Annotated in this window: 56 protein-coding genes (1 of these 56 running past the window's edge); 28 read left to right on the forward strand and 28 right to left on the reverse strand. The window is 71.6% G+C overall.

The window, feature by feature from the left end; genetic code table 11:
* Positions 1-16: 16 nt before the first annotated feature.
* The 4 genes from FV226_RS05090 to mutM form a co-directional block, all read right to left on the reverse strand.
* Entirely contained in the window at positions 17-880 is an 864-nt protein-coding gene (locus tag FV226_RS05090) for a YicC/YloC family endoribonuclease (RefSeq protein ID WP_246691494.1), read from the reverse strand.
* A 65-nt stretch (positions 881-945) separates the two neighbouring features.
* Positions 946-1,350, reverse strand: a complete 405-nt coding sequence (locus FV226_RS05095; protein WP_210246498.1) for a VOC family protein — start codon at positions 1,348-1,350, stop codon at positions 946-948.
* Complete coding sequence (gene mltG / locus FV226_RS05100; RefSeq protein WP_147762036.1) at positions 1,347-2,717, reverse strand: endolytic transglycosylase MltG; 1,371 nt, start codon at positions 2,715-2,717, stop codon at positions 1,347-1,349. Before mltG ends, FV226_RS05095 begins: the two co-directional genes overlap by 4 nt.
* A gap of 172 nt (positions 2,718-2,889) precedes the next feature.
* Positions 2,890-3,801 carry a bifunctional DNA-formamidopyrimidine glycosylase/DNA-(apurinic or apyrimidinic site) lyase gene (gene mutM, locus FV226_RS05105; RefSeq protein ID WP_147762037.1) on the reverse strand — a complete coding sequence of 304 codons (912 nt, stop codon included), beginning with the start codon at positions 3,799-3,801 and terminating at the stop codon, positions 2,890-2,892.
* A 199-nt stretch (positions 3,802-4,000) separates the two neighbouring features.
* On the opposite strand from mutM, the gene ubiE reads away from it, so the two are divergent.
* Positions 4,001-4,768 (forward strand): bifunctional demethylmenaquinone methyltransferase/2-methoxy-6-polyprenyl-1,4-benzoquinol methylase UbiE, encoded by a 768-nt coding sequence (gene ubiE, locus FV226_RS05110; protein ID WP_246691495.1) that lies wholly within the window; start codon positions 4,001-4,003, stop codon positions 4,766-4,768.
* A 25-nt stretch (positions 4,769-4,793) separates the two neighbouring features.
* The gene (gene ubiB, locus FV226_RS05115) at positions 4,794-6,350 is read left to right on the forward strand and encodes a 2-polyprenylphenol 6-hydroxylase (protein ID WP_147762038.1); all 1,557 of its coding nucleotides are present in this window, start codon (positions 4,794-4,796) and stop codon (positions 6,348-6,350) included.
* Between the two features lie 21 nt (positions 6,351-6,371).
* On the opposite strand, the gene FV226_RS05120 is transcribed toward ubiB, so the two are convergent.
* Together FV226_RS05120 and senA are read right to left on the reverse strand one after the other, a co-directional pair.
* Positions 6,372-8,774: an EAL domain-containing protein gene (locus FV226_RS05120; protein ID WP_187278704.1), complete on the reverse strand. Its 2,403-nt coding sequence runs from the start codon at positions 8,772-8,774 to the stop codon at positions 6,372-6,374.
* A gap of 312 nt (positions 8,775-9,086) precedes the next feature.
* Positions 9,087-10,376 carry a selenoneine synthase SenA gene (senA, locus tag FV226_RS05125; RefSeq protein ID WP_147762040.1) on the reverse strand — a complete coding sequence of 430 codons (1,290 nt, stop codon included), beginning with the start codon at positions 10,374-10,376 and terminating at the stop codon, positions 9,087-9,089.
* 27 nt (positions 10,377-10,403) lie between these two features.
* Here senA and senB point away from each other — a divergent pair, with 27 nt between their 5' ends.
* Together senB and FV226_RS05135 are read left to right on the forward strand one after the other, a co-directional pair.
* Positions 10,404-11,426: a selenoneine biosynthesis selenosugar synthase SenB gene (senB, locus tag FV226_RS05130; protein WP_147762041.1), complete on the forward strand. Its 1,023-nt coding sequence runs from the start codon at positions 10,404-10,406 to the stop codon at positions 11,424-11,426.
* The gene (locus FV226_RS05135) at positions 11,423-12,715 is read left to right on the forward strand and encodes a phosphopantothenoylcysteine decarboxylase (RefSeq protein ID WP_147762042.1); all 1,293 of its coding nucleotides are present in this window, start codon (positions 11,423-11,425) and stop codon (positions 12,713-12,715) included. Before senB ends, FV226_RS05135 begins: the two co-directional genes overlap by 4 nt.
* A gap of 55 nt (positions 12,716-12,770) precedes the next feature.
* On the opposite strand, the gene FV226_RS05140 is transcribed toward FV226_RS05135, so the two are convergent.
* Together FV226_RS05140 and FV226_RS05145 are read right to left on the reverse strand one after the other, a co-directional pair.
* Positions 12,771-13,400, reverse strand: a complete 630-nt coding sequence (locus tag FV226_RS05140) for a glutathione S-transferase N-terminal domain-containing protein (protein ID WP_147762043.1) — start codon at positions 13,398-13,400, stop codon at positions 12,771-12,773.
* Between the two features lie 87 nt (positions 13,401-13,487).
* Positions 13,488-14,132, reverse strand: a complete 645-nt coding sequence (locus tag FV226_RS05145) for a L,D-transpeptidase (protein WP_147753124.1) — start codon at positions 14,130-14,132, stop codon at positions 13,488-13,490.
* A 177-nt stretch (positions 14,133-14,309) separates the two neighbouring features.
* On the opposite strand from FV226_RS05145, the gene FV226_RS05150 reads away from it, so the two are divergent.
* Entirely contained in the window at positions 14,310-14,753 is a 444-nt protein-coding gene (locus tag FV226_RS05150) for a VOC family protein (protein WP_147753123.1), read from the forward strand.
* Between the two features lie 13 nt (positions 14,754-14,766).
* Here the strand turns inward: FV226_RS05150 and FV226_RS05155 are convergent, their stop codons facing one another.
* Positions 14,767-15,210, reverse strand: coding sequence for a Crp/Fnr family transcriptional regulator (locus FV226_RS05155; protein WP_147762044.1), 444 nt, complete (start codon positions 15,208-15,210; stop codon positions 14,767-14,769).
* 167 nt (positions 15,211-15,377) lie between these two features.
* On the opposite strand from FV226_RS05155, the gene FV226_RS05160 reads away from it, so the two are divergent.
* Complete coding sequence (locus FV226_RS05160) at positions 15,378-16,187, forward strand: SCO family protein (protein WP_147762045.1); 810 nt, start codon at positions 15,378-15,380, stop codon at positions 16,185-16,187.
* A 6-nt stretch (positions 16,188-16,193) separates the two neighbouring features.
* Here the strand turns inward: FV226_RS05160 and FV226_RS29060 are convergent, their stop codons facing one another.
* A complete protein-coding gene (locus FV226_RS29060) occupies positions 16,194-16,322 on the reverse strand; it encodes a hypothetical protein (protein WP_348644085.1) in 129 nt (42 codons plus the stop codon).
* Positions 16,323-16,580: 258 nt separating this feature from the next.
* Between FV226_RS29060 and FV226_RS05170 the strand changes: the two genes are divergently transcribed.
* Positions 16,581-16,775: a KGG domain-containing protein gene (locus FV226_RS05170; protein WP_147753119.1), complete on the forward strand. Its 195-nt coding sequence runs from the start codon at positions 16,581-16,583 to the stop codon at positions 16,773-16,775.
* Positions 16,776-16,934: 159 nt separating this feature from the next.
* Here the strand turns inward: FV226_RS05170 and FV226_RS05175 are convergent, their stop codons facing one another.
* The gene (locus FV226_RS05175; protein WP_147762047.1) at positions 16,935-17,312 is read right to left on the reverse strand and encodes a hypothetical protein; all 378 of its coding nucleotides are present in this window, start codon (positions 17,310-17,312) and stop codon (positions 16,935-16,937) included.
* A 425-nt stretch (positions 17,313-17,737) separates the two neighbouring features.
* On the reverse strand, positions 17,738-18,541 hold the full coding sequence (locus FV226_RS05180; protein WP_147762048.1) for a response regulator: 804 nt from the start codon (positions 18,539-18,541) through the stop codon (positions 17,738-17,740).
* Between the two features lie 195 nt (positions 18,542-18,736).
* Here FV226_RS05180 and FV226_RS05185 point away from each other — a divergent pair, with 195 nt between their 5' ends.
* Entirely contained in the window at positions 18,737-19,000 is a 264-nt protein-coding gene (locus FV226_RS05185; protein WP_147753117.1) for a NepR family anti-sigma factor, read from the forward strand.
* Positions 19,001-19,084: 84 nt separating this feature from the next.
* Here FV226_RS05185 and FV226_RS05190 read toward each other — a convergent pair whose 3' ends face one another.
* Positions 19,085-19,261, reverse strand: a complete 177-nt coding sequence (locus tag FV226_RS05190; protein ID WP_003599466.1) for a DUF1328 domain-containing protein — start codon at positions 19,259-19,261, stop codon at positions 19,085-19,087.
* Between the two features lie 276 nt (positions 19,262-19,537).
* Here FV226_RS05190 and FV226_RS27875 point away from each other — a divergent pair, with 276 nt between their 5' ends.
* The 3 genes from FV226_RS27875 (at position 19,538) to FV226_RS05200 (ending at position 22,081) form a co-directional block, all read left to right on the forward strand.
* Positions 19,538-19,705 (forward strand): hypothetical protein, encoded by a 168-nt coding sequence (locus FV226_RS27875; protein ID WP_187275180.1) that lies wholly within the window; start codon positions 19,538-19,540, stop codon positions 19,703-19,705.
* Between the two features lie 407 nt (positions 19,706-20,112).
* On the forward strand, positions 20,113-21,045 hold the full coding sequence (locus tag FV226_RS05195) for a DUF2865 domain-containing protein (protein ID WP_187278705.1): 933 nt from the start codon (positions 20,113-20,115) through the stop codon (positions 21,043-21,045).
* Positions 21,046-21,139: 94 nt separating this feature from the next.
* On the forward strand, positions 21,140-22,081 hold the full coding sequence (locus tag FV226_RS05200) for an MBL fold metallo-hydrolase (RefSeq protein ID WP_147753115.1): 942 nt from the start codon (positions 21,140-21,142) through the stop codon (positions 22,079-22,081).
* Between the two features lie 19 nt (positions 22,082-22,100).
* Here FV226_RS05200 and FV226_RS05205 read toward each other — a convergent pair whose 3' ends face one another.
* Positions 22,101-22,880, reverse strand: a complete 780-nt coding sequence (locus FV226_RS05205; RefSeq protein WP_147762050.1) for a DUF1499 domain-containing protein — start codon at positions 22,878-22,880, stop codon at positions 22,101-22,103.
* 98 nt (positions 22,881-22,978) lie between these two features.
* Here FV226_RS05205 and FV226_RS05210 point away from each other — a divergent pair, with 98 nt between their 5' ends.
* Positions 22,979-23,464, forward strand: coding sequence for a MarR family transcriptional regulator (locus tag FV226_RS05210; RefSeq protein ID WP_147762051.1), 486 nt, complete (start codon positions 22,979-22,981; stop codon positions 23,462-23,464).
* Between the two features lie 126 nt (positions 23,465-23,590).
* Here FV226_RS05210 and FV226_RS05215 read toward each other — a convergent pair whose 3' ends face one another.
* The gene (locus tag FV226_RS05215; protein ID WP_246691496.1) at positions 23,591-25,558 is read right to left on the reverse strand and encodes an AsmA family protein; all 1,968 of its coding nucleotides are present in this window, start codon (positions 25,556-25,558) and stop codon (positions 23,591-23,593) included.
* Positions 25,559-25,762: 204 nt separating this feature from the next.
* Here FV226_RS05215 and FV226_RS05220 point away from each other — a divergent pair, with 204 nt between their 5' ends.
* Positions 25,763-26,500, forward strand: a complete 738-nt coding sequence (locus FV226_RS05220; protein ID WP_147762052.1) for a CoA transferase subunit A — start codon at positions 25,763-25,765, stop codon at positions 26,498-26,500.
* A 22-nt stretch (positions 26,501-26,522) separates the two neighbouring features.
* A complete protein-coding gene (locus FV226_RS05225; RefSeq protein ID WP_147752225.1) occupies positions 26,523-27,182 on the forward strand; it encodes a 3-oxoacid CoA-transferase subunit B in 660 nt (219 codons plus the stop codon).
* 4 nt (positions 27,183-27,186) lie between these two features.
* On the opposite strand, the gene FV226_RS05230 is transcribed toward FV226_RS05225, so the two are convergent.
* From FV226_RS05230 to FV226_RS05245, 5 genes are all read right to left on the reverse strand, one after another.
* Positions 27,187-27,984, reverse strand: a complete 798-nt coding sequence (locus tag FV226_RS05230) for an ABC transporter permease subunit (protein ID WP_147762053.1) — start codon at positions 27,982-27,984, stop codon at positions 27,187-27,189.
* The gene (locus FV226_RS05235; protein ID WP_246691497.1) at positions 27,981-28,931 is read right to left on the reverse strand and encodes an ABC transporter permease subunit; all 951 of its coding nucleotides are present in this window, start codon (positions 28,929-28,931) and stop codon (positions 27,981-27,983) included. Before FV226_RS05235 ends, FV226_RS05230 begins: the two co-directional genes overlap by 4 nt.
* Before the next feature lie 794 nt (positions 28,932-29,725).
* On the reverse strand, positions 29,726-29,854 hold the full coding sequence (locus FV226_RS28895) for a hypothetical protein (protein ID WP_281406021.1): 129 nt from the start codon (positions 29,852-29,854) through the stop codon (positions 29,726-29,728).
* 154 nt (positions 29,855-30,008) lie between these two features.
* A complete protein-coding gene (locus FV226_RS05240) occupies positions 30,009-31,097 on the reverse strand; it encodes an ABC transporter ATP-binding protein (protein WP_246691498.1) in 1,089 nt (362 codons plus the stop codon).
* A 4-nt stretch (positions 31,098-31,101) separates the two neighbouring features.
* On the reverse strand, positions 31,102-31,788 hold the full coding sequence (locus FV226_RS05245) for a Crp/Fnr family transcriptional regulator (RefSeq protein ID WP_147752229.1): 687 nt from the start codon (positions 31,786-31,788) through the stop codon (positions 31,102-31,104).
* A gap of 257 nt (positions 31,789-32,045) precedes the next feature.
* Between FV226_RS05245 and FV226_RS05250 the strand changes: the two genes are divergently transcribed.
* The 3 genes from FV226_RS05250 (at position 32,046) to FV226_RS05260 (ending at position 36,256) form a co-directional block, all read left to right on the forward strand.
* Positions 32,046-32,990, forward strand: a complete 945-nt coding sequence (locus FV226_RS05250; protein WP_348644086.1) for a UDP-3-O-acyl-N-acetylglucosamine deacetylase — start codon at positions 32,046-32,048, stop codon at positions 32,988-32,990.
* Between the two features lie 55 nt (positions 32,991-33,045).
* A complete protein-coding gene (locus FV226_RS05255; protein ID WP_147762055.1) occupies positions 33,046-34,911 on the forward strand; it encodes an ABC-F family ATP-binding cassette domain-containing protein in 1,866 nt (621 codons plus the stop codon).
* A gap of 157 nt (positions 34,912-35,068) precedes the next feature.
* Positions 35,069-36,256, forward strand: a complete 1,188-nt coding sequence (locus tag FV226_RS05260) for a glycosyltransferase (protein ID WP_147762118.1) — start codon at positions 35,069-35,071, stop codon at positions 36,254-36,256.
* A gap of 221 nt (positions 36,257-36,477) precedes the next feature.
* Here the strand turns inward: FV226_RS05260 and FV226_RS05265 are convergent, their stop codons facing one another.
* Positions 36,478-37,797: an MFS transporter gene (locus tag FV226_RS05265; RefSeq protein WP_147762056.1), complete on the reverse strand. Its 1,320-nt coding sequence runs from the start codon at positions 37,795-37,797 to the stop codon at positions 36,478-36,480.
* Positions 37,798-37,971: 174 nt separating this feature from the next.
* Between FV226_RS05265 and FV226_RS05270 the strand changes: the two genes are divergently transcribed.
* On the forward strand, positions 37,972-38,874 hold the full coding sequence (locus FV226_RS05270; protein ID WP_147762057.1) for an alpha/beta hydrolase: 903 nt from the start codon (positions 37,972-37,974) through the stop codon (positions 38,872-38,874).
* 13 nt (positions 38,875-38,887) lie between these two features.
* Here FV226_RS05270 and FV226_RS05275 read toward each other — a convergent pair whose 3' ends face one another.
* Positions 38,888-40,012: a hypothetical protein gene (locus FV226_RS05275; RefSeq protein ID WP_147762058.1), complete on the reverse strand. Its 1,125-nt coding sequence runs from the start codon at positions 40,010-40,012 to the stop codon at positions 38,888-38,890.
* An 82-nt stretch (positions 40,013-40,094) separates the two neighbouring features.
* On the opposite strand from FV226_RS05275, the gene FV226_RS05280 reads away from it, so the two are divergent.
* From FV226_RS05280 to FV226_RS05300, 5 genes are all read left to right on the forward strand, one after another.
* Positions 40,095-40,532 (forward strand): heme-binding protein, encoded by a 438-nt coding sequence (locus tag FV226_RS05280; RefSeq protein ID WP_147762059.1) that lies wholly within the window; start codon positions 40,095-40,097, stop codon positions 40,530-40,532.
* Between the two features lie 4 nt (positions 40,533-40,536).
* The gene (locus FV226_RS05285; protein WP_147762060.1) at positions 40,537-42,132 is read left to right on the forward strand and encodes a peptide ABC transporter substrate-binding protein; all 1,596 of its coding nucleotides are present in this window, start codon (positions 40,537-40,539) and stop codon (positions 42,130-42,132) included.
* 162 nt (positions 42,133-42,294) lie between these two features.
* On the forward strand, positions 42,295-42,843 hold the full coding sequence (locus tag FV226_RS05290; RefSeq protein WP_147752236.1) for a hypothetical protein: 549 nt from the start codon (positions 42,295-42,297) through the stop codon (positions 42,841-42,843).
* Between the two features lie 41 nt (positions 42,844-42,884).
* On the forward strand, positions 42,885-43,808 hold the full coding sequence (locus FV226_RS05295; protein ID WP_147762061.1) for an ABC transporter permease subunit: 924 nt from the start codon (positions 42,885-42,887) through the stop codon (positions 43,806-43,808).
* Positions 43,805-44,905, forward strand: a complete 1,101-nt coding sequence (locus FV226_RS05300; protein WP_147762062.1) for an ABC transporter permease — start codon at positions 43,805-43,807, stop codon at positions 44,903-44,905. Before FV226_RS05295 ends, FV226_RS05300 begins: the two co-directional genes overlap by 4 nt.
* Before the next feature lie 28 nt (positions 44,906-44,933).
* Here FV226_RS05300 and FV226_RS05305 read toward each other — a convergent pair whose 3' ends face one another.
* A complete protein-coding gene (locus tag FV226_RS05305) occupies positions 44,934-45,299 on the reverse strand; it encodes a hypothetical protein (RefSeq protein ID WP_246691499.1) in 366 nt (121 codons plus the stop codon).
* A 115-nt stretch (positions 45,300-45,414) separates the two neighbouring features.
* On the opposite strand from FV226_RS05305, the gene FV226_RS05310 reads away from it, so the two are divergent.
* On the forward strand, positions 45,415-46,893 hold the full coding sequence (locus FV226_RS05310) for an MFS transporter (protein ID WP_147762063.1): 1,479 nt from the start codon (positions 45,415-45,417) through the stop codon (positions 46,891-46,893).
* Between the two features lie 37 nt (positions 46,894-46,930).
* Here the strand turns inward: FV226_RS05310 and FV226_RS05315 are convergent, their stop codons facing one another.
* Complete coding sequence (locus FV226_RS05315; RefSeq protein ID WP_147752240.1) at positions 46,931-47,953, reverse strand: glucokinase; 1,023 nt, start codon at positions 47,951-47,953, stop codon at positions 46,931-46,933.
* 82 nt (positions 47,954-48,035) lie between these two features.
* Positions 48,036-48,785, reverse strand: coding sequence for a trehalose-phosphatase (otsB, locus tag FV226_RS05320; RefSeq protein ID WP_147762064.1), 750 nt, complete (start codon positions 48,783-48,785; stop codon positions 48,036-48,038).
* 105 nt (positions 48,786-48,890) lie between these two features.
* On the opposite strand from otsB, the gene FV226_RS05325 reads away from it, so the two are divergent.
* Entirely contained in the window at positions 48,891-49,415 is a 525-nt protein-coding gene (locus FV226_RS05325; protein ID WP_147762065.1) for a DUF427 domain-containing protein, read from the forward strand.
* Between the two features lie 88 nt (positions 49,416-49,503).
* Entirely contained in the window at positions 49,504-50,727 is a 1,224-nt protein-coding gene (locus tag FV226_RS05330) for a serine hydrolase domain-containing protein (protein WP_147762066.1), read from the forward strand.
* Positions 50,728-50,800: 73 nt separating this feature from the next.
* On the opposite strand, the gene FV226_RS05335 is transcribed toward FV226_RS05330, so the two are convergent.
* Positions 50,801-51,445 carry a DUF2147 domain-containing protein gene (locus FV226_RS05335; RefSeq protein WP_147752244.1) on the reverse strand — a complete coding sequence of 215 codons (645 nt, stop codon included), beginning with the start codon at positions 51,443-51,445 and terminating at the stop codon, positions 50,801-50,803.
* A gap of 171 nt (positions 51,446-51,616) precedes the next feature.
* Between FV226_RS05335 and FV226_RS05340 the strand changes: the two genes are divergently transcribed.
* The gene (locus tag FV226_RS05340; protein ID WP_147762067.1) at positions 51,617-52,537 is read left to right on the forward strand and encodes a bestrophin family protein; all 921 of its coding nucleotides are present in this window, start codon (positions 51,617-51,619) and stop codon (positions 52,535-52,537) included.
* Between the two features lie 57 nt (positions 52,538-52,594).
* On the opposite strand, the gene FV226_RS05345 is transcribed toward FV226_RS05340, so the two are convergent.
* Together FV226_RS05345 and FV226_RS05350 are read right to left on the reverse strand one after the other, a co-directional pair.
* The gene (locus FV226_RS05345) at positions 52,595-53,125 is read right to left on the reverse strand and encodes a GNAT family N-acetyltransferase (protein WP_147762068.1); all 531 of its coding nucleotides are present in this window, start codon (positions 53,123-53,125) and stop codon (positions 52,595-52,597) included.
* A gap of 90 nt (positions 53,126-53,215) precedes the next feature.
* Positions 53,216-53,422 (reverse strand): hypothetical protein, encoded by a 207-nt coding sequence (locus FV226_RS05350; protein ID WP_147751923.1) that lies wholly within the window; start codon positions 53,420-53,422, stop codon positions 53,216-53,218.
* A 329-nt stretch (positions 53,423-53,751) separates the two neighbouring features.
* Here FV226_RS05350 and FV226_RS05355 point away from each other — a divergent pair, with 329 nt between their 5' ends.
* Positions 53,752-54,533 carry the 5' end (the start) of an NAD-glutamate dehydrogenase gene (locus tag FV226_RS05355; protein ID WP_147762069.1) on the forward strand. The gene runs 4,069 nt beyond the window's last position, so the window shows 782 of its 4,851 coding nt (coding positions 1-782); the start codon lies at positions 53,752-53,754; the stop codon falls past the right edge of the window.

Here is a 54,533-nt window from a genome sequence, read left to right on the forward strand (position 1 = left end):
GCCCCGCCCCGCCCTGTCACTCGACGTTCTGAACCTGCTCGCGGAATTGCTCCACCACGGCCTTCAAGTCGAGTCCGATTCGCGAGAGCGCCACGTCGTTGGCCTTGGCGCAGAGCGTGTTGGCCTCACGCCCGAGCTCCTGGGCCAGGAAGTCGAGGCGCCGCCCGATCGCGCCGCCCGCCGCCAGCAGCTCGGACACCGAGGCGAGGTGAGCGCTGAGGCGGTCGAGTTCCTCGCGGACGTCGGCCTTGGCCGCCATCATCACCGCCTCCTGGTGCAGGCGCTCGGGATCGAGGCCGCCGGCCTCCAGCAGGCCCGCGACGGAGGCTGCGAGCCGCGCGCGGATCGCCTCGGGCCTGCGCGCCGGGCAGCTCTCGGCGTCCTGCGTCAGCGCACCCATCCGCGCGACCTGCGCCGCCACGATCTCCTCAAGCTGTCGGCCCTCGGCGCGGCGCGCCTCGACGAGGTCGGCGACCAGCCGGACGACGCCCTCCGCGAGGTCGCGGGCCAGCGCATCGGGATCGGTGGCGGCCTCGTCCTCGGACTCGATCACACCGCGGATCGACAGCAGCCCGTCCATCGTCGCGGGCGCGATCCCCTCCGGCACCGGCACGCGGGCGACGGCCTCGGCGAGCCGGGCCAGCAGCGCCTCGTCGATCCGCACCCGGGCCTTGCTCTCGGGCCGTGTGAGGTTCAGCGACAGCTGGCACTGGCCGCGGGACAGCGTCTTCTGCAGGGCGGTGCGCGCGACCTCGCCAACCGCGTCGTAACCGTTCGGCACCCGCAGCCGGACGTCGAGCCCGCGCCCGTTGACGCTGCGGACCTCCCAGGCCCACTGCACCGGTCCGGTGGTGCCGGCGGCCCGGGCGAACCCGGTCATGCTCGCGATCATGGTCGTGCGATGCCCTGCGTTGCGACGGGGTAAGTTTTGCTGTGCCGAGGAGCCTACAGGAACGCGTTCACTTCCACCGTGAACCCGCCCGGCGCCTGGAAGTAGAAGGTCACGCGCCCGTGCTCCTCGCGCGGCGCCTCCGGTGCGAAGCCGCCATCGGTGAGCTGGGTGTGGATCACGTGGACCTGCTCCACGCGCTCCTGGATGAAGCCGATGTGGAAGATCTTGGGGTAGGTCGCGTCCTTCACGCGGAACAGGCTGAGGATGCCGCCGCCGTCGTCGGTGAGGAAGGCCATCTTGTCGTTGACCGGCATCCCGGTGCGGCGAAGCCCGAAATAGGTCTCGAACATCAAGACGGTGGCCGGGACCTCGGTGACGCCGAGGTTGACGTGGTTCAGGTGCATCGGCTCGTCCTGGATGGTGCGTGCGGACGGCGCCGCGGCGTCGGGTACGATCAAGGCTGCTTCAGCGCCGGCACGGTCTTGGGCGAGCCGAGGTCGTAGGTCTTGTTCTTCAGCGGGTCGAGCTTCGTGCCCTCCGAGGCGTCGAAGGCCTTCGGCCGCGGGGCGCCGGGCGCCATGGTCGCGCCGTCGAGCGCGTAGGCGTTCGTCGGCGGCGCGAAGGCCGAGGCGCGGGGCGGCACCGCGTCGGCGGGCGGCTCGGCCTTGTCGACGCTGTCCGGCGCCGTGGTCTGGCGGCTCTTCTCGACCTGGCGCCAGCGCGCGACGTTCTTCTGGTGGCCGTCCAGGCTCTCGGCGAAGGCGTGGCCGCCGGTGCCGTCGGCCACGAAGAACAGGTCCTTGGTGCGCGAGGGGTTGGCGACGGCTTCCAGCGCGGCGCGGCCGGGGTTGGCGATCGGGCCGGGCGGCAGGCCCTCGATCACGTAGGTGTTGTAAGGCGTCGCGCGCTCGATCTCGGAGCGCTGGATGCCGCGCCCGAGGGTGCCGCGCCCGCCGACCAGCCCGTAGACGATGGTCGGGTCCGATTGCAGCTTCATCCGTTTGTTCAGGCGGTTGACGAACACGCCGGCGACCCGCGGGCGCTCGTCGGCGCGGCCGGTCTCCTTCTCGACGATGGAGGCGAGCGTCACCATTTCGGCGGGCGTCCGCACCGGCACGTCGGCGCTGCGGCGCAGCCAGATGTCATTGAGGACCCGGCGCTGCTTCTCGCGCATCAGGTTGACGATCTGCTGGCGGGTGGCGCCGCGCTCGAACTTGTAGGTGTCGGGCAGGAGCGAGCCCTCGGGCGGGATCTCGCCGACCTCGCCAGTGAGCACGTCGTTCTCGTTGAGGCGTACGACGATCTGCTCGGAGGTCAGCCCCTCGGGGAAGGTGATCGCGTGCTGGACCTGCCGGCCCGTCGTCACGGTGTCGATCGCTTCGCCAATGCTGGCATGGGCCTTGAAAGTGTACTCGCCGGCCTTCAGCGGCGGGCGCCCGCCGAAGCGGGCGGCGAACTCGAACAGCCCGACATGGTCGATCACGCCCTCGCGCTTGAGGATCTCCGCGATCTCCCCGGTGCCGCTCCGCGACGGGATCACGACGACCTTGTCGGCGGGCAGCGGGCCGGGCTCCTGCACCTGCCGCTGGAACAGGGTCAGCCCCAGCATCGCGGCGATCGCGACCGCGACGGCGAAGGTCAGGAGCCCGCTGATCGTGGCGAGCAGGCCGCCGCGGCGGCGCTCGGGCCGCTCGGGCGGCGGCGGGGCGGCGGTCGGCTTGATCGCCTCGTTGGGCGAGCGGGGGGAAAGGCGCTGAGGCTGGGCCGGCTCGTCGTAGGCGAGCGGCTGCGGCGGCACGTGCGTCTGGCGTCGACGGAAGAACATCGGGATCCTGCTCGGGCTCGCGCCGGCGACGGGGAGTTCGGCCGGGCGCGCATGCGCGACGGGGCGGCGACCGCGAGGGATCGCCGCAAGCTACCGGAAACTACGCCGGTTTGTGGCGAAATTGCCATTGCGCGCCGCACCCGGCCGGCTGCGACGAGGCGGGTCGCCCCCGTCAGCGCGGAATCGCCCGCGCCGACGCCGGCTGGCACATCGCGCAGAAGAAGGTCGAGCGACCGGATTGCACGATCCGGCCGACCGTCCCGCCGCAGCCCTTGGTGCGGCAGGCCTCGCCGACGCGGTCGTAGACCCGGAACGCCTGCTGGAAGGCACCCGACGTGCCGTCGGTGTGAGCGTAGTCGCGAAGGGTCGAGCCGCCCGCCGCGACCGCCTCGGTCAGCACCTCGCCGATCACCTTGGCTAGCAGCCGCGCCTTCGGCGTCGGCCCGCCGTCGGCCTTGGCGAGCGTACCCGCGGCGGCCTCGGGGTGGAGGCCGGCCCGGTGCAGAGCCTCGCAGACATAGATGTTGCCCAAGCCCGCGATCAGGCGCTGGTCGAGGAGCGCGGCTTTCAGCGGCGTGATCTTGTGGCGGAACAGGCGCGCGATGGTCGCCCCGGTCAGCTCGGCGCTCAGGGGCTCGATGCCCATGGCCGCGAAGTGCCGGCACGCGGCGAGCGTGTCGGTGGGCACGAGGTCCATGAAGCCGAAGCGGCGGGCGTCGTTGTAGGTCACGGTGGCGCCGTTCCCCATCGCCATCACGACGTGGTCGTGCTTGGGCGTACCCAGCGCCCCGTCGAGGTAGAAGTCGCCGGGCGAGGTGTTGCTGCCGTCGGGCATCGCCACGTCGAAGCGCCCGCTCATGCCGAGGTGCATGATCAGCGTCTCGCCCGAGTCGAGGCCGGCGGTGAGGTACTTCGCCCGCCGCGCGAGGCTGGTGACCCGGCGGCCCTCCAGGCGGGCGGAGAAGTCATCGGGGAACGGGAAGCGCAGGTTCGGCCGGCGCAGGGTGACGCGGCTGAAGGTGGCCCCGACCATCGCCGGCGCGAGGCCGCGCCGCACCGTCTCGACTTCTGGAAGCTCCGGCATGGTCCTGTGGATGTCCCTCGGCGCATCGGATCGCGAAAGCCGGATATCGGCCCGGGACGCTGCCATCGCAATCCCGGGCGCCCGGCCTCTCGGAGCGCGCCCTGCGACCGTTCACTGCTCCGCGTCTTACGACGCATGGCGGATCGCGTCCGGCTTCGCTATGAGGCGCGAGGGCGCAGACGGGCAGGACTTCATGACGGTGGCGGACGGGAAGACGGGCGCGCAGGAAACCGATTTCGGCTTCGAGCGGGTGGCTTTGGCCGAGAAGCAGGCGCGCGTCGACGACGTGTTCCGCTCGGTCGCCAAGCGCTACGACCTGATGAACGACCTGATGTCCGGCGGCCTGCACCGGGCTTGGAAGGCGCAGGCTATCGCGATGCTGCGCCCCTCGCGCACGCGGCCCTTCCGCCATCTCGACGTGGCCGGCGGCACCGGCGACGTGGCCTTCCGCGTCCTGGAGGCCGGCGGCCCGCAGACCTCGGTCACCGTGCTCGACATCAACGAGGCGATGCTGCGGGTCGGCGCCGAGCGCGCTGGCGCGCGCTTCGAAGGCCGCATCGACTTCGTCACCGGCAACGCTGAGACGTTGCCCCTGCCCGACGCGACCTTCGACGCCTACACCATCGCCTTCGGCATCCGGAACGTGCCGCGGATCGAGCTGGCCCTGCAGGAAGCCCGCCGCGTGCTGAAGCCCGGCGGCCGCTTCCTGTGCCTAGAATTCTCCAAGGTCGACCTACCGGTGCTCGACAAGATCTACGACGCCTACTCATTCCACGTGATTCCGCGCCTCGGCGCGCGGGTCGCGGGCGACGCGGAATCCTACCGCTACCTCGTGGAATCGATCCGTAAGTTCCCCTCCCCCGGGCTGTTTGCCGGGATGATCGAGCAGGCCGGCTTCCGCCACGTCACCCACCGGCCGCTCTCGGGCGGCATCGTCGCGATCCATTCCGGCTGGAAGGTCTCGTGACCGATCCGAGCCGCCGGACGGCGCGATGATCGGCGCCGCCGTCAACCTCGCCCGCGGGGCCCGCGTCGGCTTCGTGCTGGCCCGCGAGGGCGCGCTGGCACTCGTCGACGCCTCCGAGCTGCCGCCGCTCCCGCGCCTCGGCCTCCGGCTGGTCCGGATGCTGGAGCGGCCGGGCCTCGGCTCCGGCGCTGCGCGGCTCTCGGCCGGGCTGACCCGGCTCGGGCCGTCCTACGTGAAGTTCGGGCAGTTCCTCGCCACCCGCCCCGACATCGTCGGGATGGCGGCGGCGCGCGACCTCGAGATGCTTCAGGACCGGGTGCCGCCGTTCCCGCAGGCGGTGGCCGTCAAGGTGGTCGAGGCGGCCTTCGGCCGGCCGATCTCCACCCTGTTCGTCGCCTTCGGCGAGCCGGTGGCCGCGGCCTCGATCGCGCAGGTCCACAAGGCGGTGGTGCAGGATGCCGACGGCACCCAGCGCAACCTCGCCGTCAAGATCATGCGGCCGGGCGTGCGCGAGCGCTTCCAGCGCGACGTCGAGGTGATGCGCCTCCTCGCCCGCATCGTCCACGTGCTTTCGCCCGAGGCCGAGCGCCTGCGACCCCGCGACGTGGTCGAGATCCTCGCCCGCTCCGTGACCATGGAGATGGACTTCCGGCTCGAGGCCGCCGCCGCCTCCGAGCTGGCGCAGAACACGGCCGACGATGAAGACTTCCGGGTTCCGCTGCCCGAATGGGAGCTGATCGCCCGCGACGTGCTGACCTGCGAGTGGATCGAGGGCACTCGCCTGCACAGCGCCGCCGCGCTCCAGGCCGCCGGCCACGACCCGCACGCGATCGGCCGGACCGTGATCCAGAGCTTCCTGCGCCAGGCGATCCGCGACGGGTTCTTCCACGCCGACATGCACCAGGGGAACCTGTTCGTGGACGCCGCCGGCAAGCTCGTGGCGGTGGATTTCGGCATCATGGGCCGGCTCGGGCGCAAGGAGCGGCGGTTCCTCGCCGAGATCCTGCTCGGCTTCATCATGCGCGACTACACGCGCGTCGCGCAGGTGCATTTCGAGGCGGGCTACGTGCCGGCCCACCACTCGGTCGACGACTTCGCGCAGGCGATCCGCGCCATCGGCGAGCCGATCCACCAGCGCCGCGCCGACGAGATCTCGATGGCGAAGGTGCTGACGCTTCTGTTCGACATCACCGCCCTGTTCGACATGAGCACCCGGACCGAGCTGGTGATGCTGCAGAAGACCATGGTCGTGGTCGAGGGCGTCGCCCGCAGCCTCGATCCCAAGCTCGACATGTGGACCTCCGCCGAGCCGGTGGTCCGCAGCTGGATCACCCGCAACCTCGGCCCGGTCGGGCGTCTCGAAGGGGCGGCTCACGCCGCGCGCACCCTCGCCGACGTCGTCGCCGACGTGCCCGAGCTCGCCCTGCGGCTCCGGCGCCTGCTCGTCCGCGCCGACGAGGCGGGCACGGGGGACGCCCACCGCCTGGAACGCATCGCCCGCACCGAGCGCCGCACCGCGTTGTGGCAGACGCTGGCCCTGTGGGCGATCGCAGCCGGCGTGCTGGTCGCGGCCTTGCGATAGCGCGTCCCGCCGGACGATCCGTCAGGCCGCGGCCCAGCCGGGCCCGGCCGCCTGATCCGGGCGTGGGTCCGCCTTGGGGACGATGCCGGTCTCGCGCGGGTTCAGGGGGGCGGGGCGGCCGAACAGGTAGCCCTGCACCTCGGCGCAGCCGGCGGCCTTGAGGAACGCCAGCTCCTCGGGCGTCTCGACGCCCTCCGCCACCACCGGCAGGCCCAGGCCGGAGCCGAGGCCGAGGACGGCGCGCACGATCGCCGCGGTCTGGGCGTTCGTGTCGACGTCGCGCACGAACGACTGGTCGATCTTGATCCGGTCGAACGGGAACGCCCTGAGGTTCGCCAGCGACGAGTAGCCCGTCCCGAAATCGTCCATCGCGATCCCGACGCCCAGCGTCTTGAGCTGCCGCAGCGTCGCCACCGCGCGATCGAAGTTGCGGATGAGCGCGGTCTCGGTGATCTCCAGCTCGAGCCGCGCGGCCGGCAGTCCGGTCTCGAGCAGCACCGCGAGCACCTGCGCGGCGAAGGCCGGGTCGTGCACCTGGACCGCGGAGACGTTCACCGCCACCCGCAGGGGCGCCTCCCAGCCCGCCGCCTCGCGGCACGCGGTGCGAAGCACCCACATCCCGATCGCCGAGATCGTCCCGCGCTCCTCGGCCACCGGAATGAACAGGTCGGGGGGCACCCGGCCGCGCTCCGGGTGGGTCCAGCGCAGAAGGGCCTCGAAGCCGAGCAGCGCCCCGCCATCGGCGGCGACCTGCTTCTGGTAGACGAGGTGGAACTCGTCGCGAGCGAGCGCGCATTCGAGGTCGCGCTCCACGCCGTGCCGCTCGCGCACGGCGATGCCCATCTCCGGCTCGAAGACGCCGTAGGTACCCCGGCCGTCGGCCTTGGCGCGGTAGAGCGCCGTGTCGGCGTGGACCATCAGGTCCTGGCGTTCCATGGCGTCCCGCGGACACAGGGCGATGCCGATGCTGACCCCGACCATGGCGTCGGCGGTCCGGTCCGAAGCCTGCGCCGCAAGTGCGGCGATGATGGTCTTCGCCAGATCCTCGGCCGCGTCAGGCCCGGCCTGGCCGTCCATGAGGATCGCGAACTCGTCCCCGCCGAGGCGCGCCATGCACTGGTCCGGGCCGAGCAGGCCCGTCACGCAGCGGGCGACCCGGGCGAGCATCGCGTCGCCGGCCGCGTGGCCGAACAGCTCGTTGACGGCCTTGAAGCGGTCGAGGTCGAGGCACAGCACTGCGATCGAGGCGCCGGTCTCGACGGCCGAGGCCACCGCCCGGTCGAGCACCGCGTTGAAGGCGGTGCGGTTGAGCAGGCCCGTCAGCGCGTCGTGGTGGGCGAGGTACTGGATGTTCCGCTCGGCCTGCTTACGCTCGCGGATGTCGCGGACCGCCAGCGCCTGGTGCGACTTGCCCGCGAAGTCGATCCGCCGGAGGATCGCCTCGACCGCGATGATCTCGCCGGCGGCGTGGCGCAGGCCGAGCTCGACCGGCTGCCCCATGGCGCAGGCGAGCCGCTGCCAGGCGTTGGCCTCGGTGAGGAAGGTGCTCACCGGCAGGCCCGCCACCGCCGCGTCGGCGAGGCCGACGAGGCGGCCGAAGCTGACGTTGGCCGTGACGACGCGGTGGCCGTCCACGACGATGAGCCCCTCCACCGCCGCGTTGGCGAGGCCGCGCATGCGCTCGGTCTCGCCATGCACGCGGCGCTGCTCGCGCAGGCTGAGCGCGTGAGCCGTCGCGGTGAGGACGAAAATTGCGAGGCTGGCAAGCGCCACCGCGCCGGCGAGCCACGTCGGCGACATCGCATGCGGCGACAGGGTGGCCAGCGGATTTTCCGTGATCGTCACCGCAGCCATCCCGATCGTGTGGTGCGCGCCGATCGCCAGCGTCAGGATTGCCGCGCTGGCCAGCAGGGAGGTGAGCGATCGGGACCGGATCGCGGTCGAGAGCGCGACGGCGGAAAAAAGCTCGCCGACCACGATCGAGGCGGCGACGACGGCCGGGTTCCAGCGCAGGTGCCCCGTCACCTCGAATGCCGCCATGCCGGTGTAGTGCATCGCGGCGATGCCGAGCCCGACGACGAGCCCCCCGAGCCAGGATGCCCCTTGTGTCCCGAGCAGGGCGACGCGCAGCCCGAGGCCGGTGAGGCAGATCGCGATGATGAGCGAGAGGAGGGTCAGGCCGTGGTCGTAGGCGCTCGGGATGCTCGGCTGGAAGGCCAGCATCGCGATGAAATGGGTCGCGAAGATACCCGTGCCGCTGGAGATCGCCGCGACGACGAGCCAGGTCAGACGGGTGCGGCCGGCGCTGCCGGCGTGGCGGAGCAGGCGGATCGCAGTCAGCGCCGCGATCGCGCAGATCGCGGCTGCCAGGCCGACGAGGCGGAGATCGTGCTGGTCCGTGAAGCAACCGATGACGGTCAACATGCCGACGGATCCGACATCGCGCCAGGCTTGCCCCATGCCGGGATGCTGCGATGCTGGGTCATCCTCGGAAGAATTTCGATCTCAAGATGAAAGTAGATATGCTAGGTACAACCGTAAGGCTATATTTGATATCATTTTCCGGCAGGCCGATTAAAGATACCTTTCGTGCAAGATCCTCCCAAAAGGCTCTGACATCATCGTTGCCGCATAACGTCGCTCGTTGGAGCGATTGCGTATCGATCGAATCATCTTTCGATTGCAGCCGCTCAAGCATAGTCGCTGTGCCGCCTTCCCCGCCTCCAGGGCGGGCGCTCACCGAGCCGCGGTGCGGAAGCCCGCGTAGATGTCGCGCCGGTCCGGCGTGAAGAAGTTGCGGTAGGCGTTGTCGACCATGCGGCCGCGGGTGATCCAGGCGCCGCCGCGCAGCACCTTGCGCGTGCCGAAGGCCGGCTCGGAATACTCTCGGTACACGTCGGGCGAGAAACCCGGATAGGGCAGGAAGTCGCTCGCGGTCCATTCCCAGACGTTGCCGAGCATCTGCCGGCAGCCCCAGGCGCTGTCGCCGTCCGCGTGGGCGGCGACGTCGACGCAGCCGAGGCGGCCACCGTCGAGGTTGGCTAGGCGGGCGTCCGGTGCAGTCTCGCCCCAGGGATAGCGCGACTTCGTGACGCCGATCGCGCCGTCCGGCGCCGGCGCCGTCGAGGCTGCGACCTCCCATTCGGCCTCCGTCAGCAGGCGCCGCCCGGCGAAGGCGCAGTAGGCTGCGGCCTCGTACCAGCTGACGTGGACCACCGGCTGGTGTGGGGCGAGGTCGGAGACGCCACCGAACCGGCTAACGCGCCAGCCCGCTCCGTCCCGCTGCCAATGCGCGGGATGCTCGGCTCCTGTCCGGCAGCGCCAGCGCCATCCCTCCGCGTCCCAGAACGACGGCTCGCGATAGCCACCGGCCTCGACGAAGGCGGCGAATTCGGCGTTGGTCACCGGCGCCCGCGCGATCTTGAACGGTGCGACCGCGATCGAGTGCGCCCACTTCTCGTTGTCGAAGACGAAGTCCGCGTCCGGCTCGGCGCCGAGCCGGAAGGTCCCGCCCGGGATCGCCGCGTCGCCCGGCCACGGCCCTTCGGCGACGGGGGCGAGGCCGGCCGAGGCGGCGAAGGACGGCGCCGGATAGCCCAGCGTCTGGCGCGAATAGGTGAAGGCCTCCCCGTGCATGTCCTCGTGGTAGGTGGTCAGCCGGTAGCGGTAGGCCTCCTCGCGCGTCGGCGTGCCGTCGAGCCGGCGGACCAGCGCGTCGTGGACGCGGCCCATGTAGCCGAGCGTGTCCGCGAGCGGGGGTAGCGCGCGCACCCAGCGGTCGTCGTGGGCCAGCACCGCAGAGTTGTAGACCGCGTCGGCGTCCGCGATCGCCGGCGCGGCGCCGTCGAGGGCGCGCAGGATGAAGTGCTCGTGGAACCAGGCGAGGTGGCCGATCTCCCAGAGCAGCGGGTTGACGATGTCGAGGCGCGGCCCGATCAGCTGGTCGGGCACGAGACCGGCCACCAGCTCGAGGGTCCGGGCGCGGCTGTCCTGCAGCATCGCGATGAGTTGTGTGGCGTCGGTCATGGCGTGCGTCCGATAAGCGATCGACCCATGAACGTCATCCTGATCACGCCCGCACCCCGCCACTCGCGGACCGGCAACCGCACGACGGCCCTGCGTTGGGCCGGCCTCCTCCGGGGAGCCGGCCACCGCGTCGTGGTGGCGACCGCGTATGACGGCGAGCCCTGCGACCTGATGATCGCCCTCCACGCCTGGAAGAGCGCCCCGGCGATCCAACGGTTCCGTCGCGCGTACCCGGAGCGCCCCCTCGTCGTCGCGTTGACCGGCACCGACATCAACCACGATCTCGCCGCCGACCCGGCCACGACCCAGCGCTCGCTCGACCTCGCCGACGCACTCGTCGGCCTGCACGAACTCGTCGGCGAGTCGATCCCGGCGCGCCACCGCGAAAAGCTCGCGGTGATCGTGCAATCCGTGCCGGCGGGCGGGGACCGCCTGCCGGCGCTGAAGCGCGCCTTCGAAATCCTGGTCGTCGGGCACCTGCGCGACGAGAAGGACCCGCTGCGCGCCGCGATCGCCGCCCGCGTCCTGCCCGCTTCCTCCCGCATCCGCGTCGTCCACCTCGGCGGCGCCCCCGACCCCGCCTGGGCGGCGCGCGCCCGGGACGAGATGCAGGCCAACCCGCGCTACGACTGGCGCGGCGAGGTCTCCGGTGCGCACGTCAGGCGGTTCCTGCGGCGCGGGCGGATGATGGTGCTGAGCTCGCTCAGCGAGGGCGGCGCCAACGTGGTCTCGGAGGCGGTCGTCGCCGGCCTGCCGATCCTCGCCTCTGCGATCCCCGGCAATGTCGGCCTGCTCGGGGGCGACCATCCGGGCTACTTCCCGCCCGGCGACCACGGCGCGCTTGCGGGCCTGATGCTGCGGGCGGAGCGGGAGCCCGACTTCCTCGAAGGCTTGCGCGCGCACGGGGCGGCGCGCGCCGACGCGTTCGACCCGGCCCGCGAGCGCTTGGCCTGGTCAGCCCTCGTTGAGCGCGCTTCCGCCGCGGCGCGGGCACGAGTGGCGTCCGGCATTGACGCGGCCCGTCCCGCACCGGCACTCCTGCAGCCATGAGTGAAGCCCCCGCGTCGCCGCTTGCGAACCGTCGCATTCTCCTCGTCGTCGGCGGGGGGATCGCGGCCTACAAGGCCCTCGACCTGATCCGCCGCCTGCGCGAGCGCGGCGCCACCGTCCGCCCGCTCCTGACGAAGGGCGCGCAGGAATTCGTCACGCCGCTCGCGGCCGCGGCGCTCGCCGGCCAGCCAGCCCATACCGACCTGTTCGACCGGGCCGACGAGGCCGAGATCGGCCACATCAAGCTCGCGCGCGACGCCGACGCGGTGGTGGTGGCGCCGGCCACCGCCAACCTGATGGCGCGGATGGCCGCCGGCCACGCCCCCGACCTCGCCTCCACCGTGCTGCTCGCCACCACCCTGCCGATCCTGATCGCTCCGGCGATGAACGTGGCGATGTGGGCCCACCCTGCGACCCGGCGCAACCTCGCGACCCTGCTCGCCGACGGCGTCCGCGTCGTCGGCCCCAACGCGGGCAAGATGGCCGAGCCCGAGACCGGGCCTGGCCGCATGGCCGAGCCGGTCGAGATCGCCGACGCGGTGGCTGCGATGCTGGCCGAGGCGCCGCGCGAGACGGAGGGCTTCGGCTTCCTCGCCGGGCGCGCCAAGCCGCCGATACCCACGCCGACGCCGACGCAGCTTGCCGGGCTGCGGGTCCTCGTCACGTCGGGGCCGACGCACGAGCCGATCGACCCGGTGCGGTTCATCGCCAACCGCTCGTCCGGCCGCCAGGGCCACGCGATCGCCGCCGCAGCCGCGGCGGCCGGCGCCACGGTGACTCTGGTCTCCGGGCCGGTGGCGATTCCCGACCCGGCGGGCGTCACCGTGGTGCGCGTCGAGACCGCGCGCGAGATGCTCGCCGCGGTCGAGGCGGCCCTGCCCGCCAGCATCGCGGTGTTCACGGCCGCGGTCGCGGACTGGCGGCCCGCCACCGAGACCGGCTCCAAGATCAAGAAGGACGGCTCGGGGCCCGCCCCGCTGGCGCTGGTCGAGAACCCCGACATCCTCGCCACCATCGCCGCGCGGACGACGGGCCGCCCCGACCTCGTCGTGGGCTTCGCCGCCGAGACCGACACGGTGATCGCGCATGCGCAGGCCAAGATCGCCCGGAAGGGCTGCGACCTGATCGTCGCCAACGACGTCTCGGCGGCCGGCGGGGTGATGGGCGGGGGGACGAACACCGTGCACCTGATCGCCCGCGACGGATCGGTCGAGACCTGGCCGACGCTCGACAAGGACGAAGTCGGCCGGCGCCTCGTCGCGCGGTTCGCGGAGCTGCTGCGGGGTTAGGCGCCGGCGCGGCGCCCCGCCCTGCTGCCTATACGCCCTAGCCCGCCGCGCTCTCCTACTGGGCGGCCGCGAGACGCGCGTCGTCGGCGGAGATCGCCTGGTAGGCCGGCCGCGCCCGGTAGCGCGCGAGGTAGGCCATGATCGCCGGCTCCTCGGGCACCAGCTTGAACGCGGTGGTCCAGCCGAGCGCCGAGCCCCACAGCACGTCCGCCGCGGAAAAGCGCTCACCGAGGATCCACGGCCCGGGCGTCAGCATGGCGACCACCTGGGCCAGAACCGTGTCGTAGTCGCCGTAGGCCGACATCATCCGAGGCGGCGGGTCGCGCTCCATCGCCCGGTCGATCACGGCAGGCTCGAAGCACGAGCCGTAGAACACCATCCAGCGCAGGTAGGCGCCGCGGGCCGGGTCGGTCGGGCCGGGAGCGAGGCCGGCAGCCGGGAACAGGTCGGCGAGGTAGAGGTAGCAGGCCGCCTGCTCCGCTACGGTCGCGGCGCCGTGGCGGATCGCCGGGACCTTGCCCATCGGGTTGACGGCGAGGTGAGCGCTGCCCTGCTGCTCGCCCGCCTTCAGGTCGATGACGTGCAGTTCGTGCGGCGCGCCGAGCTCCTCCAGCAGCACCCGCACGCCCGTCGAGCGGGTGTTCGGCGCGTGGTGCAGGACGATCGCGTCGGTCGTGGTCGGCATCGCCGTCTCCGGGGGTGGGCGTTTCGGGCCTACGCTATGCCGGTGCCCCGCTCCGGTCGAGCCGCAGCGTTCAGATCCGGTGCGTGCTCAGACCCGATACTTGCCGTTGCGCTTGATTAGCACCTGCGTTCCGACGGGGACGCGCTCGTAGAGATCGACGATGTCCTCGTTGAGCATGCGGACGCAGCCGGACGACATCTGCTCGCCGATGCTCCATGGCTCGTTGGTGCCGTGGATGCGGAACAGGATGTCGCGGTTACCCTGGTAGAGGTAGAGCGCGCGGGCGCCGAGCGGGTTGTCGACGCCGCCCTTGCGCTGGCGGTCGATCTCCGGGTGCAGGGCGACCATGGTCGTGGTCGGGCTCCAGTCGGGCCAGACGCCCTTTCGGCCGACGCGAGCCTCGCCCTTCCAGGAGAAGCCGAGCTTGCCCACGCCGACGCCGTACTGCATCGCCGTGCCGTCGGCCTGGACGAGGGCGAGCTGGCGCTTGTCGATGTCGACGACGATGGTGCCGGGCCGCTCGGGGCCGTTGTAGCTCACGACCTGCCGGCGGTACTTCGGATCGAGGCGGTTGGTGTCGACCAGCGGCACGTCGAACGGCTTGTCGGGCTTCGTGCCGATGTACCACGCCGCCTCCTCGTCGTTGGCGGCGACGTTCACCGGTCCGCGCTGGTTGCAGGCGGCGAGCGGCGCGATCAGGACCGCGGCGAGCAGGATCCGGCGGATTGGCATGGGGCCTCACGAGGCGAGGGAGCGTTCGGATCATGCCTACCGCCTCGCGTTCCCCCACGATGTGACTTTTGCGTCTCAGGTCGGACGAAGCGCCCGGTACGATTGCCCGGATTTCGCCTCGTTCGGCCGTGGCTTGCGCCCTAACTTTCCCGGATCGGTTTCGACACGAGGCGCATCATGGCCGACACGCTCACCCTTCCCGAGATGCAAGGCGCGCTGCCCGAGACGCCCCTGCGCCCGGCGATCCATCTCGACCATTGCGTGATCCACGTTAGCGATTGGACGCGTGCGAACGCCTTCTACGGCGACGTCGTCGGGGCCGAGATCGTCCCGGTCGGGGCGGGCTTCGCCTACCGGCTCGGCGGGGTCCAGTTGAACTGCCACGGCCCGGGCCTGTCGCCGGAGCCCCTGGCGGAGAAGCCTGTGATGCCGGGCGGCAGCGACCTGTGCTTCCGCTGGTCCGGCACGATCGAGGAGGCGATGGCGCACCTGGCCGCCTGCGGCGTCCCCGTCGAGCGCGGTCCGGTCGAACGCCATGGCGCGGCCGGGCCCGGGACCAGCGTCTACTTCCGCGATCCCGACGGGTCGCTGATGGAGTTCATCACCTACCCGACGCCATGATCCGCCCGCGGCTTCAGCCGCGGCTCTGCGCCAGCGCCTGGTTCGTTTGCTCTAGGCGCAGGGCGAGTTCGCGCATTAGCGCGATGCTGATCTGAGGAAACTGCGCCAGCAGCTCGAGGAACACGCCGCGGTCGATGCGCAGGGCCGTCGCCGCTGTTTCGGCCGTCACGGTGGCCGAGCGCGGCTGGTCGGCCAGGATGCCCATTTCTCCGACCAGCGCGTTTGCGCCGAGGAGGGCGAGCCGCACCGGCCCGGCGGCGCCGTCGATGGTCACGGCGGCGCTGCCTTCCAGGATCAGGTAGGCGGCGTCCGCCGCGTCGCCGCGGGTGAAGAATTGTTGGCCGGGCTCGAAGTGTACCCGCTCGCTGGTGAAGGCGAGGAGCTTCAGCCGCGACGGCTCGACCTCGCGGAACAGCGGCACCTGTCGAAGGGAGGTAACCTCCGTATCGAGGGTCATGGGTGGGACTCCGGACCGCGCCGGATCTCGTGATGGGGCCGGCCGCGTCATCCATGCGGCTTGCGGCGATCTTGTCCAGCCCACACGTTGCTGGGGCATGCTGCGACGGCTTGCCCCGGATGCCGCGCCGCATGGGATCGGGCATGCGGAGGCCCACAGGAGGTGCCATGCGCCGCGCCCGCCGTCTTCGCCTTGCTGCGTCCCTCCTCGCGCTGCTCGTGCTCGGCCTGCCGCTCGCCGTCGCGCCGGCGGCCGCCCGCCTGAACCGGATCGAACTCGCCCGCGTCTCGGTCGCGCCACCCTCGAGTGCCCGAGTCCCCCTTGACCTCGCGTTCACCGACGCGTCGGGCGACCGGCCGACCACCCTGGGTGCGGCTTTGGGCGGTCGGCCGACGCTGATGCTGCCGGTTGACTACACCTGCGGCAACGTCTGCGATCCGATGCTGGCGATGTCCGGGGCGGCGCTGGCCGCGACGAGGCTCGTCGCCGGCCGCGACTACAGCCTGATCCTCGTCGGCATAGATCCGCGGGACGACGCGGCCGCCGCCCGGCACATGCTCGGCACCGAACTTGGCGACCCGGCGCTCGAGGCGAAGGCGGCCGCCCTGGTCGGCGACGCCGGGGCGGTGGACAGGCTGACCCGGGCACTTGGCTACGACTTCGTCTACGACGCAGGTACCGACAGCTTCGCCCACCCCGCCGCCGCGATCCTGCTGGCCGGGGACGGCCGCGTCGCCCGCGTCCTTTCGCCCCTGGCGTTGAACGGCGGCGATTTGCGGCTCGCTCTCGTCGAAGCCGGCGAGGGTCGCACGGGCAGCCTCTCCGACCGGCTCGTCCTGCTCTGCTACGGCTACGACGCCGCCACCGGCATCTACACGCCTATGATACGTCGCATCCTCAGCATCGCTGCGGCTGCGACGATCCTCGCGATGGCGGGCGGCATCGTGTTCCTCGCCCGTCGTCCGCGGCAGGCCTGAGCGTACTCAGCGCTTGGTGGACAGGCCGGGCTTCTCGTCACTCGGAGGATCGCGCTTCACGCTGGCGTTCGGCTGCGGCGAGTCGATCGGCTCCTCGTGGGTCGTCGGCGTCGCGCTGCCCTCGTCCGCGGGCATGGGCGGAAGCGCCGTCGTTTTCGGCTTCGGCGCGGCCTCAGCCGAAGCCCGGGCCGCGGCGGACACCATCTCGCGATTCGTCATGCTCGAAAACACCTTGTTCGAAGCGGGCGGAGAATGCTCGCGCCCCGCGCCTTCTGTGTTCCAACGCCATCGCACCGGCGTAGTTGCGGCTAAGCTTGTTGCAGAAGCGTGAGAGGAACCTTCGGATACTGGCGAAGGTTGTGAAAGGGTGAAGAGAAGCCTGAGGAGGAGCTGATGGCATCCGGTAATTCGACCTCCAAGCGAGGTTTTGCGTCGATGGATCTCGAGCGCCAGCGCGAGATCGCCAGCAAGGGTGGCCGCAGCGTGCCAGCCGAGAAGCGGTCCTTCTCGCAGGATCGCGAGCTGGCCTCGTCTGCCGGTCGCAAGGGCGGCCAGGCGACCGGCACCGGACGCGACGGCGCCGAATAATCGATTGCCGTCGGCGATAGGCGGCGCCTGCCCTCCGAGGGCAGGCGCCTTTTTTTGTGCTCGGTTTCGGTGACGGAAAACGCAAAGGCCCGCCCCAGGCATTGGGGCAGGCCTTTGCGTTGGTCGGTCTCAGTGAAACGTACTAGTACGACGTATCGATTAGGAAATGCAGCGACCCGGGATCATGCGGCGGGCCTCGGGGCCGACGAGGGAACTCAGGGCCGCTTCGCAACCCTCGCGCATCCGCATCCGCATGCGCGGCTTCAGCGGCGGCTTCGTCCCGATCTCCTGTGCCGTCTCCATTGCGGCCGGCATGGCACGGTTCGGCCCGGCCTGGAGGCTCGCCACGCGGCTCGGCCGGATCGCCAGCGACACGGGGCGCATGCCGGGCAACGGACGCGCCTCGAACGATGCCGGAGCCACGATAGGCGTCGCCGGAACCCACTGGTCGGCGCCGGCCTGCACCATCGGGTGGACGAGCAACGTCAGGATGGCGGCCGGTGCGCTCACGCCGAGAAGGAAGCCTGACCGAAGCATCGTCGTGATCTCCGAGTGGGAGCTTGACAGGATGATTCGAAAACGCGTCTTCCGTGATCCGGTTCCGCCACTGCCGCGCTTTCGCCGGAATCAGTATTGAGGTCGGATTTTTCGAATCACTGCAGCGATCCGCGCATCTTATCCACAGGCGGCCGTCGTGGCGTCAACGCCACACACGTCGAAAAAGCGCAGCGTATCGGAACTCACTGGGGTGGCGCTCGTTGATGAAGCACCCGGCTACCTGGTCCTCCCCGCATTCCCCTTGTGCATCGGCCGGAACCTTATCGACGGGTCGGAGATCTCTCCGGCCCGTTTTTTTGTGCCCGGTCACCATCTGGGCGTGCGGGCAACAAAAACCCCGGCGCGAGCCAGGGTTTCGTCGTTTCGGGGACCGAAGCGCAGGCGGCCGGGCCGCCGCCCGGATCTCAGGCGGACTTGGCTTCCCGCCGCCGCGCCGTCTGCTGGAAGAACAGCGCTTGGCTGATGACGGCCGAGACGTTGGCGGGCTGGAACGGCTTGGCGATGAGGAAGGCCGGCTCGGGCCGCTCGCCGGTGAGGAAGCGCTCGGGGTAGGCGGTGATGAAGATCACCGGAACCTCGAAGGTCTTCAGCAGGTCGTTCACCGCGTCGAGGCCAGACGAGCCGTCGGCGAGTTGGATATCGGCGAGGATCAGGCCGGGGCGCTTACTGTCGGAGGCGATCTTGACCGCCTCGGTGCGGGTGCGGGCGACGCCGATGACGTTGTGACCCAGCCCTTCGACCAACGCCTCGAGGTCCATGGCGATCAGCGGCTCGTCCTCGATGATGAGGATGTCGGTCGCCATGTCGGCGGCGAGCTCGCGGCCCGCCTCATCGACGAGGTCGCGGACTTGGCTGACATCGACGTCGAGGATGATCGCCGCGTCCTCCTCCGAGAATCCCTCGAGGCAGGAGAGCAGGAAGGCCTGGCGCGGCAGCGGCGTGATCTGACCGAGCCGGACCTCGGCGGGGAGATCGTGCTGCACCTGCTCGCTGCGGCCGTTGACCGACAGGGAGTTCCAGATACGCGTGAACACGCGGAACAGGTCGGCCTTCACGTTCTTGCTGCGGCCGAGCGTATCCGGCTCGTTGACCAGCGTCTCCAAGGTCGCGGCGACGTAGGCGTCGCCCGCCACCTGGCTGCCCGTCAGCGCGCGCGCATAGCGCCGCAGGTAGGGCAGGTGCTGCACCACGAGTTGCGATGTCGACATACGATCCCCTGTGCCTTGTCGGCCTGCTATTCAACCTGCCGCCCCAACGCGGGGCATCCGACTCCGTTCCGGGCGGGTGCGGAACCGCCTCCGCCCGTCGGCGTTGCTGGTGCAGCCATGGCGTATGTCGCGCTTCAAGACAATGCGGGCATGGCTCGTGACGAGATGCCGTGAACGGCACCAGGGGGCGCGAGGATGACCGACGCTGCGAAAGCCGAGAGGCCGATCGGCCGTGGCCGTGCGGGCGATGGCATCGCCGACGGCGGCGGGGTCTCTCGGACGATCGTTCCCGACTCTGCGGGTCGGCACCGCGGATCGTCCCGCCTCAGCGATCATGCCCAGGCTCGTATCGGAAACACGCTGCGTTCCCTCTACGACGGCCTCATCCAGCAACCCGTCCCGGATCGCTTCCGCGACCTCATCGAACGCCTCGACGCGAAGGAGCCGGAGTCACCCTGAGGCGCTCCGGCTCCTTCCTAGAAGATCCCGCGGCGCGTTGAGCGCCTGCGGAATCTTGTATCAGTCTTCGTCACCCAGCGCGTGTCAGAGCGTCGGCGAACGGCCGCGCATCAAGCCGATCACGGCGGAGATGGCGAACAGGACGATCGCGACGAAGAACACCAGCTTCGCGGCTTCCATCGCCGTTCCGGCGATGCCGCCGAAACCGAGCAGAGCGGCCACGAGGGCCACGACGAGGAACGTAACGGCCCATCCGAGCATCTGCATTGTCCTTGAAAACATGGACGCGGGCTTGGCCGCGACCTTCTGACATCCCAAACGTCAAGTCGTTGTTTCGGTTCCGCGACTTCGAATGCCTGCACACACGAAAAATGAGAGTTGCGGCCCGGGTGCCGGTGATTCGCCGAATTCCTCGATCGACCCCTCGCGCCAGCGCGCATGTCACGCCATATTGTCGGAGTGGGCACGAGGCCGCAGCCGGAACGGATCGATCCGGCCCGGCGTTCCTCATCCCAGGTCCGAAACCAGAGAACAGCGATGAGAAACGCCTCCGCCCTCGTCCAGCGCCTCACGGATATCGTCAGCTCCGCCGCCGGAGCCGCCGCACGCGGCGTCGAGGAAGTGTTGGGCGCCCTGGTCCCGCAGCCGGAGGCGCGCCTCGTTCCGGTGCGCGTTCGGAGCAACGGACCGGTACGCCGGCCCTGATCGCACCCGAGCTCATCCTGGGTCTTTCTGCGAGCCGCCCTCCGGGGCGGCTTTTTCATGCGCTGTCCACCGGTTTTCCGTGACGGAGAAAGTTCGAGAGCCGTGCCATCCACCGCGCCGATCCCGCAAGGGTCGAGGACGACGAGCTGGGTCCAGCAAGTCGAAACGGCTGTAACCTTAACGCCGATCGCTGGTTCGACCGGCCTATTCCTGCTCCTGATCGCAGCGATGTTGTGATCAGCTCGGTTGTCTTACGCACTTGCCGCTCGGCATAACTGGTCTTTAAGTCGGCCCCGACCGCCCCGCCCTCGCCGGGCCGGCGTGCCGGACTGATTGGGATCTGACGAAGCATGGCGTTCTGGGCGCGGTGGAGTGCGTTTTACGGCTCCGGAGGAACGCGGCGGCAGATGATCGGCACTGCGGTTGCGGGTCTGATTCTCGGGCTCGGCAGCGTCACGATCGGCTCGAGCCTCGTGCAGGCGTCCGAGCGCGGCGGCTTGTTCGACTTCTTCCAAGAGCTGTTCGCGCCGGCCCTGCCGCAGCCCGCGCCTCAGGTGCACCGGCCCGGACGCTACGCCAACCTGCCCAACGGCCGCCGCCTCGGCGTTCCGCGTCCGCTCTACCACACGCCGCGTCCCGTGGCCGACCTTGCGCTCGGCCGGTCGCGCCGGGCGCGGGCACGGGCTCGCTCGGAACGTGCGGCACCGGTCACCGTGGCCGTCGCCTCCACCGGGCGGCGCACGGTCTGCGTGCGGATGTGCGACGGCTACCTCTTTCCCCTCGGCACCCTCGGAGCGCGGGCGGACATGCCGGTCCACGAGGCGGCCTGCGCCGCCGCCTGTCCTGGTGCGCCGACGAACGTCTACACCCTCGGCGCACGCGAAACCGAACTCGACCGCGCGATCAGCCCGCAGGGCCTGCCGTACCGTGCCTCGGCACTCGCCAACATATACCGCCAGCGTCGCGTGGAGAACTGCTCCTGCCAGGCCGCGCCCGGCACTACCCCGCTGCCGGTCGCCAACGACTTGACGCTGCGCAAGGGCGACGTCGTCGCCACCCATGACAGCGCCGACGTGGTGACGCGCAGCCGTTCGGGCTCGGTCGCCCTCGTCGACTTTCGGCAAGCCGCGATCACGCGCGGCCAGAGCCGGCGGATCGAGGCCAAGGTCGGCGCGATCCGGCGTGACGCCGAAGCGCGCGCCTTTCGCAGGACGCTGCGCACCGCCGAGCGGGCGAGCCTCGTGCAGGTCGCCTCCGTCGGCGATGGCTTCCGCATCCCGGCCCGCGCCGTCGGCGCCCAGGACGAGATCCGCGTGGTCACGCCCTCCCCGTTCCGGTGACGGCGCGCCGCGATCGTGTACCGTCCCGCGCTCGATTGTCCACGGTGCCGCGATCGCGTAGCCCCGGGTCGTTCGGGAGCGACAGGGGCCTACGATGGCGGAGACGAATGAGGGCGGTGACGCGCCGGACTTCGAGACGGCGATGCCCGCGAATGGCCGCCTGGAGACGCTGAGCCCACTGGTCCGCCGTCGCGTTGCGCCCAATGGCGGTCCGTTCACGGCGAGCGGCACCTGCACCTACGTCGTCGGGCATGGGCAGGTCGCGGTGATCGATCCGGGGCCGGAGGATGCCGGCCACGTCGACGCGGTGCTGGCCGACCTCGGGTCCGAGACGGTCTCCGCGATCGTCGTTACCCATACCCATCGCGACCATTCGCCGGGCGCACGCCTGCTTCAGGCGCGCACCGGCGCGCCGATCGTCGGCTGCCTGCCGCACCGGGCGGCGCGCCCGCTCGCCGAGGGCGAGGTCGGCCATCTCGACGCCGCCGCCGACCGCGACCACGTCCCCGACCGGCCGATGCACGAGGGCGACACGCTCGACGGGTCGGGCTGGACGCTGGTCGCCGTCGAGACGCCGGGGCACACCATGAACCACCTCGCCTTCGCCCTGCCGGAGGAGGTGGCTCTGTTCTCCGGCGACCACGTGATGGCGTGGTCGACCAGCATCGTCGCGCCGCCCGACGGCTCGATGCGCGCCTACATGGATTCCCTCGACAAGCTCCGGGGCCGCGACGAAACCGTGTACTGGCCGGGACACGGGGGGCCGGTGCGCAACCCCCGTCGGTTCGTCCGGGGGCTCGCCAACCACCGCCGCCACCGCGAGGCCTCGATCCGTGCGCGGATCACTGCTGGCGACGACACGATCCCGGCGATCGTCACCGCTACCTACCAGAGCCTCGATCCGCGCCTGCGCGGCGCGGCGGCGCTGTCGGTCTTCGCCCACCTCGAGGACCTCGTCGCGCGCGGGCTCGTGGCCACGGACGGCCCGCCGCGGCTCGACGGCGTCTTCCGGCCGGTCACTCCGGCAGTCGGCTGAGGCGCCGGGCCGCAGGCCGCTACTTCACCGCGAGCGCGAGGTTTGCGACCTCGTCGAGATAGGCTCGGATGCGGTCGGCGTTGACGCCGAGGTCGCTGGTGCCGAGCCGCGAGGCGGAGCGGACGTCGATGCGAGCGCCGTCGGCGCGCGGCCGGACGCGGATGGTGACGTCGTCGGGTAGGTTGAGGATGAGGCTGCGCGAGACGGCCTCGATCCGGCCGTTTCCGACCCGCCCGCCGGGGCGTATCGCCTCGACGATCTGCCACTTGCGGTTCACGGCGGCTTTACGCGCCAGCTCGAACGCCTCGTCGGCGCCGATGTCTAGGGTCAGCGGCGCGATCTGCGGGTAGGCGGCGCGCTGCTTCTCGCGGGCCTGCGGACCGGGATCGGGCGGATAGCCTCCGTTGCGGGCGGCGAAGGCGGCGCGCGAGCGCGAGAAGGCTGGCGGGTTGTCGATGTCGGTGGTCACATCGGTCAGCGCGGGCAGCCGGAATCCGCGGAGCGCCGCGTAGGCCGGGTAGGCCAGGACCAGCATGGCGAGGACGAGGCCGCCGATCGCGGCGCCGAGGCCGCGGGCGCCCTCCCGCCAGATCCGGACGAAGGCGTACGCGGCGAGCGCCACGGCCACCAGTGCCACGCAAAGGCCGGCGGCGAGGGTCGCCAGTGCCGGCCCGGCCTCGGTGCGGGGATCGCGCACCAGCACGATCGCGATCCCGGAGACCACGAGCGAGAACAGGGCGGTCCACCGTGCGAGCGGGCCGGCGCGGGTGACGGGTTCCTCGACGAGAAGGCGGCGCATGGCTCGTGTGGGGTTGCAGGGGATGCGAAGGTTATACCGGCCAGGGCTTAGCTGCGCCACTCGCGGGGACCGCCCGGTCTGCTATAGCCTCGTGCGCGATGCCGCGTTCCCTCCCCGCCCCCGATCCGGACCCCGTAGACGCCGCGGACCCCCTGCGCGTCTGGTTCCGCTTCATCCGTCTGAACCGGCGCGTGACCGCGGCGATGAGCGCGCGGCTGCGCGGCCTCGGCCTGTCGATCCCACAATTCGATGTGCTCTCCACATTGACCGAGCGCGAGGGCCTGACCCAGCAGGATCTCGCGGCCCGGCTCTACGTGACGAAGGGCAACGTCTCCGGCCTGATCGACCGCCTGGTCGAGGCTGGGCTCGTCGAGCGGCGGCCGATCCCCGGCGACCGGCGCTCGCACGCGCTCCACCTCACGCCGGCCGGGGCCGACCTCGCCGCGCAGGGGCTGGCGGCGCAGGCGGCCTATGTCGGGCAGACGCTGGGACGGCTCGGCGATGACGACCTCGCGGCTTTCGAGGCCTTGGTGCTGCGCTGGCGGGCGCTGGCCCGGGCTGAAGCCGAAAACCCGGCCGACTGATACGGATTCCGCTTGATCAAAGCGGAGGCCGTATCAGGCAAGCCCGCGCGGAGCCTGAGCGAAGCCTAAATCCGCCATCCCGAAGGGATCAACCGGATTTGGTATGACTCGGCCGGGCTCGGCGGATTAGGGTGCGTAGGCGCGCGCGGTGCCCGGGATCACGACCGAGGTCGGCACGTGCAGCGACGCCGGCCCTTCGTCGCGCCGCTCCGGCTCGGCCGCCTTCTGCGCGGCCCGGACGCGCACGGCATCCCACGGGCCGACGATCTCGAAGGCGAGCCCCGGGCGGCCGGGGTCGCCGCCGGCCTTCGGGCCGAGCTCCGCCCGGGCGCTGACGCTGCGCGCGGGGAGCGAGATCTGCCCGCGCAGGATGCCGGTGAGGCTCGCGGTCTTCAAAGTGCCCTCGCCAATCTCGCCGATGCCGTCGGCGAAGCGCAGGGCGATCGCGGCGCGCTCGAACGGCGTGCGGCCGTTGCGGCGGGCGAGCGCTCCGGGCGCGATCGCCCCGTTGCGGTGCAGGACGTCGACGAGGTCGATCCCGGCCAGCACGCCGCCGTCGATGGTGAAGCCCGCCCGCCCGGCGACGTGCGCCGCGAGGTCCGCGGTGTCGCGCCCGCTGCTCTCCAGGGTGAACTGGCCTTGCGTGCCGCCGAGCACCCAGCGCGCCTCCCCGAGGTCGAGGAGGAGCGATCCGAGGTCGAGCCGGTCGAACGCGCCCTGCGCCTTCACCTCGGTCTCGCCGCCGTCTGCGCCGGCGGCCGAGAGGGCGACCCGGCCCTTCAGGGTCGCGCCCTGCAGCCCGGCGCGGTTGAGCGCGACCTCGATCGAGCCCGGCCGCACCAGCACGCTCGCGGCGAGGTCGCTGAGGAGGACCGGGCCAATTCGGCTCTCGGCGGCCGAGATGCGCAGGTCGAGGTCGCCGCCGGTGAGCGGCGCCAGGGCCACCGGCCGGGCCGGCTCCGCGGTGCCGTCATCCGCCGGAGCGGTGCCGAAGACCTGCATCAGCCCGCCGAGCAGGGGCGCGAGGTTGAGGCTGTCGGCGGCGAGCGTGGCCTGGACCGCGGTGCGGGCCTCGCCGAAGCTCATCGAGCCCGCGCCTTCGAGCACGTCGTCGCCGAGGGTCGCGCGCAGGCTCGAGAACGACAGGGTCCGGCCGGCGGTCTCGAAGCGGCCGTCGAGCACGAGGGTCCGGATGAAGGGCGCCAGCGCCACGTCGCCGCCGATCCAGGCCATCGTCTCGGACAACGAGCGCGTCTCGACCCGTCCCCGCCCCTGCATCGCGAAGCCGCCCGCGGTGGTGGCGGTGCCGTCGGCCGACAGGCTCCCCGTGGGCCACGCGGCGTTCAGGGCGAAGGGCGACGCGGCTCCGGCCAGGAGGTCGCCCGCGCGCAGGCCGACGACCGCCACGCTGGTGCGCGCGCCGCGCCAGGTCAGGGTCGCGGCCGCGTCGAGGCTGGCGCTCCAGATCGGCCAGGCGAGGGTCAGGTCGACCGCCTGCGCGCCGGCTCCCGGATTCGCGGAATCGAGGGTGGTGCCGCTCAAGGTGATCCGGCGCGGATGGTTGGTGCCGCCTTGGGCTAGGCGCGCGCCGATGCGGCGGGCGGGCTCGGCCCAGCGCGGGTCGTCGGCGCCGTCGGGCATGTGGATGGTGGCGCCGCCCAGCGCGACCGAGCCGAGGTCGGCCTGGCCCGAGAGCAGGGCGAGCGGATTGAGGTCGAGGTCGAGGCTGCCGCCCTCGATCAGGGCAGGTCCGCCGGCCTGCGCCCCGGTGATCCGGGTGCGGGTGAAGCTCAGGCGCGGAAGCGGGAGTAGCGTCATCGTCGTCGCGCCCTCCGCGGTGAGCGCGAGGCCGAACTCGCGCAGGCCGCGGCTGACGAAGGCCGCCGCCGTCGGGGTGCCGACCGGCCAGGGCAGGGTCGCCAAGCCCGCCACGAGGGCGGCCACCGACGCGAGGCCGACGGCGATGAGGAGGCGGCGCGGCGACATTGCACTCCGGGCGGGCACGTCGCGGGCCTGCCGAGGGGCGGCGTAGGCGCGACGGGGGACGACGAACGCGTCCTTAGATGTTTCAGGCTCCCCCCAGCCGTCCTGCATCGGACCGTTCGGGTGATTCCCTTAAAGCCTTCGATCGGCTTTGTCTGCCCGCGGCGCCCGGCCGTCCCCGCCGCCTTCGAACGCATGCCGGCGCTTTGATTCCCGGCACCGGGCGCCTTTACCGGCGCGTCGGAATCGGAGACAGCTTTCGCGGAAACGATTGTCGGCGCCGTCGCGCGCGGGCCTTGATAGGGTTCAACGTCCATGAAGAAGGTCTATGCGGATCCGACGACGGCGCTCGCGGGGCTGCTGAAGAACGACATGATGGTGATGTGCGGCGGCTTCGGCCTCTGCGGCATCCCCGACGAACTGATCGAGGCGGTGCGCGAATCGGGCGTGAAGGGCCTGACCATCGTCTCGAACAACGCCGGCATCGACGGCGTCGGCCTCGGCAAGCTGCTCGACACGCGGCAGGTCTCCAAGATGATCTCGTCCTATGTCGGCGAGAACAAGGAGTTCGCCCGGCAGTATCTCGGCGGCGAACTCGAGATCGAGTTCAACCCGCAGGGGACGCTCGCCGAGCGCATCCGCGCGGGCGGAGCCGGCATCCCGGCCTTCTTCACCAAGACCGGCGTCGGCACCAAGGTCGCCGAGGGCAAGGACGTGCGCGAGTTCGACGGCGAGCACTTCGTGATGGAGCGCGGCCTGTTCGCGGACCTCGCGCTCATCCACGCCCACACCGGCGACACCGAGGGCAACCTCCGCTACCGGAAGACCGCCCGGAACTTCAACCCGATGATGGCCACCGCCGCGACCATGACGGTGGCGCAGGTCGAGCACCTGGTGAAGCCCGGCGAGATCGACGCCGACGACATCCACACGCCCGGCATCTTCGTGAAGCGCATCATCCACGTGCCGGGACGCGAGAAGCGGATCGAGCAGCGCACGGTGCGCAAGCGCGCCGAAGCCGCGCCCGCGGCGGCCGGCGGCGGCCAGATCTGATCAGGCAAGAGGGAACACGAAAATGGCCTGGACCCGCGAACAGATGGCGGCACGTGCCGCGAAGGAGCTGGAGGACGGCTTCTACGTCAACCTCGGGATCGGCATCCCGACCCTGGTTTCCAACTACATCCCCGACGGGATGTCGGTTCAGCTACAGTCGGAGAACGGCATGCTCGGCATGGGCCCGTTCCCGCTCGAAGGCGAGGAAGACGCCGACCTGATCAACGCCGGCAAGCAGACGATCACGGCGCTGCCGACGACGAGCTACTTCTCCTCGTCCGATTCTTTCGGGATGATCCGCGGCGGGCACATCAACCTGTCGATCCTCGGCGCCATGCAGGTGGCCGGGAACGGCGACCTCGCCAACTGGATGATCCCCGGCAAGATGGTGAAGGGCATGGGCGGCGCCATGGACCTCGTGGCCGGCGTCAAGCGCGTCGTCGTCGTCATGGAACACGTGGCGAAGAACAAGGACGGCACCGAGAGCCCCAAGCTGCTCAAGGAATGCGACCTGCCGCTCACCGGCACGCACGTGGTCGACCTCGTCATCACCGATCTCGGCGTGTTCACGATCGACAAGCACGGCGACGGCGGGATGCGGCTGATCGAGCTCGCGGACGGCGTCACCGAGGACGAGATCCGCGGCAAGACCGAGGCGGCCTACACGGTGGGGCTCGCCTGAGGTTCTACGACGTGGCTCGGCCGCCCCGCCGGGCGCCGAGCCACGTCGCGGCGCCGACCACGAGGCCGACCGCGGCGATCAGGAGCGTCGAGGCGGCGTTGATCTCCGGGTTCACCCCGAGGCGGACCTGGCTGTAGAGCCGCATCGGCAGGGTGGTCGCGCCCGGCCCGGAGACGAAGCTCGCGACAACGAGGTCGTCGAGCGACAGGGTGAAGGCGAGCAGGAACCCGGCGGCGATGCCGGGGGCCAGGAGCGGCAGCGTCACCGTCGCGAAGACCCGGAACGGCCCGGCCCCGAGGTCGGCCGCGGCCTCCTCCAGGTCGCGGTCGAGCCCGCGCAGGCGCGCGGCGACGACCACCGCGACGAAGCCGGTGCCCAGCGTCGCGTGGGCGACGACGATCGCCCCCATCCCGCGGTCGAGCCCGATTCCGACGAAGAGCAGCAGCAGCGACAGGCCGGTGATCACCTCCGGCATCACCATCGGCGCGGTGACGAGGCCGGTGAACAGCGTCCGCCCGCGGAAGCGGCCGTGGCGGGCGAGCGCGAGGGCGGCGAGCGTGCCGAGCGCGGTGGCGATTGCGGCCGACAGGGTCGCGACCCGCAGCGACATCCAGGCGGATTCGAGCAACGGCCCGTCTGCGAGCAGCACACCGTACCACCGGGTCGAGAACCCGCCCCACACCGTGACCAGCGCCGACGCGTTGAACGAGTAGGCGACGAGCACCAGGATCGGCGCGTAGAGGAAGCCGAACCCTGAGATCAGCACGGCACGGATCAGGACGGATCGGGTCAGCACGCTCATGATGCGCCCTCTCTGCCCGGGATCTCTCTGCCCGAGCCCTCGCCGCTCGCGGCCTCGGCGGCGGCGTCGCGGAACAGCACCACCGGGCCGACCACGAGGACGACCAGCAGGATCGCCACCGCCGAGGCGAGCGGCCAATCGCGGTTGGAGAAGAACTCGCTCCACAGCACGCGCCCGAGCATCAGCGTCTCGGAGCCGCCGAGCAGGTCCGGGATCACGAACTCGCCGACCATGGGGATGAAGCAGAGCGCTCCGCCGGCCAGCAGGCCGGGGAGCGCGAGGGGCAGCGTCACCGTCCGGAACACCCGGGTCGGCGAGGCGCCGAGGTCGGCGGCCGCCTCGCGCAAAGCCGGATCGAGGCGGCTCAGCACGGCGTAGAGCGGCAGCACCATGAACGGCAGGTAGGCGTAGACGAGGCCGATGAGCACTGCGACGGGGGTATTCAGGATTTCTAGCGGCTGTCCGATCAGCCCCAGGCGCATCAGCCCGAGGTTGAGCAGGCCTTCCGGCTTCAGGATCGCGATCCAGGCGTAGACCCGGATCAGGAAGCTCGTCCAGAACGGCACCACGACGAGGGCGACGAGCAGCGGCTGACGCCCCGCCGGGCTCCGGGCGATGGCGTAGGCGAGCGGGGTGGCGATGCCCGCCAGGATGATCGTCGCCGCCAGCGCGTAGGCCACCGAGGCCAGGGCCGCGTCGCGATAGAGCGCGTCGGTGGCAAGCGTGACGTAGTTCTCGACGTTCAAGGCCTGGAGGAAGTCCGACCAATCCCCCGCCCCGCCCCGCCAGTCGAGCACCGGCAGGTACGGCGGCATCGCGGTGGCCGGCTCCGACAGGCTGATCTTCAAGGTGATGACGAACGGCACCAGGAAGAACGCGCCGAGCCAGAGCCAGACCGGCAGGCGAAGCAGGGCCTGTAGGCTTCGCGCGCGCGACAGGGGGATCATTTCGAGAACCTCACCCGAACCACAATCTCCGATGCGACGACGTTCATACATTGCACATGCGAAGCCGCCACGCGTTCCCTCCCCACGCAAAGAAGGGAGGATGATGCGCGTCGTGGTCGCGACACACCAAAACCACCCCGCGCGAACAAAAGTCCGCCGGCGGCATGGCCCGACCCTCACGAAACAGGAGACGCGGGACGCCGCGGAACCCTGTGATGATGCGCGTTTAGCCGGTTCCCCGGCGTCCCGCGGAGCCGGGCCCGGAACGCGGGCGTCGGCGCCGATTTGGCGTCGCGGCTGGTTCGATCGTAGCCACACAACGCGGGGCAGGAGGCGTAAAACCTCGAACGCCTGTCGCGCGTCCGCGTCCGCGTGAGCGGTCGGTCGCGCCTAAGCCTTCCCGCGCGAGCACGAGCCCAGACCCGCTAGGCGGGTCCGGTCACTCCGGGCCACGGCATGCGGGTGAACCCGCCGCTCTGTGTCCCTGCCCCACGATGCCCGCGCCGCCGGCTGACCGACCGACGACCCGGGAGCCGCCACGCTGCCGACCGCCCCGTCGATCACCGGGCCGGCTCCTGACGGCGGCACCGGGACGAAACGCAGCCCCGGCGCCGTGCAGCGCGTGATGGGGTTATAGGCATGTTGTAGGAATTTTGTCAAGATCGTCCCGAGCCCGCCCCGATTTGGGCCGTTCCTGCATGCGATGATGAGCGACCGTCTGTTGGGTCAAGCAGGGACGGGGCGGTTTTGTCGGATGTCTCGGACTTGTGCGTCGAGCCGAGGTCGTCGTCCTTTCACCCGGCCAGTCGTCGCTTGGTGTGCACAGGGGCCTTCTTCTCGTCGCGGCCGACGACGTCGAGGGCGAGACGGCGCAGGAGGGCGAGGTCCCGAGCCGTCGTGGACAAGTCCTGCACTGCACGCATCAACCCCCGATTGGCTTCCACCAGGCGTCGACGCACCACCCTCACCGCAGCGAGGGCTGGAAAAGCCATGTGCGATCGCTCTGCCCGCTTCAGGGGGAAGGCGGGTCGTCGTCGGAGATAGGCATGACGACGATCGTAGGGATCGCCGGTCCTCTCATGCCGGCAGGATCGTCGCGGCGTCGGGGGCGAAGCGGATCGCGACCGCTTCGCCCACGGCCGGTGCCCCCTCGCCCGGCGCGGCGGTCGCGCGCAGGAGGGTGCCGTCGGCGAGGCGGAGGACGCGGCGGATGCGATCGCCGAGAAAGGTCTCCTCGATCAGCGTCGCGGGCGCGCCCTCCCCGCCGAGGCGCAAATCTTTGGGGCGCAGATCTTTCGGGCGCAGATCTTCGGGGCGGACTGCCAGGACGACGGCGGCGCCGGCCGCGAGCGGCGCCTCGGGTGCGCGCCCGAGCCAGGTCCCGAATGCGGTCTCGACGGCGCGGTGCGGGCCGGGCGCGTCCGCCCCGAGGCGGCCGGGGATCAGGTTCACGTCGCCGAGCAGGCCCGCGACGAAGCGCGTGGCCGGCCGGCGGTAGAGGTCGGCGGGGCGCCCCACCTGAACGAGCCGGCCGCGATCCATCACGCCGACGCGGTCGGCGAGGGTCATCGCCTCGGCGGGGTCGTGGGTGACGACGACGAAGGCGGTGCCGAGCCGGCGCTGCAGGGCGCGCAGCTCCCCTTGCGTCTCCTCGCGCAAGCTCCGGTCGAGGGCCGCCATCGGCTCGTCCAGGAGCAGCACCCGCGGCTCGCGGGCGAGGGCGCGAGCGAGCGCCACCCGCTGGCGCTGGCCGCCCGAGAGCGTCGCCGGGGCGCGGTCGGCATAGCCGTCGAGGCGCACGAGGCGAAGCAGCGCCGCGACCCGCTCGGTCGTCGCCGCGCGGCCGTGGGCGAGGCCCTTCAGCCCGTAGGCGACGTTGCGCCCGACGCTCATGTGCGGGAACAGCGCATAGGACTGGAACATCATGTTCACCGGCCGGCGATGGGCCGGCAGCGCGGTAAGGTCCTCGTCCCCGAGGCGGATCGCGCCCGAATCCGGAGCCTCGAACCCGGCGACGAGGCGGAGCAACGTGCTCTTGCCGCAGCCCGAGGGGCCGAGCAGGCAGAAGAACTCGGACGCCGCCAGGTCGAGGGACACGGCGTCGACCGCGATCCCGCTCCCGAACCGCTTGGTCAGGGTCTCCAGTCGCAGCAGCGGCGCGGGCAAGGCCTCAGCTGTCCTCGCGCAGGGCCTCGGCGACCCGGGCCTCCAGCAAGTCCGGCCGGCGGATCACCAGGGCGCCGCGGGTGCGGTCGACGAGGCCTTCGGCGGCCATCACCGTGAACTCGCGGGTCACCTGCTCGCGGCGGCAGCCGATGCGGGCTGCGAGCACGTGGTGGTAGGGCGGCGGCGTCACCACCCGCTCGTCGCCCCCGCCCGCCCGCGGCACCGAGAGCCGCAGCAGCTCGGCGTAGAGCCGGTGGCGCAGGTCGAGCAGCGCGTGCTCCATCAGGCGGGTGTTCAGCTCGCGCACGCGCTTGGTCAGGAGACGGAACAGCCGGTCGGCGATGGGCTCGGAGGCGAACACCATCTGGCGGAACACCGAGGCCGGGACGACGCAGAGCTCGCCGCGGGTGAGCGCCGTGACGTTGGCCGAGCGGCCGACGCCGTCCAGCGCCGACAGCTCGCCGAAGAACGCGCCGCCGCGCATCTCGCCCAGGATCACTTCCTTGCCGGATTGCGTGCGGTTGAGGATCCGGACCTCGCCGGTGGCCAGGAAGTACACGTCGGTAGACACGTCGTCGAAGTCGACCAACACCTCGTTCTCGTCGAAGCGGCGCCAGTGGCAGCGCGTCTCGAAGGGCGCGAGCTCGATGCCCGGCTCCTTGAAGAACGGAATGGTGGAGAGCCGCGCCATCGAAAACCGGTCCCTTCGCGATGCGCCGGGACCGTCGCGCCGCGGACCGTCTAGAAGTCCGCGCAGCCGACCCGGAGCGTCGCGTCGTCGAATGTGTTGCAAGATCGTGACGACCGGGTCGTCACCGGTCAAGCCGACGGCGGCCGATGAGGGTGGATGGTGCCGCCCTAGACGGCACGAGGCCGTGATTTCCTGACCCTGCCGGATGACTTTAGGTATAAAGCCCGCACGGCCTGCGAGGGTGCCCGGAACCCGGAATGCAGCGTCAGCCGCCCCCCGACCCGATGCCTCCAGCCTTTCCCTCCGAACGATCCGCGCCGGACCTCTTCTCGACGTCGGCCGGCCCCTTCCGCGCGACGCTCGGCGCCGCGTTCTCCCTGTCGGGACATGGGCTCCACACCGGGCGCCGCGCCACCGTCCGCGTCGGCCCTGCGCCGCCCGGCCACGGCGTCGTCTTCCGCCGAACGCTGCGCGACGGCCGCACGGTCGACGTGCCGGCCTCGTGGTCGCTGCGCGAGCGCCAGCCGCTGTGCACCGCGTTGCGGTCCCCGGAGGGACCGCTGATCCGCACCGTCGAGCACCTGCTCGCCGCGCTCTCGGCCGAGGGCGTCGACGAGGCGCTCGTCGAGATCGACGCCGAGGAGCTGCCGATCTTCGACGGCAGCGCCGTGCCCTGGTGCCGCGCGATCCGTGCCGCGGGGCGGATCGAGAACGGCGCGCCGCGCCGGACGATCCGGGTGCTGCGCACGGTCCAGGTGGAGGATGGCCGGCGCACCTTGCGGATCGAGCCGCATGACGGGCTCCACGTCTCAGCCCACCTCGCGTTGGCGCATTTCGGCCCGCTCGACTGGTCCGGGACGATCACGCCGGACGTGTTCCTGTCCGAGATCGCGCCGGCGCGGAGCTTCGGCCGCTATTGGCGCGCCATGCTCGGGCGCGCCTACGGCTTCGTCACGCGAAAACCCTTCCTGCAGGGCTGCGGCGTCCGCTCGGCGGCGATGATCGTGCGCGGGCGCATCCTCGGCGGGATGCGGGTGGCCGACGAGCCTGTCCGCCACCGCGTCCTCGACCTCGTCGGCGACCTCGCGCTCGCCGGTCACCCGATCCGCGGGCGGCTGATCGCGGCCCATACCGGGCACGAGCTCAACCACGCCCTGGTGGCCCGGCTGATGGCCGAGCCCGACGCCTGGGAGCTGGTCTGAGCGTTCGCTGCCCTCCGGCGCTTGCCACGGGGCGCCGGCCTCGCCAGAACGCCCCATGCTCCGCGTCAACGACCTCACCCTCCGCATCGGCGAGCGCCTGATCCTCGACGGCGCGAGCTTCTCCATCCCCGACCGCGCCCGCGTCGGCCTCGTCGGCCGCAACGGCGCCGGCAAGACCACGCTGTTCAAGGCGATCCTCGGCGAGTGGCCGGTGGATGCGAGCGCGGTCTCGATGCCCAGGGGCATGCGCATCGGCGCGGTGGCGCAGGAGGCGCCGGCCGGCCCCGAGACTCTGCACGCCGTCGTCCTCGCCGCCGACACCGAGCGGGCGCGGCTGATGGCCGAGGCGGAAGGCGCCGACGGCCTGCGCCGCGCCGAGATCGAGACGCGGCTCGTGGACATCGGCGCGCATTCGGCGCCGGCCCGCGCGGCGGCGATCCTGCACGGCCTCGGATTCGACGCGGCCGCGCAGGGGCGCCCGTGCTCGGACTTCTCCGGCGGCTGGCGGATGCGCGTGGCTTTGGCCGCGGTGCTGTTCTCCGAGCCAGACCTGCTGCTGCTCGACGAGCCGACCAACTACCTCGACATCGAGGGCACGATCTGGCTCTACGACTACCTCGAACGCTATCCGCGCACCGCGATCATCATCTCCCACGACCGCGACCTGCTCGATGAGAGCGTCGACCACATCCTCCATCTCGACCGCGGCAAGCTGACGATCTACCGCGGCGGCTACACCTCCTTCGCCAAGCAGCTTTCCGAGAAGCGCATGCTGCAGGCCAAGGCCAAGGTGAAGCAGGATGCCGAGCGGGCGCACCTGCAGAGCTTCATCGACCGGTTCAAGGCCAAGGCGACCAAGGCGCGCCAGGCCCAGTCGCGCGTGAAGAAGCTTGCCAAGATGGTGCCGATCGCCGGGCTGATCGAGGACGACGTGCCGGTCATCCACCTGCCGAGCCCGGAAAAGCCGCTCTCGCCGCCGATCGTCGCGATGGAGCGGGTCGCCGCCGGCTACCCCGACCGCATCGTGCTCTCCGGACTGAACCTCAGCCTCGCCCCGGACGACCGCGTCGCGCTGCTCGGGGCCAACGGCAACGGCAAGTCGACCTTCTGCAAGCTGATCGGCGGCCGCCTCGATGCCCTGTCGGGCGAGCTTCGCCGCTCCTCGAAGATGAAGGTCGCGTACTTCGCGCAGCACCAGCTCGACGAGCTGCGCCCGGCCGAGAACGCGGTGGCGCACCTGCGCACGCTGATGCCGGACGCGCCCGAGGCGCGGGTGCGCGCCGCCACCGCCCGGCTCGGGTTTCCCGCCAACAAGGCGGACACGCCGGTGTCGCAGCTTTCGGGCGGCGAGAAGGCCCGCCTGCTGATGGGGCTCGCGGCCTTCGAAGGGCCGCACCTGCTGATCCTCGACGAGCCGACCAACCACCTCGACATCGAGAGCCGGCAGGCGCTGGTCGAGGCGATCAACGACTACGAGGGCGCCGTCATCCTCGTCAGCCACGACCGCTTCCTGGTCGAGGCCTGCGCCGACCGCCTCTGGCTCGTCACCGACGGCTCGGTGAAGGCCTTCGACGGCGACATGGACGACTATCGCCGCCTGGTGCTCGCCGGCCCCGAGCGCGACACCGCCCGCGACGAGGACGCGTCCGGCGGCAAGCAGGCCGAGGCCCGCCGCTCGGCGGTCGAGCGCCGCGCCGCCCTCGCGCCGTTGCGCAAGCGCCTCGAAGGCCTCGAGGCGCGCATGGAGAAGCTCACCGCCGCCATCGCCAAGATCGACGCGGCGTTGGGCGACGGCACCGCCTTCCTCCAGAACGCCGCCAAGGCCGGCGAGATCGCGAAGATGCGGGCGGATGCCGTGGCCGCGCTCGGGGTCGCCGAGGAGGAGTGGCTGACGGTGAGCGGGGAGATCGAGGCGGCGTGAGACACCACCGCGCTAGAATTCGGCTCAGCCCGCGATCGATCCCGCTCCCGCCGAGGCGCTTTCAGCCTGCGTACAGGCGCGGGCGGCGATGGAACCGCGACGCTCCGAGACACGAACCATCGCCATCCGGGAGCGCGTCGGCGATCGAGGATTGATGATGGCCGACACGGTCCAGCGCGATGCCACCCGGCCGACGACGATCGCAGCCCGGTCACCTGATACCATCGTCGCCATCCCCGTGCGCAACGAGGCCGAGCGCATCGGCTTCTGCCTCGACGCGCTCGACGCTCAGGAAGGCCTCGCACCGGGCCGCCTCGGCCTGGTGCTGTTCCTCAACAACTGCACCGACGACACCGCCCGGATCGTGGCCGCGCGTGTGCCGGCCCTCTCCATGCCGGTCCGGGTGATCGAGGCGGAGTTCGCCGGCGCCCATGCCGGCTGGGCCCGGCGCAAGGCGATGGACGCGGCCGCCGAGTGGCTGGCCGAGGCCGGCACGATCCTCTCCACCGACGCCGACAGCCGCGTGCCGCCGGACTGGGTCTTCGCGAACCTCCGCGCGCTGGCGGCCGGCGCCGACGCGGTCGCGGGCCGTGTCGAGCTGATCCCCGAGGAGGCGGCCCTGCTTCCGCCCTCGCTTCCGGCCCGCGGGCGGCTGGAAGACGCCTACAGCGCGCTCTTGACCGAGGCCGAGGCGCGGATCGACCCCGATCCGAACGACCCCTGGCCGTGCCACCGCACCACCATCGGCGCGACGCTCGCGGTCAGCCGCGACGCCTACCTCCGGGTCGGCGGCATGCCGGAGATCGCGCTCGGCGAGGACGGCGCCTTCGTCGCCCGCCTTCTCGCCCATGGGTTCCGCGTTCGCCACGACCCGGCGGTGATGGTGTTCATCTCCGCCCGCCTCACCGGCCGGGCGCCGGGCGGGGTCGCCGACACCATCCGCTCCCGCTGCGAGGATCCGGGCGCGCTCTGCGACGCGCGCCTCGAGCCGGTGCCGAGGGCGCTGCACCGCTATCTCTGGCGCCGGCGGCTCCGTCGTCTTCACGCCTCCGGCCGCCTCGGCACCTCGACGGCCTGGGCGCACCGCCTCGGCATCCAATCTCACGAGGCGGCGCGGATCGCCGCCCTGCCCCTCGTCGGGCAGGTCGTGGAGGAGGCCGAGCGCGCGAGCCCGAAGCTGCGACACGCGCCGCTGAGCGTGCCGCAGCTGCCGGGCCAGATCAGGCTCGCGAAGGCGGTGCTGCCGCTCGTGCGGGCGTTCGCCTCGGTTCGGGATCGCTGGAAGGGGGCTGCCGCGGCCGCCACGCCGTCGCCGACGCCGTCGGTCACGCGGGCCATGCCTTGACCGGATCGGGAGCGGCTCCCCTCTCGTAGGACTCGGGATTTCTCGAAACGCGTTTTCGGACCCGCACCGTCATCCCGGGGCGGCGTAGGCGAGCCCGGGATCCAGAATCGCAGGTCGACCTTCAGGTCGGCTCCGTCGACGGCTCTGGATGCCGGGCTCTGCTCCGCAGCCCCGGGATGACGAGGTGGAGCGGGACCGACAGCGATCCATTCGGGGGGGCGTCAGGCCCGCGCCGCCGCGGTTGCCGGCGGTTTCGGCTTTCCCAGGCCGAGCACCAGCGCGCAGCCGGCGGCGGAGAGGATGGCCAGGGGGAGGAGGCCGAGCGGGTAGCTGCTGGTCGCGTCCTTGATCACGCCGAGCAGGTAGGTGCCCAGGAACCCGCCGATGTTGCCGATGGCGTTGATCTGGGCGATGCCGGCGGCGGCTGCGCCCGCCGAGAGCCACTCGGTCGAGAGCGCCCAGAACGGGCCCTTCACCATGTAGGTGCCGGTGACGGCCAGGCACAGGATCAGCATCGTCGGCCAGAGTTGGGTCGTCAGCACCGCGGCGCCGAGGCTGAGCGCAAGCAGCCCGAGCGGCAGCGCCGTATGCCAGGTGCGCTCGCGGCGCCGGTCGGACGAGCGTCCCCACAGGATCATCAGCACCGAGGCGATGCCGAAGGGCACCGCGTTCAGGAGCCCGGTCTCCAGGTTGGTGAGGCCGAAGGACTTGATGATCTGCGGCTGCCAGAGCGACAGGCACTGGCTCGCCCCCGAGGCGCCGGCATAGATCAGCGAGGCGGCAAGCACGTAGCGGTTGGTCATCACCTGCCGCAGCGAGAGGTGGCTGGCGGGCCGGGCCGCGCCCTCGACCACCGAGGCCCGCTCGTCGGCCAGGCGCCCCGTGAGCCAGGCGCGCTGCTGCGGTGTCAGCCAGTTGGCGCGGGCCGGGCCGTCCGGCAGCAGGATGAAGGCGAGGATGCCGAGCACCACCGCCGGCACCGCCTCGATCAGGAACAGCCACTGCCAGCCGCGAAAGCCCAGCATCCCGTCGGTGCCGAGCAGCCACGCCGAGAGCGGCGAGCCGAGGAAGCTCGAGATCGGGATCGCGACCATGAAGATCGCCACGATCCGCCCGCGATAGGCGCGCGGGTGCCAGTAGGTCAGGTAGAGGATCACGCCGGGGAAGAACCCGGCCTCGGCGGCTCCGAGCAGCAGCCGCACCGCGTAGAACGAGAACGGCCCGACGACGAAGGCCATCCCCGCCGAGACCAGCCCCCAGGTGATCATGATCCGCGCGATCCAGATCCGGGCGCCGAACCGCTCCATCGCGACGTTGCTCGGCACCTCGCAGAGCACGTAGGACACGTAGAACAACCCGCCGCCGAGGCCGAATTGCGCCGCCGACAGGCCGATGTCCTGATTCATCTGCAGGGCGGCGAAGCCCGCGTTCACCCGGTCGACGAAGGCGACGAAGTAGGCGAGCATCAGGAACGGCAGGATGCGCCACGTCACCGTGCGCAGTGTGGCGCGCTCGATCGCGCCGATCTCCGTCTGAACCATGGCTTATCGTCCCCGCGCCGTCGGCGCACGCAGCGTTCGGCCATCCCGATCGCCCTGGCCAGAGCCGATCACGACACCGCCGTCCATCTGTCGGCCGCCGCCCGACGCATGGCAACGTTTAGCCCGCCACCTCGTTGTCGCGACGACCGCTCAGCTCCAAGGACGCGCAAGGCGATGGCGACGAGCCTCGACGCATTACCCCCTGCCCTCCCCGGGCGCCGGGAGGTGATCGACACGGCGGCCGGCCGGGTCGGCTTCTACGCTTCGTCCGAGGCCGAGGGCGTACCGCTGCTGCTGATCCACTCGATCAACGCCGCCGCCAACGCCTACGAGGTCCGCCCGCTCTACCTGCACGCGCAAGGCGCCCGCCCGGTCTACGCCCTCGACCTCCCGGGCTTCGGCTTCTCCGAGCGGTCGCGCCGCCTCTACGATCCGCGCCTGATGGTGGACGCGATCCACGCCGTCGCCGCCAAGATCGCCGGGCGGCACGGCGGCGTCCGCGTCGACGCGATCGCGGTGTCGCTCTCGGCCACCTACCTCGCCCGCGCCGTGGTCGAGCGGCCCGAGGTCTACCGCGCGATCGGCCTGATCAGCCCGACCGGGTTCGACCGGCGACTCGCCGGGCGCGGGCCGGCGGGCGGCGACCGCGGCAGCCCGCGCGTCCGCAGGATCGTCGACTCGGCCGTCCTCGGGCCGGCGTTGTTCGCCCTCCTGGTCAGCCGCCCGAGCATGCGCTTCTTCCTGCGCAAGACCTTCGGCTCGAAGCGGATCGACGAAGGGCTGTTCGCCTACGATCACCTGTCGGCCCACCAGCCGGGCGCGCGGCACGCACCGTACTGCTTCGTGGCCGGCTACCTGTTCCCCACCGACGCCACCACGCTCTACGAGGCGCTGACGCTCCCGGTGCTGATGCTGCACGGCAGCCGCGGCGACTTCGTCGACTTCCGCGACGCGCCGCGTTTCGCCGGCCGGCCGAACTGGACGATCCGCGCCCTGCCCACCGGCGCCTTCCCGCATTTCGAGGACCCGGCGACGGTGACGGGCGCCTTCGATGCGTTCTTCGCCGGCCTCGCTTGACCGGGCGCCGCGCTCAGCTGACCCGCCAGCGCGATTCGAAGCCGGCGAGCCGCGCAGCACCGAGGGTGGCGCGCTCCACGCACTCGGCCGGGACCCGGCGCCACGCCGGGGGCCTGCGGAAGTCGAAACGGCGCAGGGTCTCGCGCATCAGGAGCGCGATCTGCGCTTCGGCCTCCGCCGGGATCGGCCGGCCGGCCCACTCGTTCGGCGCCCGCGCGGGCGCCGCAGCGACGACCCGATCCCATGGCAGGCCCCAGGCCAGCTCGGCGAAGCGCGCGCAGGTGGCGGCGAAGCGGTCGGCGAGTTCCTTGGCAAGTTCCGGCGCGTCGCCGCGGAACGGCTCGGGATCGAGGCCGCGCGACCACGCCGCCTGATCGAGGACGTGACCGATGCGGCGCGGGTGGCCGTCCACCTGCCGGTGGACCCTGAGGCTCCGCAGCCGGCGCGAAGCCTCGACGGCGAGCGGCCCGGAACTGCGGTTGGTCACGGTGCCCAGGACCGCGGCGTCCATCATCGGCCCGAGCCGCCCGGCGAGGCCGAGGGCGGCGACGAACCGCTCGACCAGCGTCGCGTCGGAGCGCGCGTCGCGAAGCGGCACGGCGGTGACGGCGCCATCCGTCGTCTGTGCCCACGGGGCGATGAGCGCGCGGTAGTCGAGGCGCCCGGAGCGGCGATGCGCGCGGGCGTATTCGCGGAAGGTCCGCGGCTCCTTCACCAGCTGCGCGCGGTGGGCGTAGGCGGAGTTCAGGAACTCGAACGGCGGCTTCACCGCCATCACGACCTCCATCGCGAAGCCGCGCCGGGCGAACACCTCGGACAGCGTCCGCGGAACGCCGAAGCTCGGCCGCTGCACCGAGAAGTCCTCGTAGGAGAGGATCACGGTGTCGGCGTCGGTGTCGGCGAGCGCCCGATCGAGGCGCGCCAGCATCGTGCGGCGCTCCGCCTTCGGCCGCCGGCCGTCGAGCGCCTCGCCCAACCCCTGGTGGTTGACGTCGGCCCCAGACCGGGCTCCCTCGGGCGCGAGGTCTGGGTAGAGCAGCCCGGCCTCCGCCAGCCTCGGACGTAGAGTGGCCAGCACCAGCTGCAGCGATGTGGACCCCGTCCGGGGCATTCCGATATGGATGATCGCGCGACGCATCGTCGATCGCCTCCTTGTCCTGATCCCTGGCCGTCGCGGACCGTCCGCCCCGGCTGTCCGTCCCCCCAATCCCCCGGTTCCGATGATCGACCTGACGCTCGAGTCCGCCCGCATCATCGTCGCGACCGCCTTGGAGACGGCCCGAACGCGCGGCCTGAAGCCGCTCGCCGTGGTCGTCTATGACGATCGAGGGTCTCTGAAATGTGTCCAGGTGGAGGACGGCGCCTCGCTCCGCCGCGCCGAGATCGCGATGGGCAAGGCCAACGGCGCCCTGGCGCTCGGCCTCGGCTCGCGGGCGATCCATGCCCGGGCGGAGGCCCAGCCCTACTTCGTCGCGGCGGTGAGCCACGTGGTCGGGGCCGCGGCCCTGGTGCCGGTGCCGGGCGGCGTGCTGATCCGTGCTCAGGACGGCCGTCTGCTCGGCGCCGTCGGCATCTCGGGCGACACGTCGGACAACGACGAGATCTGCGCGCTCGCCGGCATCGAGGCCGCCGCGCTCGTGCCAGAGACCGGCGCCTGAGCCGATGCGCCTGCCGCGCCGTGGCTGGCTTTCCGGCGCGGGCGCCATGCTGCTCGCGGGTACTGCCGGAGCGCGGGCGGCGCCGGACGGCACGTATCGGCGCGGCAACGACGCCGACCCCGAGACCCTCGACCCGCACCGGTCGTCGACCGTGGCCGAGGCGCACATCCTGCGCGACCTCTATGACGGGCTGCTCACCTACGACAACTGCGGCGCCATCATCGCCGGCGCCGCGCAATCCTGGCGCGTGTCGGACGACGGGCTGACCTACACCTTCACCCTGCGCGAGGGCGGGCGTTGGTCGAACGGCGACCCGGTCGAGGCGGAGGCCTTCGTCTACTCCCTGCGCCGCATCCTCGCGCCGGAGACGGCGGCGAAGTACGCCGAGGTGCTGTTCCCGATCCGCAACGCGGCGGCGATCAACCGCGGCGCGATGCCGGCGACGGCGCTCGGCGTCGCCGCGCCCGACCCCCGCACGGTGACGATCGCGCTGGAGGCGCCGACCCCCTACCTCCTCGAACTCCTGACGCACCAGACCGCGCTGCCGGTGCACCGTCCGTCGGTCGAACGCTTCGGCGAGAGCTTCACCCGGCCGGGCAACCTCGTCTCGAACGGGCCCTACGCTCTGGTCGACTCGGTGCCGAACGACCGCATCGTGCTCAGGCGCAACCCGCATTTCCACGCGGCGGCCGAGATCGCGATCCCGCAGGTCGCCTTCGTGCCGACGCCGGACCTGTCGAGCGCGGTGCGACGCTACGATGCGGGCGAGCTGGATTCGCTGGCCGACCTGCCCGGCGACCAGATGGCGTCGCTGCGCCGCCGCTTCGGCGACCAGGTCGTGCTCGGGCCTTCGCTCGGCCTCTACGCGCTGGCGGTGAACACGCGGAAGCCGCCCTTCGACGACGTCCGCGTTCGGCGCGCCCTGTCGTTGGCGCTCGACCGCGAATACCTCGCCGAGGCGTTGTGGGGCGGCACCATGAGCCCGGCCTACTCGCTCTGCCCGCCCGGGCTCGACAACTACCGGACGCCCCCGGAGACGGAAGGGCGCACCCGCCTCCCGATCGACAACGAGGAGACGGCCGCCCGCCTGCTCGCGGAGGCGGGCTTCGGGCCGGACCGGCCGCTGCGGGTCGAGTACCGTTTCAACACCAGCGACAACAACCGCAACACCGCCGTCGCGGTCGCCGAGATGTGGCGCGGCCTCGGGATCGAGACCCGGTTCGTCTACACCGACGCCAAGACCCACTTCGCGTATCTGCGCGACGGCGGCGACTTCGACGTCGCGCGGATGTCCTGGATCGCCGACTACTCCGACCCGCAGAACTTCCTGTTCCTGCTCACCACCGGCAACGACGGGATGAACCCCGGCCATTGGTCGAACGCCGAGTACGACGCCCTCCTGGCGAAGGCCGCGGCCGAACGCGACCTCACCGCCCGCGCCGACCTGCTCTACCGCGCCGAGGCGCTGGTGATGCGCGACCTGCCGTGGATCCCGGTGATGCACACCCGCTCCAAGGCGCTGATCGCGCCGCGCCTGCACGGCTACGTGCCGAACCTGCGCAACGCCGCGCCGACGCGATTCCTGCGGCTCGTCGGATGAGCGGGCGCTTGTCTCGCCTCGGCGCGCGACGGATACACTTCGGCACGACCGGCGGAGACCCTACGGACGACATCGCACGCCCGGCGTCGCTCGGAACAGGTATCTGCGGCCCATCGCGAGACACGGCCTGCGTGAGCAGCAAATTATTTGGAGGGCCGCGGGATGGCTGATCTGACGATCGTCGCTGGCGAAGTTGGGCGTGGCGGCGGAGTTTACGACACGGGGCTATTCTCGCTCCCGGATGGGAGCGTACGCGGGGCCGAGACGATCGTCGAGGTGATCATCCACGGCGGTGTCGACAAGAACCAGAGCCTCGTCGGCCATCTAATCGGTGGGTTGAGGGGCGGCGTCGCCCTGGCCTCGCACCTCGACCTGACGGCCCCGGTAAATCTGGCGGCTGCCGCAATCGGGAGCGGCCTGAACGCACTCGACAACGGACCTCGGCAAAGCGCGCTGATCGAGGTCAAGTTCCTAGATGGGGCGACGTTCGTCGCGATGGCCGATGTCGGCATCTCATCGTTGATGGAGAACGATCGCCGGGTGATCCAGGCAGCCGTGCCCCGTTTGCAATCCATTCCCGTTCAAGCTTCCACGGAGTTGGAAGCTGGTCTTGCAACCCGCGCCGTCGAGGCGGCATCGAGTGCCGTCGGAAGCGCCGGCTCCGCCGTGTCCAGTGCCTTCGGCTTCATCAAGAGCAGGACGCTGGGCTGAAGCGTGGATCCTCTATCCCCACACGTGCCATCGTCCCGCGCATGACCGGCTACGTGCTGCGCCGGCTGCTGCAGGCGATCCCGACGCTGTTCGTGGTGATCGCGCTGAGCTTCTTCCTGATGCGGCTCGCGCCCGGGGGGCCGTTCGACCTAGAGCGGCCGTTGGCGCCGGCGGCCATGGACAACCTGCGCCGGGTCTACGGGCTCGACCAGCCGCTGGCGGTGCAGTTCGGGCGCTACCTCGCGGCCCTGGCCCGGGGCGATCTCGGGCCGTCCTTCTCCTTCCGCGACATGAGCGTCGCCGACCTGTTCGCCCGCGGCCTGCCGGTGTCGATGATCCTCGGCGGCATCGCGCTTGCCGTCTCGCTCGCGCTCGGCGTCGGCCTCGGCGCGTGGGCGGCGTACCGCCACGGCGGATGGGTCGACCGCCTAGTTGGGGCAGCCGCCTCGCTCGGCCTGTCGGTGCCGGGCTTCGTCGTCGCGCCGCTGCTGCAGATCGCCTTCGGCCTGTCGCTGCGCTGGCTGCCGGTGAGCGGCTGGGAGGGGGGCGCGCCCTCGCACCTGATCCTGCCGGTGATCACCCTGGCGCTGCCGCAGGCCGGAGGCATCGCCCGGCTCACCCGGGCGTCGATGGCGGAGGCGTTGCGCGCCCAGCACGTGCGGACCATGCGCAGCCTCGGCCTGCCGCCCTGGCGCATCGCCCGGCACGCCCTGCGCGGGGCGCTGCTGCCCGTCGTCGCGATCCTCGGGCCGCTCTCGGCCAGCCTGCTCACCGGCTCGGTGGTGGTCGAGACCATCTTCGGCCTGCCCGGGATCGGCCGCTACTTCGTCGAGGGGGCCTTGAACCGCGACTACACCCTGGTGATGGGGACGGTGGTGCTGGTGGCGGTGCTCGTCGTCGTCCTGAACCTCGTCGCCGACCTCGTCTCGGCGTGGCTCGACCCGCGCCTGCGGCAGCACGCGTGAGCGCGCCGCCCAAGTCGCCGACGCGCCGCGCGATCCTGCGCCTGTCGCGCGACCGTGGCGCGATGGCGGCGCTCGCCGTGCTCGCCCTGATGACGCTCGCCTGCCTGGTCGGCCCGCTGCTCACCGGCCATGCGCCCGCGCGGACCTACCCGGACCTGCGCCAGCTTCCCCCCGGCCTCGCGGCCCAGCCCGACGCGGATCGTCTGCGGCCCGCGCTCGATCGCCTCGCCTTCCGTATCCGCGCGACGGTGGCGGAGGCCGAGAGGACGGGCGACACGCTCCGCCTCGTCCTGGCCTCGGACGCAACGATCGACCCGCGCGGCCTCGTCTACCTGCCGCGCTCAGACCTGTTCGGCGCCCCCCGCGTCGTCGCCCGCGAGGACGACGGGCGGCGCCTTACCGTCGCGGTGCCGGTGCGGAGGCTCCACTTCCTCCTCGGCACCGACGTGCATGGGCGCGACCTCCTCAGCCGCAGCCTCGTGGCCGGCCGCGTGTCGCTGCTGATCGGGCTCACCGCGACGCTGGTCGCGCTTGGCGTCGGCATCCTCTACGGCGCCGTCTCGGGGTTCGCCGGAGGGGCCGTCGACGCCGCGATGATGCGGCTGGTCGACATCCTCTACGCCCTGCCGTTCGTGTTCTTCGTGATTGTGCTGGTGGTGTTCTTCCGCGCGAGCCTCGCCCTGATCCTGGTGGCGATCGGCGCCGTGGAATGGCTCGACATGGCCCGCATCGTCCGCGCCCAGACCCTGGCGCTGCGCCGCCGCGACTTCGTCCGCGCCGCCGAGGCGCTCGGCCTGTCGTCCGCCGCGATCCTGCGGCGGCACATCGTGCCGAACACCCTCGGGCCGGTGACGGTCGCCGCCACCCTGCTGGTGCCGCGGGTGATCCTCCTGGAGAGCTTCCTGTCGTTCCTCGGCCTCGGCGTGCAGGAGCCGGCGACGAGCTGGGGCGTGCTGATCGCGGAAGGCGCGCGCAGCCTCGAATCCGCGCCGCACATGCTCGCCGGGCCGGCGGTGTTCCTGGTTGCGACCCTCGTGGCCCTCAACGTGCTCGGCGACGGGCTGGCCGCCGCGCTCGATCCGCGGGCGGAGGCCTGATCGCGCGGCCTGATTGCGAGGCGTGGCCTCACCGTATCTCGGTATAGGCCGGGTAGACCTGCCGAACCCGGCGCCGATCCTCAGGGATCGGCATCGCCGGGCGCACCCGCGCCTGCGCCGCCGCCGGCAGGACGATGTTGGTCTCGGCCGGGCGCAGGCGCCAGCGGTCGGAGCCCGACATCGTCACCGGCTGCCGGTCCCGGGCCAGCGTCGCGTCGGCCCCGTGGGTCGGCACGACGGCGAGGCCGGCGAGCGCCGCCGTCGCCAGGATGCCCAGCCGCAGGCAGGGCCCGAGGCGGCGGGCCTGGGAGCGTGCATGAGAGCGGGGGTGGGACGGAGCACGGAACCGCGACGGGGAGCGGACTGTCTTGCGAACGTCGAGGCGAGGCTTCATGGGAGGCATCCACGGTGATGCCGTCATCAAAGCCCGCAACGATGAAAGCTCAGCCGAACCTTTCGCTGGTCTCCGCCGTTCTGAACAGGCGTCTCGAGTCAAGGTAAACACAGTCATGGCGACCAAAGTCGAGACCGCGTCGGGCAAGACGACGCCCGAGCGCGCCCCCATGGGCACGATCGTCGACACCGACATCTCCGCACGACTGGACCGCCTGCCCTGGGGCCGGTTCCACGTCCTCGTCATCGTGGCGCTCGGCATCACCTGGGTGCTCGACGGGCTCGAGGTGACGCTGGCCGGCGCGCTCGTCGGCGCGTTGCGCAAGGCGCCGATGAGCTTCACCGAGTTCGATGTGGGCCTGGCCGCCTCCTCCTACCTGGTCGGCGCGGTTACGGGGGCGCTCGGCTTCGGCTGGCTGACCGACCGCATCGGCCGCAAGAAGCTGTTCTTCATCACGCTGGCCCTCTACCTCGCGGCGACCGCGGCCACGGGCCTGTCGTGGAACGTCTACTCGTTCTGCATCTTCCGCTTCCTCACCGGCGCCGGCATCGGCGGCGAGTACACCGCGATCAACTCGACGATCCAGGAACTCGTGCCGGCGCGTGTCCGCGGCTGGACCGACCTCGTGATCAACGGGTCGTTCTGGATCGGCGCCGCGCTCGGCTCCTTCCTCTCGATCGTGCTCCTGAAGCCCGAGGTGATCGACCCGGCCTGGGGCTGGCGCGTCGCGTTCTTCACCGGCGGCGCCATCGGCCTCGTGATCCTGCTGCTCCGCACCTGGATCCCCGAGAGCCCGCGCTGGCTCGCGACCCACGGCTACACCGCCGAGGCCGACCGGGTGGTCTCCGGCATCGAGAAGCGCTTCACCGACGAGGGCCACACCCTGCCGCCGGTGGACGAGGGCAAGCGGATGAAGCTGCGCACCCGCGACCACACCCCGCTCTCGGAGGTGTTCGGGACGATGTTCGGCACCTCGCGCAAGCAGACCGTCGTCGGGCTCGCGCTGATGATCGCGCAGGCGTTCTTCTACAACGCGTTGTTCTTCACCTACGCCCTGGTGCTGGAGCGGTTCTACGGCGTGCCCGGCGGCAGCGTCGGCTGGTACCTGCTGCCGTTCGCCCTCGGCTCCTTCCTCGGGCCGCTGCTCCTCGGGCGCCTGTTCGACACGGTCGGCCGCCGGCCGATGATCGCCTTCACCTACGGCATCTCGGCGGTGCTGCTCGCGGGTGCCGGATACCTGTTCAAGATCGAGGTGTTCGGGGCCTGGGCGCAGACCGGCGTGTGGATGGTGGTGTTCTTCTTCGCCTCCGCCGCAGCGAGCGCCGCCTACCTCACCGTCGCCGAGACCTTCCCGCTGGAGATCCGGGCCCTGGCGATCGCCGGCTTCTACGCCATCGGCACCGGCATCGGCGGCGTCTCGGGGCCGCTCCTGTTCGGCTCGCTCGTGGAGACCGGCTCCCGCGAGGCGGTCTTCGGCGGCTATCTCGTCGGGGCCGCGCTGATGGCGGTCGCGGCCATCGTCGGCGGCCTCTTCGGCACGGCGGCCGAGGGACGCTCTCTGGAGGACGTGTCGAAGCCGCTCGCGGCGGCCTGACGGTCCTGTTGCGATGCCATCGCGCGTGGCGCTGGGGTCAGGCCCCCCGGCGCCACACCTGGCCGTGATAGACGAAGGTCTCGCCCTCGCTCGCCAAGGCCGCGAGGCCGGTGAAGGCGGGGTCGTGGACGGTGATGACGCTGGTCGGGATCGCCCGCATCATCGCGGAGAACGGCGCCTTGCGCTCGAACGCCGCGCGGAAGCCGCCTTGCTGCAGGAGCTTGACGATCCGCGGGGCGATGCCGCCGCCGACGTAGACGCCGCCGGTGGCCAGGAAGGTCAACGCGAGGTCGCCGCAGACCCGGCCGAGCAGGCGCCCGAACAGCTCCAACGCTTCCGCCGCATGCGGATCGGAGGCGTCGAGGCCGGCCTGGGTCACCGCCGCCGGCTCGATCTTCTCCGCCGGCTCGCCTGTCCGGACGTGGCGCACGGCGGCGTGCAAGCGGGCGAGGCCGGGGCCTGAGAGCACCGTCTCGACGGTGACCCGGTCCTCGACACGCTCCAGGGCGTGCCAGACCTTCTCCTCGAAGGCGTCCGAGGGGCCGAGGTCGGTGTGGCCGGCCTCCGTGGAGACGATCGCGAGGCGGTCCGAATACGGGACCAGGGCCGCGGCGCCGAAGCCGGTGCCCGGCCCGAGCACCACGCGGGCGCCGCCCGGCTCGTGCCCGACCGGCCCCACCAGAGTGAGGTCGTGCGGCGCGATGCCCGCTGCGCCGGCCGCGACCGGCACGTAGTCGTTGACGACAACGGAGGTCTCGAGGTCGAAGTCGGCGCCGATCTTGGCGCCCTCGATCACCCAGTGGGCGTTGGTGAGCTGCACCTTCGGGCCGTCGACCCGGCCGGCGATGGCGAGGATCGCCGAGCGCGGCGCCGGCCCGCCCGCGTGCTTGCCCCCTTGCCCGTCCTTGGCCAGGGCCGCGCGGATCGCGCTCGACGGATCGGGGTGGCCCGCCGTCGCCTCGTGCGAGAGCAGGCGCGGCGCCGCGCCCTTCGACTCGACCACCCCGAAGCGGGCGTTCGTGCCGCCGATGTCGCCGACGAGGACCGGAAACGCGAACATGCGGTACCCTTTCCCGATCGACGCGGGGCCGTCCCGGCCGACGCGTCGCTGTCTGTCCGTTCAAAGGAGTCGCCGGCGCGGCTCAGGCCGCCGGCAGCGCGTCCAGATCGATGCTCCCGCCCGCCGCCCAGCCGCCTAGCAAGGCCCGCACCGCGTCCGGGCCGGGCAGGCGCCGTTCGGCCGCGGTCTCGCCCGGTCCGATCCGGATGCCGAGGCCGCCATACGCCGCGACGCTGGCGAAGGCGATCTCGTCGGTGCGGTCGTCGCCGAGGAACACCGCGCGGCGGCCGGCATAGGGGGCGTTCTCGAGGAAGGCGCGGATCGCGTGCGCCTTGGTGGCCGAGGCCGGCACGATCTCGCCGACCGCCTTGCCGAGCTGGAGCCGGTAGCCGCCCGCCAGCTCGGCGGCGATCGCGGTGACCGCCTCCTCCGCCCGCTCGGCGTCCGCCGGCGTCGCCAGACGCCAGTGCACGGCGACCGAGGCGCCCTTGTCCTCGATCAGCACCGCGTCGAGGTCGGCGACCATGGCCCGGAGCCGGGGCATCCGCGCACGCAGCTCCGGATGGTCGTCCGGGCTGCCGCCGGTGAGGACGCCGTCGACCCGGCGCTCGACCCCGTGCAGGCCGGCGACGTCGAAGGCGGCGGGCGCGAGGAAGGCGTCGATCACCGAGACCGGGCGACCGGTGACGATCGCCAGCGCCCCGTCCAGCCGCGCATGGAGCGCCTGCAGCATCGGCACCAGGTCCGGCTCGACGCGAACGAGGTCGGGCCGTGGCGCGATCTCGACCAGCGTGCCGTCGAAATCGAGGAAGAGGGCGATCGGTGTGTCCAACGTCGGCGCTCCAATGTCCGTTCGGGGCTAGCATGTCGCGCGCCTGCGGCAAACGCATTGTCGCGCCGCCCTATCTCTCGGGGACGACGAACGGAGGACGACGCGATGCATCCGACCCCAGCCCCGACGAAGCCCGGCGAGGAGAGCGTGTGGGACTATCCCCGCCCGCCCCGGCTCGAACCGGTCGCCGCGACCCTGAAGGTCGTGCTGGCCGGCCGCACCATCGCCGAGACGCGGGCGGGCTTCCGCGTCCTGGAGACCAGCCATCCGCCGACCTACTACTTCCCGCCGGGCGACGTCGCCGCGGGCGTGCTCGGGCCGGCGCGCCGGGCCGGGATCTGCGAGTGGAAGGGACGCGCCGTGCTGTTCGACGTTCTGGCGGGCGGCGCGACGACCCCTGGCGCGACGACCCCTGGCGCGACGATCCCGGGAGCAGCTTGGGCCTATCCCGATCCGACGCCGGGCTTCCGTGCGATCGCCGGCTACGTCGCCTTCTATGCCGGCCCGATGGAGGCCTGCTTCGTCGGGGGCGTCCGCGCGGAGCCGCAGCCGGGGGGCTTCTACGGCGGCTGGATCACCCCCGGCGTCGTCGGCCCGTTCAAGGGCGGCCCGGGAAGCATGGGCTGGTGAGCCGTTGCAGCGGTCCTGAGAGCTGTACCGCCGCGCGGCGACCGCTACATCGGGCGTCGGGAGCCGAGGGGCGGCCAAGGAGCACGGCATGAGCGATGCGATCGACGGCAGGCCGCAGGAGGTGGGCGTGGACCCCGGCCGCCTGGAGCGGATCGACGGCTGGATGCGAGACCTCGTCGAGCAGGGCAAGCTCGCCGGGCTGTCGGTGAGCGTGGCGCGGCGCGGGCGCACGGTGTTCCGGCGCGCCCACGGCCTCGCCGACCTCGCCCGCAAGACGCCGTTCACGGCCGATACGATGACGCGCATCTACTCGATGACGAAGCCGCTGACCTCGGTCGCGGTGATGCAGCTCTACGAGGAGGGCCGCTTCCAGCTCGACGACCCGGTCTCGCGCTTCCTGCCGGAATTCTCCGAGATGCGGGTCGCGACCGGCGGCAACCGCGCCAAGCTCGAGACCGAGCCGGCCCGCCGCCCGATCACCATCCGCGACCTGCTCACCCATACCGGCGGCCTGACCTACGGCTTCATGGAATCGACCCTGGTCGACGCGCTCTACCGGCAGCAGGGCGCCGACTTCCTGCGGCCGGATGCGAGCCTCGCCGAGGTGGTGGCCACGGTGGCTTCGCTCCCGCTGCTGTCGCAGCCGGGCGAAGCCTGGAACTACAGCGTCTCGACGGACGTGCTCGGCCACCTCGTGGCCGTCGTCTCGGGACGCGACTTCGCGGATTACCTGCGCGAGGCCGTGATCGCGCCGCTCGGCATGGTCGACACCGACTTCTTCGTGCGCCCCGACAACCTTGGACGCTTCGCGGCGAACTACGTCTACGATCGCAGCCGCACGCTCACGCTCTACGACGATGCGGTCGAGACCACCTTCGCCAAGCCGCCGGCGATCGCGGGCGGCGGCGGCGGCCTCGTCTCGACGGCCTCGGACTACATGCGCTTCTGCCGGTTCATCCTGAACAAGGGCGAACTCGACGGCTTACGCCTGCTCGGACGCAAGACGGTCGAGCTGATGACCATGAACCACCTGCCCGGCGACCTCGCCGCGATCGGTACGCCGCGGTTCGCCGAGTCGTCCTATCACGGCATCGGCTTCGGGCTCGGCTTCTCGGTGATGCTCGATCCGGCCAAGGCCCAGATCGTCGGCACGCCCGGCGAGGTCGCCTGGGGCGGCATGGCCTCGACCGCGTTCTGGATCGACCCGGCCGAGGACCTCGCCGTGGTGCTGCTGACGCAGCTCGTCCCGTCGTCGGCGTTGCCGATCCGCAAGGAACTGCGGGTGCTGACCTACGCCGCTTTGGTCGATTGAGACCTGATCACGTGATCCGCTGTCGCCTTCGATCCGATCGCGCCGCCGAGGCGCGATCGGTTTAGGCCATGGACTATTCGGCGGCGGGGGCGGCCGTGGTGCCGGCCGGGGCCGGCTTCGCGCCGGGCTTCGGCGCGGGGGGCTTGGCCGCGTTCGCGCCGGTCGCGGCGGGCTTGCCGGCCATGTATTCCGGATCGGTGCGCGGGCCGCCCGGGCCGTTGGTCGGCCCGGTCATCTGGCCGGCGACCACGTCGGTCACCCGGTTCCAGGTCTGCGACTTGCATAGGAACGCGATCAGGCAGCCGCGGACGGTGAGTTCCTCCGGCGTGTCGGACCAGATCGTCACGTCGTAGGACTTGCCGTCCTCGGAATTGTAGATCTTGCCCTCGTAGTGGGCGTCGGCGTTCGGCTTCAGCCCCATGATGAGCTGGTGGCCGAGCGAGGCGCGGGCCTGCTTGCTCGCGTCGGGGTTCTTGAAGTCGACCCGCGGCTGGCCCTTGTCGTTGAGCGGCACCTTCAGCCACACGACGTAGCCGCACAGGCTCTTGTTGCTCGGGCCGCACTTCTCCACCCGGATGCGGGCGCGCCCGTCCTCGGTGAGCCACGTGCCGCTCGGGTCCGCAGGCGTCGCCGCATGGGCGACGCCGGTCAGCATCGCCAGCGCCATCGCACGTCCGGCCCAGGCGCCGATTCCCGCGCCGATCCGTCGAACCGTCATACCCATTACTCCTTAGCCGCGCGCCGGCTGCGTGGCCTTGGCCCGTCGGCGTGCACGATCTCTCAGGCCCGCCAATCCGCTCCGAACATGACGGGATCATGGCCGTGCGGCGGCTCGCAGGGGACGCGCGGCCGATGACGGGGGCGACCCGGACGGCTAAGCCTACCGTCCATGATCGTTCGCCCGCGCCCCAACCTCTTCGCCATCCTGTTCACCCTGCGCGGCTCGATCCTGCCGCGGGTGGCGCTGAAGGTCCTCGGGCTGACGGCCTTCGCCGCCCTGGTGGTCGCCGTCGAGCAGCGCGTCCCGGACAAGTTTCCGGTGACGGCGGGGATCGGGCCCTTCACCCTGATCGGGTTGGCGCTGTCGATCTTCCTGAGCTTCCGCAACAACGCCTGCTACGAGCGCTGGTGGGAGGCCCGGAAGGCCTGGGGGGCGCTCATCGTCGAGGTGCGCGGCTTGAGCCGGACCCTGGTCGCGCTGCTGCCCGGCGACGCGCGCGCCGGCCTTCGCCGGTCGAGCCTGCGCCGGGTCGTCGGCTTCGGCCACGGCCTGCACGCGCGGCTGCGCGGCCTCGACGAGGCGGCGGCCGTCACGCCCTGGCTGCCGCCGGCCGAGGCGGCGCGGCTGCGCGCCTGCCCGAGCCCGACCGATGCGGTGCTGGCCGGCCTGACCCGCGACCTCGCGGACGCGTATCGCGACGGGCACCTCACCGACGTGCTGTTCGGCCTCCTCGAGCGCAAGGTCTCGGACCTGTCGGCGATCCACACCGCCTGCGAGCGCATCCACGGAACGCCCCTGCCCTTCGCCTACACGCTGCTGCTCTACCGCACGGCGTGGCTCTACTGCCTGCTGCTGCCATTCGGCCTGTCGGCCTCGCTCGGCTGGGCGACGCCGGTCGCGACCATGCTGGTGGCGTACACCTTCTTCGGCCTCGACGCGCTCGGCGACGAACTCGAGGAGCCCTTCGGCCTCGAGGCGAACGACCTGCCCCTCGACGCGATGCTGCGCACGGCCGAGCGCACGGTGCTCGACGCCCTCGGCGAGCCGCTGCCGCCTGCGATGGAGCCGGTGCGCTACCGGCTGGACTGAGCGGGCGGGACCTTCGCACACGGCGTTCGGCGTCCATTTTTTCGCGAAGTTGCGCGGTCACGCCCGCGTCGGGGCCATGTCCGGTCCGGGGCCGAGCCGCCGCTGCATCAGCACGGTGCCGAGCCAGCGCCCGTGCTTGTGGCCGACGTTGTCCAGCACGCCGACATGCGCGAAGCCCAGGGCCGCATGGAGGGCGGCCGACGTCTCCGAGCCCGGATCGGTGATCACCGCCACCATCACCCGCGCATCGATCGCCTCGCAGGCCGCGATCAGGGCCGCCAGGAGGGCGCGGCCCATCCCGAGCCCGCGCGCGGCCTCCGCGACGTAGACCGAATCCTCCACCGTCGAGCGGTAGGCCGCCCGCGCGCGGTACGGGCCGGCATAGGCGTATCCGCGAACGACGCCGTCCTGCTCGGCGACGAGGTAGGGGAAGCCGTCCGCGACCAGCGCCGACCGGCGGCGCGCCATCTCGGCCTCCGTCGGCGGCTCGACCTCGAAGCTCGCCGTGCCGTTCAGGACGGCGTCGGCGTAGATCCGGGTGATCGCGGGAATGTCGGCCTCCACGGCCGGCCGCAGGTTCGGCGTCATCGCTCCGCTCACGCAAAGAAGGGGCCGGCGCGCATGCGCCGGCCCCTCTGCCGTCAACCGTGCGGCGGCCGATCAAGGACCGCCCGTGGCTTACTCGGCCGCGGTCATCTCGGCGGTGAAGTGGCCGCACCAGTCCTGAGAAGCCACCACCGGCCACAGGCCCTTCGACTCGGGAGCCGGCTGGCTGACCGGAGGGTTGAAGCGGCACAGGCCCTGGTCGCCGGCGGCGGAGGCGCCGTTGGTCTTGTGGTCGTCGAAGAAGCGGCAGCTGTCGCAGGAGGCGTTGGTCGAGGTCATGGGGTCACTCCGGTTTTGGCGTCTGTCGCGAGCCCTGGAAACCGTCGCCGGCCCCGTTGCCCGTCTGCAGTTCTTAATTAGAACAACTCCAATGAAGCGTCAACCGGTCGGCGGGCGCGTTGTTCCCGCGCTCGCTGCGATCTGCGGAAACCGATCGCGGCATGGCGCCTGCTGGCCGGTGACGGACTGAGCGCGGAAACGCCGGTCGTTGCGGCCCGCCTGTCACCCGCTGCCGGTCCGTGGGCGGCGAGCGTCATCGACTCGCCATGGGCCCTCCCCTAACGTCCGGGGCGGAACCGGCGCCGGTGCCGGTTGGGAGGGTCCCGCCCATGGTGCTGGAAACCGAATCGGCCCTGGAATCGGCCACTGCGCTGGCCACGAGCGAGGCGAAATCCGCCCGCACCGACCTCATCGAGGCGGCGGCCTCGGTCGTCGGCGGGCGCGGCGGCCCGGGCGGCTTCGTCCGCGACCTGTTCGGGCGGGTGCCGCCGGAGGATCTGGCGCCCTACCCGGCCGAGGCGCTGGCCGACCTCGCGATCGCCGCCCGCGACCATCTCGCGATGCCCCGCGCCACCGGGTCGGCGGCGAACCTGCGCCTCGTCGACGTGGCTTTGCCCGCCCTCGGGCGCACCCGCGAGCTGACCGTCGTCGAGGTCGTCAACGACAACCGGCCCTACCTGCTCGATTCGACCCTGGCCGAGCTGACCGAGCAGGGCCTGACGCCCCACCTCGTCGCCCACCCGATCCTCGGCGTCGAGCGGGATGGGGCGGGCGCCCTGCTCCGCGTCGTCGGCGAGACCACGGCGGACGCCCACGGCGCGCTGCTGCGCGAGAGCTTCATCCACATCCACCTCGACCGGCTCGATGCCGGCGAGGCGCGCGAACGCCTCGAAGCCGGCCTCGCCCAGGTCTTCCGGGACGTGGCCCTCGTCACGGACGACAACGACGCGATGCTAGCGCGGCTGGCGGAGCTCGCCGAGGGCTACGGCCGCAACCCCCCGCCCCTGCCGGAGGGCGAGGTCGCCGAGGCGCGGGCCTTCCTCGAATGGCTGCGCGACGGCCACTTCACCCTGCTCGGCATGCGCGAGCACGCGCTGCCCGGCGAGGCCGC

It is taken from the genome of Methylobacterium sp. WL12 (assembly GCF_008039475.1).
Taxonomy (GTDB): Bacteria; Pseudomonadota; Alphaproteobacteria; order Rhizobiales; family Beijerinckiaceae; genus Methylobacterium; species Methylobacterium cerastii.

Excerpts from the sequence above, each read along its gene's own strand:
- FV226_RS05170 (WP_147753119.1), top strand. The coding sequence starts at position 16,581 with ATGGCATCCGGTAATTCGACCTCCAAGCGAGGTTTTGCGTCGATGGAT.
- FV226_RS28895 (WP_281406021.1), bottom strand. The coding sequence starts at position 29,854 with ATGCGTGCAGTGCAGGACTTGTCCACGACGGCTCGGGACCTCGCCCTC.
- FV226_RS05135 (WP_147762042.1), top strand. The coding sequence starts at position 11,423 with ATGAGTGAAGCCCCCGCGTCGCCGCTTGCGAACCGTCGCATTCTCCTC.
- FV226_RS05275 (WP_147762058.1), bottom strand. The coding sequence starts at position 40,012 with ATGCGTCGCGCGATCATCCATATCGGAATGCCCCGGACGGGGTCCACA.
- FV226_RS05260 (WP_147762118.1), top strand. The coding sequence starts at position 35,069 with ATGGCCGACACGGTCCAGCGCGATGCCACCCGGCCGACGACGATCGCA.
- ubiB (WP_147762038.1), top strand. The coding sequence starts at position 4,794 with ATGATCGGCGCCGCCGTCAACCTCGCCCGCGGGGCCCGCGTCGGCTTC.
- FV226_RS05350 (WP_147751923.1), bottom strand. The coding sequence starts at position 53,422 with ATGACCTCGACCAACGCCTCCTGCGACAGCTGCCGCTTCTTCGACGAC.
- FV226_RS05220 (WP_147762052.1), top strand. The coding sequence starts at position 25,763 with ATGAAGAAGGTCTATGCGGATCCGACGACGGCGCTCGCGGGGCTGCTG.
- FV226_RS05330 (WP_147762066.1), top strand. The coding sequence starts at position 49,504 with ATGAGCGATGCGATCGACGGCAGGCCGCAGGAGGTGGGCGTGGACCCC.
- mutM (WP_147762037.1), bottom strand. The coding sequence starts at position 3,801 with ATGCCGGAGCTTCCAGAAGTCGAGACGGTGCGGCGCGGCCTCGCGCCG.
- FV226_RS05285 (WP_147762060.1), top strand. The coding sequence starts at position 40,537 with ATGCGCCTGCCGCGCCGTGGCTGGCTTTCCGGCGCGGGCGCCATGCTG.
- FV226_RS05155 (WP_147762044.1), bottom strand. The coding sequence starts at position 15,210 with ATGACCCTCGATACGGAGGTTACCTCCCTTCGACAGGTGCCGCTGTTC.
- FV226_RS05210 (WP_147762051.1), top strand. The coding sequence starts at position 22,979 with ATGCCGCGTTCCCTCCCCGCCCCCGATCCGGACCCCGTAGACGCCGCG.
- senA (WP_147762040.1), bottom strand. The coding sequence starts at position 10,376 with ATGACCGACGCCACACAACTCATCGCGATGCTGCAGGACAGCCGCGCC.
- FV226_RS05200 (WP_147753115.1), top strand. The coding sequence starts at position 21,140 with ATGGCGGAGACGAATGAGGGCGGTGACGCGCCGGACTTCGAGACGGCG.
- FV226_RS05180 (WP_147762048.1), bottom strand. The coding sequence starts at position 18,541 with ATGTCGACATCGCAACTCGTGGTGCAGCACCTGCCCTACCTGCGGCGC.
- FV226_RS05310 (WP_147762063.1), top strand. The coding sequence starts at position 45,415 with ATGGCGACCAAAGTCGAGACCGCGTCGGGCAAGACGACGCCCGAGCGC.
- FV226_RS05265 (WP_147762056.1), bottom strand. The coding sequence starts at position 37,797 with ATGGTTCAGACGGAGATCGGCGCGATCGAGCGCGCCACACTGCGCACG.
- FV226_RS05090 (WP_246691494.1), bottom strand. The coding sequence starts at position 880 with ATGACCGGGTTCGCCCGGGCCGCCGGCACCACCGGACCGGTGCAGTGG.
- FV226_RS05185 (WP_147753117.1), top strand. The coding sequence starts at position 18,737 with ATGACCGACGCTGCGAAAGCCGAGAGGCCGATCGGCCGTGGCCGTGCG.
- senB (WP_147762041.1), top strand. The coding sequence starts at position 10,404 with ATGAACGTCATCCTGATCACGCCCGCACCCCGCCACTCGCGGACCGGC.
- FV226_RS05145 (WP_147753124.1), bottom strand. The coding sequence starts at position 14,132 with ATGCCAATCCGCCGGATCCTGCTCGCCGCGGTCCTGATCGCGCCGCTC.
- FV226_RS05340 (WP_147762067.1), top strand. The coding sequence starts at position 51,617 with ATGATCGTTCGCCCGCGCCCCAACCTCTTCGCCATCCTGTTCACCCTG.
- FV226_RS05245 (WP_147752229.1), bottom strand. The coding sequence starts at position 31,788 with ATGGCGCGGCTCTCCACCATTCCGTTCTTCAAGGAGCCGGGCATCGAG.
- FV226_RS05140 (WP_147762043.1), bottom strand. The coding sequence starts at position 13,400 with ATGCCGACCACGACCGACGCGATCGTCCTGCACCACGCGCCGAACACC.
- FV226_RS05335 (WP_147752244.1), bottom strand. The coding sequence starts at position 51,445 with ATGACGGTTCGACGGATCGGCGCGGGAATCGGCGCCTGGGCCGGACGT.
- FV226_RS05255 (WP_147762055.1), top strand. The coding sequence starts at position 33,046 with ATGCTCCGCGTCAACGACCTCACCCTCCGCATCGGCGAGCGCCTGATC.
- FV226_RS05325 (WP_147762065.1), top strand. The coding sequence starts at position 48,891 with ATGCATCCGACCCCAGCCCCGACGAAGCCCGGCGAGGAGAGCGTGTGG.
- mltG (WP_147762036.1), bottom strand. The coding sequence starts at position 2,717 with ATGTTCTTCCGTCGACGCCAGACGCACGTGCCGCCGCAGCCGCTCGCC.
- FV226_RS05190 (WP_003599466.1), bottom strand. The coding sequence starts at position 19,261 with ATGCTCGGATGGGCCGTTACGTTCCTCGTCGTGGCCCTCGTGGCCGCT.
- FV226_RS05150 (WP_147753123.1), top strand. The coding sequence starts at position 14,310 with ATGGCCGACACGCTCACCCTTCCCGAGATGCAAGGCGCGCTGCCCGAG.
- FV226_RS05295 (WP_147762061.1), top strand. The coding sequence starts at position 42,885 with ATGACCGGCTACGTGCTGCGCCGGCTGCTGCAGGCGATCCCGACGCTG.
- FV226_RS05280 (WP_147762059.1), top strand. The coding sequence starts at position 40,095 with ATGATCGACCTGACGCTCGAGTCCGCCCGCATCATCGTCGCGACCGCC.
- FV226_RS05290 (WP_147752236.1), top strand. The coding sequence starts at position 42,295 with ATGGCTGATCTGACGATCGTCGCTGGCGAAGTTGGGCGTGGCGGCGGA.
- FV226_RS05250 (WP_348644086.1), top strand. The coding sequence starts at position 32,046 with ATGCAGCGTCAGCCGCCCCCCGACCCGATGCCTCCAGCCTTTCCCTCC.
- FV226_RS05175 (WP_147762047.1), bottom strand. The coding sequence starts at position 17,312 with ATGCTTCGGTCAGGCTTCCTTCTCGGCGTGAGCGCACCGGCCGCCATC.
- FV226_RS05270 (WP_147762057.1), top strand. The coding sequence starts at position 37,972 with ATGGCGACGAGCCTCGACGCATTACCCCCTGCCCTCCCCGGGCGCCGG.
- FV226_RS05195 (WP_187278705.1), top strand. The coding sequence starts at position 20,113 with ATGATCGGCACTGCGGTTGCGGGTCTGATTCTCGGGCTCGGCAGCGTC.
- FV226_RS05215 (WP_246691496.1), bottom strand. The coding sequence starts at position 25,558 with ATGCAGGACGGCTGGGGGGAGCCTGAAACATCTAAGGACGCGTTCGTC.
- FV226_RS05230 (WP_147762053.1), bottom strand. The coding sequence starts at position 27,984 with ATGAGCGTGCTGACCCGATCCGTCCTGATCCGTGCCGTGCTGATCTCA.
- FV226_RS05205 (WP_147762050.1), bottom strand. The coding sequence starts at position 22,880 with ATGCGCCGCCTTCTCGTCGAGGAACCCGTCACCCGCGCCGGCCCGCTC.
- FV226_RS05160 (WP_147762045.1), top strand. The coding sequence starts at position 15,378 with ATGCGCCGCGCCCGCCGTCTTCGCCTTGCTGCGTCCCTCCTCGCGCTG.
- FV226_RS27875 (WP_187275180.1), top strand. The coding sequence starts at position 19,538 with ATGAGAAACGCCTCCGCCCTCGTCCAGCGCCTCACGGATATCGTCAGC.
- FV226_RS05315 (WP_147752240.1), bottom strand. The coding sequence starts at position 47,953 with ATGTTCGCGTTTCCGGTCCTCGTCGGCGACATCGGCGGCACGAACGCC.
- FV226_RS05345 (WP_147762068.1), bottom strand. The coding sequence starts at position 53,125 with ATGACGCCGAACCTGCGGCCGGCCGTGGAGGCCGACATTCCCGCGATC.
- FV226_RS29060 (WP_348644085.1), bottom strand. The coding sequence starts at position 16,322 with ATGCCCGCGGACGAGGGCAGCGCGACGCCGACGACCCACGAGGAGCCG.
- FV226_RS05305 (WP_246691499.1), bottom strand. The coding sequence starts at position 45,299 with ATGAAGCCTCGCCTCGACGTTCGCAAGACAGTCCGCTCCCCGTCGCGG.
- FV226_RS05235 (WP_246691497.1), bottom strand. The coding sequence starts at position 28,931 with ATGATCCCCCTGTCGCGCGCGCGAAGCCTACAGGCCCTGCTTCGCCTG.
- FV226_RS05225 (WP_147752225.1), top strand. The coding sequence starts at position 26,523 with ATGGCCTGGACCCGCGAACAGATGGCGGCACGTGCCGCGAAGGAGCTG.
- FV226_RS05120 (WP_187278704.1), bottom strand. The coding sequence starts at position 8,774 with ATGTTGACCGTCATCGGTTGCTTCACGGACCAGCACGATCTCCGCCTC.